This is a genomic window from Wenyingzhuangia aestuarii, from assembly GCF_011927765.1.
GTDB lineage: Bacteria > Bacteroidota > Bacteroidia > Flavobacteriales > Flavobacteriaceae > Wenyingzhuangia > Wenyingzhuangia aestuarii.
Window position 1 is genome coordinate 380,821 of record NZ_JAATJG010000001.1, and the last position, 57,671, is coordinate 438,491.

General features: G+C 33.6%; 45 protein-coding genes (2 of these 45 only partly in view). 22 read left to right on the forward strand and 23 right to left on the reverse strand.

Annotated elements, in window-relative coordinates; genetic code table 11:
* From GGR97_RS01670 to GGR97_RS01690, 5 genes are all read right to left on the reverse strand, one after another.
* Window positions 1-576 carry the 5' portion of an acyl carrier protein phosphodiesterase gene (locus GGR97_RS01670; protein ID WP_167896679.1) on the reverse strand. Its footprint begins 24 nt before the window's first position, so 576 of the gene's 600 nt are visible here — the first part of the coding sequence; it begins with the start codon at window positions 574-576; its stop codon lies beyond the left edge, outside the window.
* Between the two features lie 89 nt (window positions 577-665).
* Window positions 666-1,784 carry a DNA polymerase III subunit beta gene (dnaN, locus tag GGR97_RS01675; protein ID WP_167896680.1) on the reverse strand — a complete coding sequence of 373 codons (1,119 nt, stop codon included), beginning with the start codon at window positions 1,782-1,784 and terminating at the stop codon, window positions 666-668.
* A 113-nt stretch (window positions 1,785-1,897) separates the two neighbouring features.
* On the reverse strand, window positions 1,898-3,526 hold the full coding sequence (gene gldG, locus GGR97_RS01680) for a gliding motility-associated ABC transporter substrate-binding protein GldG (RefSeq protein ID WP_167896681.1): 1,629 nt from the start codon (window positions 3,524-3,526) through the stop codon (window positions 1,898-1,900).
* Window positions 3,519-4,238, reverse strand: a complete 720-nt coding sequence (gene gldF, locus GGR97_RS01685; protein WP_167896682.1) for a gliding motility-associated ABC transporter permease subunit GldF — start codon at window positions 4,236-4,238, stop codon at window positions 3,519-3,521. Before gldF ends, gldG begins: the two co-directional genes overlap by 8 nt.
* The gene (locus tag GGR97_RS01690; RefSeq protein WP_167896683.1) at window positions 4,238-5,080 is read right to left on the reverse strand and encodes an SAM hydrolase/SAM-dependent halogenase family protein; all 843 of its coding nucleotides are present in this window, start codon (window positions 5,078-5,080) and stop codon (window positions 4,238-4,240) included. The genes gldF and GGR97_RS01690 overlap by 1 nt, the downstream gene beginning before the upstream one ends.
* Before the next feature lie 107 nt (window positions 5,081-5,187).
* Between GGR97_RS01690 and GGR97_RS01695 the strand changes: the two genes are divergently transcribed.
* Both GGR97_RS01695 and GGR97_RS01700 read left to right on the forward strand, forming a co-directional pair.
* Window positions 5,188-6,135, forward strand: a complete 948-nt coding sequence (locus GGR97_RS01695) for a PhoH family protein (RefSeq protein ID WP_167896684.1) — start codon at window positions 5,188-5,190, stop codon at window positions 6,133-6,135.
* A gap of 119 nt (window positions 6,136-6,254) precedes the next feature.
* Window positions 6,255-7,202, forward strand: a complete 948-nt coding sequence (locus GGR97_RS01700; RefSeq protein ID WP_167896685.1) for a phosphoribosylaminoimidazolesuccinocarboxamide synthase — start codon at window positions 6,255-6,257, stop codon at window positions 7,200-7,202.
* A gap of 62 nt (window positions 7,203-7,264) precedes the next feature.
* Here the strand turns inward: GGR97_RS01700 and GGR97_RS01705 are convergent, their stop codons facing one another.
* The 3 genes from GGR97_RS01705 to GGR97_RS01715 all read right to left on the reverse strand — a co-directional run bounded on the left by GGR97_RS01705 (window position 7,265) and on the right by GGR97_RS01715 (window position 11,590).
* The gene (locus GGR97_RS01705; RefSeq protein ID WP_167896686.1) at window positions 7,265-9,850 is read right to left on the reverse strand and encodes a right-handed parallel beta-helix repeat-containing protein; all 2,586 of its coding nucleotides are present in this window, start codon (window positions 9,848-9,850) and stop codon (window positions 7,265-7,267) included.
* 120 nt (window positions 9,851-9,970) lie between these two features.
* Window positions 9,971-10,831 carry a hypothetical protein gene (locus GGR97_RS01710; RefSeq protein WP_167896687.1) on the reverse strand — a complete coding sequence of 287 codons (861 nt, stop codon included), beginning with the start codon at window positions 10,829-10,831 and terminating at the stop codon, window positions 9,971-9,973.
* A 39-nt stretch (window positions 10,832-10,870) separates the two neighbouring features.
* A complete protein-coding gene (locus GGR97_RS01715) occupies window positions 10,871-11,590 on the reverse strand; it encodes a hypothetical protein (RefSeq protein ID WP_167896688.1) in 720 nt (239 codons plus the stop codon).
* A 227-nt stretch (window positions 11,591-11,817) separates the two neighbouring features.
* On the opposite strand from GGR97_RS01715, the gene GGR97_RS01720 reads away from it, so the two are divergent.
* Window positions 11,818-13,386, forward strand: a complete 1,569-nt coding sequence (locus GGR97_RS01720) for a tetratricopeptide repeat protein (protein ID WP_167896689.1) — start codon at window positions 11,818-11,820, stop codon at window positions 13,384-13,386.
* Window positions 13,387-13,439: 53 nt separating this feature from the next.
* Here the strand turns inward: GGR97_RS01720 and GGR97_RS01725 are convergent, their stop codons facing one another.
* Entirely contained in the window at window positions 13,440-14,084 is a 645-nt protein-coding gene (locus GGR97_RS01725; RefSeq protein ID WP_167896690.1) for an NAD(P)H-binding protein, read from the reverse strand.
* A 200-nt stretch (window positions 14,085-14,284) separates the two neighbouring features.
* Between GGR97_RS01725 and GGR97_RS01730 the strand changes: the two genes are divergently transcribed.
* Window positions 14,285-15,124 (forward strand): helix-turn-helix domain-containing protein, encoded by an 840-nt coding sequence (locus GGR97_RS01730; protein WP_167896691.1) that lies wholly within the window; start codon window positions 14,285-14,287, stop codon window positions 15,122-15,124.
* Between the two features lie 13 nt (window positions 15,125-15,137).
* On the opposite strand, the gene GGR97_RS01735 is transcribed toward GGR97_RS01730, so the two are convergent.
* A complete protein-coding gene (locus GGR97_RS01735; RefSeq protein WP_167896692.1) occupies window positions 15,138-16,013 on the reverse strand; it encodes a bile acid:sodium symporter family protein in 876 nt (291 codons plus the stop codon).
* Between the two features lie 172 nt (window positions 16,014-16,185).
* On the opposite strand from GGR97_RS01735, the gene GGR97_RS01740 reads away from it, so the two are divergent.
* Window positions 16,186-16,734: a carboxymuconolactone decarboxylase family protein gene (locus tag GGR97_RS01740; RefSeq protein WP_167896693.1), complete on the forward strand. Its 549-nt coding sequence runs from the start codon at window positions 16,186-16,188 to the stop codon at window positions 16,732-16,734.
* Window positions 16,735-16,845: 111 nt separating this feature from the next.
* Window positions 16,846-17,214 (forward strand): cupredoxin domain-containing protein, encoded by a 369-nt coding sequence (locus GGR97_RS01745; RefSeq protein WP_167896694.1) that lies wholly within the window; start codon window positions 16,846-16,848, stop codon window positions 17,212-17,214.
* A 65-nt stretch (window positions 17,215-17,279) separates the two neighbouring features.
* Here the strand turns inward: GGR97_RS01745 and GGR97_RS01750 are convergent, their stop codons facing one another.
* Window positions 17,280-18,806 (reverse strand): bifunctional GNAT family N-acetyltransferase/carbon-nitrogen hydrolase family protein, encoded by a 1,527-nt coding sequence (locus GGR97_RS01750; RefSeq protein WP_167896695.1) that lies wholly within the window; start codon window positions 18,804-18,806, stop codon window positions 17,280-17,282.
* 219 nt (window positions 18,807-19,025) lie between these two features.
* Between GGR97_RS01750 and rpoN the strand changes: the two genes are divergently transcribed.
* Window positions 19,026-20,483, forward strand: coding sequence for an RNA polymerase factor sigma-54 (rpoN, locus tag GGR97_RS01755; RefSeq protein ID WP_167896696.1), 1,458 nt, complete (start codon window positions 19,026-19,028; stop codon window positions 20,481-20,483).
* Between the two features lie 2 nt (window positions 20,484-20,485).
* The gene (locus GGR97_RS01760; RefSeq protein ID WP_167896697.1) at window positions 20,486-21,085 is read left to right on the forward strand and encodes a hypothetical protein; all 600 of its coding nucleotides are present in this window, start codon (window positions 20,486-20,488) and stop codon (window positions 21,083-21,085) included.
* Here the strand turns inward: GGR97_RS01760 and GGR97_RS01765 are convergent.
* The gene (locus GGR97_RS01765) at window positions 21,080-21,754 is read right to left on the reverse strand and encodes a porin family protein (protein WP_167896698.1); all 675 of its coding nucleotides are present in this window, start codon (window positions 21,752-21,754) and stop codon (window positions 21,080-21,082) included. The two genes, GGR97_RS01760 and GGR97_RS01765, sit on opposite strands and share 6 nt — an antisense overlap.
* Window positions 21,755-22,402 (reverse strand): 16S rRNA (guanine(527)-N(7))-methyltransferase RsmG, encoded by a 648-nt coding sequence (gene rsmG / locus GGR97_RS01770; RefSeq protein ID WP_167896699.1) that lies wholly within the window; start codon window positions 22,400-22,402, stop codon window positions 21,755-21,757.
* A 169-nt stretch (window positions 22,403-22,571) separates the two neighbouring features.
* On the opposite strand from rsmG, the gene GGR97_RS01775 reads away from it, so the two are divergent.
* Window positions 22,572-23,663: a fatty acid desaturase family protein gene (locus GGR97_RS01775; RefSeq protein WP_167896700.1), complete on the forward strand. Its 1,092-nt coding sequence runs from the start codon at window positions 22,572-22,574 to the stop codon at window positions 23,661-23,663.
* 22 nt (window positions 23,664-23,685) lie between these two features.
* Window positions 23,686-24,873 carry a pyridoxal phosphate-dependent aminotransferase gene (locus GGR97_RS01780; protein ID WP_209272300.1) on the forward strand — a complete coding sequence of 396 codons (1,188 nt, stop codon included), beginning with the start codon at window positions 23,686-23,688 and terminating at the stop codon, window positions 24,871-24,873.
* An 83-nt stretch (window positions 24,874-24,956) separates the two neighbouring features.
* Here GGR97_RS01780 and GGR97_RS01785 read toward each other — a convergent pair whose 3' ends face one another.
* The 4 genes from GGR97_RS01785 to GGR97_RS01800 all read right to left on the reverse strand — a co-directional run bounded on the left by GGR97_RS01785 (window position 24,957) and on the right by GGR97_RS01800 (window position 30,548).
* Window positions 24,957-26,171: a porin gene (locus GGR97_RS01785; RefSeq protein WP_167896701.1), complete on the reverse strand. Its 1,215-nt coding sequence runs from the start codon at window positions 26,169-26,171 to the stop codon at window positions 24,957-24,959.
* Window positions 26,172-26,424: 253 nt separating this feature from the next.
* Window positions 26,425-28,674, reverse strand: coding sequence for an inorganic phosphate transporter (locus tag GGR97_RS01790; RefSeq protein WP_167896702.1), 2,250 nt, complete (start codon window positions 28,672-28,674; stop codon window positions 26,425-26,427).
* 102 nt (window positions 28,675-28,776) lie between these two features.
* On the reverse strand, window positions 28,777-29,454 hold the full coding sequence (gene tsaB / locus GGR97_RS01795) for a tRNA (adenosine(37)-N6)-threonylcarbamoyltransferase complex dimerization subunit type 1 TsaB (protein ID WP_167896703.1): 678 nt from the start codon (window positions 29,452-29,454) through the stop codon (window positions 28,777-28,779).
* A gap of 44 nt (window positions 29,455-29,498) precedes the next feature.
* Window positions 29,499-30,548, reverse strand: coding sequence for an endonuclease/exonuclease/phosphatase family protein (locus GGR97_RS01800; RefSeq protein ID WP_209272301.1), 1,050 nt, complete (start codon window positions 30,546-30,548; stop codon window positions 29,499-29,501).
* Between the two features lie 61 nt (window positions 30,549-30,609).
* Between GGR97_RS01800 and GGR97_RS01805 the strand changes: the two genes are divergently transcribed.
* The 3 genes from GGR97_RS01805 to GGR97_RS01815 are packed head-to-tail and all read left to right on the forward strand — an operon-like array spanning window position 30,610 to window position 35,138.
* Window positions 30,610-33,168 (forward strand): TonB-dependent receptor, encoded by a 2,559-nt coding sequence (locus GGR97_RS01805; protein WP_167896704.1) that lies wholly within the window; start codon window positions 30,610-30,612, stop codon window positions 33,166-33,168.
* 12 nt (window positions 33,169-33,180) lie between these two features.
* Window positions 33,181-34,557 carry a DUF5689 domain-containing protein gene (locus GGR97_RS01810; RefSeq protein ID WP_167896705.1) on the forward strand — a complete coding sequence of 459 codons (1,377 nt, stop codon included), beginning with the start codon at window positions 33,181-33,183 and terminating at the stop codon, window positions 34,555-34,557.
* Between the two features lie 26 nt (window positions 34,558-34,583).
* The gene (locus GGR97_RS01815; RefSeq protein ID WP_167896706.1) at window positions 34,584-35,138 is read left to right on the forward strand and encodes a thioredoxin family protein; all 555 of its coding nucleotides are present in this window, start codon (window positions 34,584-34,586) and stop codon (window positions 35,136-35,138) included.
* 65 nt (window positions 35,139-35,203) lie between these two features.
* Here GGR97_RS01815 and GGR97_RS01820 read toward each other — a convergent pair whose 3' ends face one another.
* The 5 genes from GGR97_RS01820 to lepA all read right to left on the reverse strand — a co-directional run bounded on the left by GGR97_RS01820 (window position 35,204) and on the right by lepA (window position 44,446).
* Window positions 35,204-37,600: a glycoside hydrolase family 31 protein gene (locus GGR97_RS01820; RefSeq protein WP_167896707.1), complete on the reverse strand. Its 2,397-nt coding sequence runs from the start codon at window positions 37,598-37,600 to the stop codon at window positions 35,204-35,206.
* A 201-nt stretch (window positions 37,601-37,801) separates the two neighbouring features.
* Window positions 37,802-39,712, reverse strand: coding sequence for a 1,4-alpha-glucan branching protein GlgB (gene glgB / locus GGR97_RS01825; protein ID WP_167896708.1), 1,911 nt, complete (start codon window positions 39,710-39,712; stop codon window positions 37,802-37,804).
* Between the two features lie 73 nt (window positions 39,713-39,785).
* Window positions 39,786-41,057: a glucose-1-phosphate adenylyltransferase gene (locus tag GGR97_RS01830; RefSeq protein WP_167896709.1), complete on the reverse strand. Its 1,272-nt coding sequence runs from the start codon at window positions 41,055-41,057 to the stop codon at window positions 39,786-39,788.
* 4 nt (window positions 41,058-41,061) lie between these two features.
* Complete coding sequence (locus GGR97_RS01835; RefSeq protein ID WP_167896710.1) at window positions 41,062-42,480, reverse strand: glycogen synthase; 1,419 nt, start codon at window positions 42,478-42,480, stop codon at window positions 41,062-41,064.
* A gap of 169 nt (window positions 42,481-42,649) precedes the next feature.
* Window positions 42,650-44,446: a translation elongation factor 4 gene (gene lepA / locus GGR97_RS01840; protein ID WP_167896711.1), complete on the reverse strand. Its 1,797-nt coding sequence runs from the start codon at window positions 44,444-44,446 to the stop codon at window positions 42,650-42,652.
* 147 nt (window positions 44,447-44,593) lie between these two features.
* Between lepA and GGR97_RS01845 the strand changes: the two genes are divergently transcribed.
* The 8 genes from GGR97_RS01845 to GGR97_RS01880 all read left to right on the forward strand — a co-directional run bounded on the left by GGR97_RS01845 (window position 44,594) and on the right by GGR97_RS01880 (window position 56,090).
* Window positions 44,594-45,112: a DUF2911 domain-containing protein gene (locus tag GGR97_RS01845; protein ID WP_167896712.1), complete on the forward strand. Its 519-nt coding sequence runs from the start codon at window positions 44,594-44,596 to the stop codon at window positions 45,110-45,112.
* 217 nt (window positions 45,113-45,329) lie between these two features.
* Window positions 45,330-48,374, forward strand: coding sequence for a leucine--tRNA ligase (gene leuS / locus GGR97_RS01850; protein ID WP_245229429.1), 3,045 nt, complete (start codon window positions 45,330-45,332; stop codon window positions 48,372-48,374).
* Window positions 48,375-48,500: 126 nt separating this feature from the next.
* Complete coding sequence (locus tag GGR97_RS01855; protein WP_245229430.1) at window positions 48,501-49,937, forward strand: sensor histidine kinase; 1,437 nt, start codon at window positions 48,501-48,503, stop codon at window positions 49,935-49,937.
* Window positions 49,938-50,009: 72 nt separating this feature from the next.
* A complete protein-coding gene (locus tag GGR97_RS01860; protein ID WP_167896713.1) occupies window positions 50,010-51,545 on the forward strand; it encodes a ThuA domain-containing protein in 1,536 nt (511 codons plus the stop codon).
* A 67-nt stretch (window positions 51,546-51,612) separates the two neighbouring features.
* The gene (locus GGR97_RS01865; RefSeq protein WP_167896714.1) at window positions 51,613-52,386 is read left to right on the forward strand and encodes an enoyl-CoA hydratase/isomerase family protein; all 774 of its coding nucleotides are present in this window, start codon (window positions 51,613-51,615) and stop codon (window positions 52,384-52,386) included.
* Window positions 52,387-52,419: 33 nt separating this feature from the next.
* The gene (locus GGR97_RS01870; protein ID WP_167896715.1) at window positions 52,420-52,734 is read left to right on the forward strand and encodes a DUF4286 family protein; all 315 of its coding nucleotides are present in this window, start codon (window positions 52,420-52,422) and stop codon (window positions 52,732-52,734) included.
* A 172-nt stretch (window positions 52,735-52,906) separates the two neighbouring features.
* Window positions 52,907-54,517 (forward strand): sulfatase, encoded by a 1,611-nt coding sequence (locus GGR97_RS01875; protein ID WP_167896716.1) that lies wholly within the window; start codon window positions 52,907-52,909, stop codon window positions 54,515-54,517.
* Window positions 54,518-54,806: 289 nt separating this feature from the next.
* Entirely contained in the window at window positions 54,807-56,090 is a 1,284-nt protein-coding gene (locus GGR97_RS01880; protein WP_167896717.1) for a T9SS type A sorting domain-containing protein, read from the forward strand.
* 92 nt (window positions 56,091-56,182) lie between these two features.
* On the opposite strand, the gene GGR97_RS01885 is transcribed toward GGR97_RS01880, so the two are convergent.
* Window positions 56,183-56,380 (reverse strand): hypothetical protein, encoded by a 198-nt coding sequence (locus GGR97_RS01885; RefSeq protein ID WP_167896718.1) that lies wholly within the window; start codon window positions 56,378-56,380, stop codon window positions 56,183-56,185.
* A gap of 388 nt (window positions 56,381-56,768) precedes the next feature.
* On the opposite strand from GGR97_RS01885, the gene GGR97_RS01890 reads away from it, so the two are divergent.
* Window positions 56,769-57,671 carry the beginning of a T9SS type A sorting domain-containing protein gene (locus tag GGR97_RS01890; RefSeq protein ID WP_167896719.1) on the forward strand. It continues 1,665 nt past the right edge of the window, so only the first 903 of its 2,568 coding nucleotides appear in the window; the start codon lies at window positions 56,769-56,771; the stop codon falls past the right edge of the window.

A 57,671-nucleotide genomic window follows, 5' to 3' on the forward strand; every position in this document is an offset into this window, starting at 1 on the left:
TTCTAAGTATTGAGTGCTAAAAATTCGAAGTTCCTCAAAAAAAGCAGTAAAATCTTGTTCAAAAATAGTGTAATTCTCGGTAAGGTCTACAATAGCCTCGTCCATTTTAGACAACCCTTTGGTTCTTACATTCATATTGTGTAAAACACTAGTAATTGCATCTGTAGTTCTGTAGTTGTACAACCAATCCTGGTCTGACATATAAGGCAATAAATGTTTGGCTCTGTCCGGAAGAATATCAAAGTTCTCATGCAACAAAGCATATACTTCTTGACTAAAAAGGTTTAGGGGGGTAGAAGAGTATTGTTCCCAGTTTTTGGCCAAAAAATGATCGTAAATAATATCTATAATCACTCCTTTGTACAATCTGTATTTGGGATCTAATCTTCTTTTACTTTGTCTAAAAATAGGATGCTCATCCGTAAAAACGTCTATAGCTCTGTGCATTCTAACGCCAAACTGAATTTTCTCGGAAAAGTGATGAAATTTATTTCCTCTAATTGTATCCGCAATAAAATTTCCAATGATAATTTCTTTATCAGTAGCTGCTAAATATAAGTGAGCAAGGAAATTCATAAGCAATTGTTTTAAGCTTGGTTAAAGGTAAAGAAAAAAGCGTTTTGCAAAAGATTGCAAAACGCTTTTAATATAGTTTTATGTAATGTTTAGTTGCTTAACATTACAGGCATTACTAACATGGTAATTTCTTCACCTTCTTCTGTTCCGTCTGCAGGAGTTAAAATTCCGGCACGGTTAGGTAAAGACATTTCTAATTGTACGTTGTCAGAGGATAAGTTGTTTAACATTTCTGTTAAAAAACGAGAGTTGAATCCAATTTCTAAATCATCACCTTGATAATCACAATTCAAACGTTCGTTGGCTTTGTTAGAAAAATCAATATCCTCTGCAGAAATATTCAATTCAGTTCCTGCCATTTTTAAACGAATTTGGTGTGTTGTTTTGCTAGAGAAAATAGACACACGTTTGGTAGAGTTTAAAAAAGAACCTCTAGAAATTGTTAATTTATTTGGATTCTCTTTAGGAATAACCGCATTGTAATTTGGATATTTTCCATCAATCAATCTACAAATTAAAGCCACATTGTCAAATGTAAACTTTGCGTTAGATTCGTTATATGATATAGAAACTTCTGCATCTGATGTAGCTAAAATTCCTTTTAAAATATTCAAAGGTTTTTTAGGCATAATAAACTCAGCTACTTCATCGGCTTGTACATCTGTACGAGTATATTTTACTAATTTGTGAGCATCTGTAGCTACAAAGGTTAAGTTTTCTGTTCCAAACTGAAAGAAAACTCCACTCATTACAGGTCTTAAATCATCATTACCTGTAGCAAAAATAGTTTTAGAAATAGCATTTGCCAGTACATTTGCAGGCACTACTGTAGTACTTGGGTTTTCTAAAGCTACTGCTTTTGGAAATTCGCTACCATCAAAATAAGGCATTCCGTAGTTTCCTTGTTCAGAGGTAATTTCTACTTCACTGCTTCCTTCAATTTTAAAAGTTAAAGGTTGATTTGGCAACGTTTTTAACGTATCCAATAAAATTCTAGAAGGCACAGCAATAGATCCTTCGCTATCAGATTGTACTTCTATAGTAGTAGACATGGTAGTCTCTAAATCTGAAGCAGATATTTTTAGTTCGTTTTCGCTTAGTTCAAATAAGAAATTATCTAAAATAGGTAAGGTATTACTTGTGCTAATAACACCACTTAAAACTTGCAATTGCTTTAACAATTGAGAGCTAGATACTATAAATTTCATAGGTTATGTTGTATGTAATGATACATGATTCGTGATAGCTAATATAGGAGGAAAACTCAATGAATCAAAGAAATGTTTTGAACATAATTAACCAAAGTGTTAATAACCTTTCCTTAGTATTTAGATTTTCTATAGTAGAAAATAAGACCTCCAAAAACCGCTAATAAGAGCAAAGGAACAAATGTATTTATAAGTTGCCATTTGGTTTTTTCTTGCGTTGCTTTGGGTCTGTTAATGCTGTCTAAAGCAATTTGTTTTGCACGTAACTGAATCAAACCGGTGTCATTTAACAAGTAGTTTACTGTGTTAATTAAAAATTCTTTATTGGCATAATAAGCTTGGGTCCATTTGTCTAAACCTAATTCCAAGGGTTTTCCTTTGCTAATTTGATTAGAGGCAATATCGCCATCGGCAATAACCACCATGCTGTTTTGTGTTCCTTTTTCTTGAAATTGATTTTCAAAAGGTTTGATCCTGTTTTTATAGGCCGATGAAAAATCTCCTTCTAACAAAATTCCTAAAATTTTAGAACCGGCATTGTAGGTTGTAATGTCAGAACTTTGTGTTATACTAGCCAGCGCTACATAACTTGGAACCGATGTGGTTTTGCTTAGCTTAGAACTTTCTAACAAAACAGTTTTTTGAATGTTTGGGTTTAAAGTGTCTATACTATTGGTAAATTCCAACTTTACTTCTCCTATGTTTTTGTTAATTACATGTTGATTGTTGGTTTTTAATACCGGATAATAATCCCATAAAAATTCGTCAAACTGAGTTTTGTTCCCCACTTTACCCACAGCTAAAGGAATTTTAGCAGCATACAAATCTCTCACCAAATGTTTCTGAATTCGAACTCCGTAATTAAATAAATAATCGGTTAAGTTCAAATCTCTTTGATAGGCTAATACTTTTCCGTTTTGCATTAAACTATCCTTAGGGGTGTGTACTAGGTCTAACAACCAAAGTGTTTTTCCTCCATTAATGGTAAACTGATCCAAGGTGAATTTTTCTGCCTCTGTAAAAGCTTCTGTAGGTTTGCTAATAATAGCCAAATCAAAACTTTGTAACTGAGCTAATGTTTTTTGTGGCTGTTTAGCCACAGAATCTAAAGTAAAAGGAGCTAAAAAATAATTTTGTCCTAGAGTTTTTAAAAAGTCATATTGATAAATATCTTCCAATTCTCCATTTCCTCTAAGAATGGCAATTTTTTGTTGCTTAGTAGCGGTGACTTTCTGAATAGCATTGGCAAAAGCAAATTCTAAATTTTGGATAGAGTTTTCTATCTGTGTAGTTTCATCATTAAAAGAAGAATTTTTTAACAAGCTAACAGCAGTAGTCTGGTCTCCATATTTTACAATAGCCCAAGGAAAAATAATACTTTCAGAAACAACTCCGTCCTCTTGCACTGTTAATTTACTAGGAGCTAATCCTTGTTGAGTTAGTTTTTCTTCGTTGTTTTTGGGATTTAAAAAACGATAATGAATATGGGAGTTTTTAGCGGTAATTTCTTTTAAAAAATAATCAGTTTCCTTGCTCAATCTTTCAAAATCATAAGGAAGATTTCCAGACAAATACACGCTAATATAAATGTCTTTATCAATGGTTTTTAACAATTCTTTAGTAGGTGTAGATAAAGAATATTTTTGATCCTTGGTCAAATCCCATCGATAATTTACTTGGTTGATGATAAACTGAATCAAACCAAAGAAAACAAATAAGAGGATGTATTTTTTCTTAATCATTGTCTAACTGTAATTTAGTAATTCCTAAAAAAAGAAAAGTAATGCTTAAAAAATAAAAGAGATCGGTAGTGTCTAAAACTCCTCTACTAATACTTTCAAAATGTTGTGGAATTCCAAAGGAGTTCCATCCAAAATTTGAGGCAGCCGATAAGCTTTCTAAAGCAGAAAAACCAAAGTAAAGAACAGTATTGATAAGAATACTAAGAATAAATGCAGTAATGCTGTTTTGAGTATAAATAGAACTAAAAATTCCAATAGCTATATAAGTAGCCGCTACTAAAATTAAGCCAATATAAGAGGTAAAGGTGCTTCCTAAATCTATATTCCCAACAGGATTTCCTAATTGATAGGTGCTGTAAACAAAAATAAAAGTAGGGACTAAAGCAATGGCAATAATAGCTAAATAACCTAAAAATTTACCAATGATTATTTTAGTGTGAGAAATAGGCAATGTTTTTAAAATTTCAATGGTTCCGTTGCTGTATTCGTCCGCAAAACTTTTCATGGTAATGGCGGGAATCAAAAAAACAAAAAGCAACGCACTGTTTTCAAAAAAAGCATTAATGTTGGCAAAGCCTGTGTAAATAACATTGCTATAACCTTTAAAAACCCATAACAATAAAGCATTCATTAATAAAAAAGAAGCAATGATTAAGTAGCCCACAGGGTTGTTAAAAAAGGACTGTATTTCTTTGTTAAAAATAGCTTTCATTAAGGATGCGTGGGTTTCTTAAATTCGATGCTAATGCTACTTCTGTAATCTAAACCTAACAAGGTAGAAGCTCCACCAACGGTTTGTAAATTACTTTTGTAGACGGCAATTTCTAAAAAATCTCCTGAATTAAAAAGAGCCATTTTGTTACCTGCAACGTTTCTTTGGTTGTCTGGCAAATCAAAATTAACAATGTCACTGTATTTATTGTGCACTTTTTTTAAGGTATATCTTCCTAAAGAAATTACATAATCTCTTCCTTTTCCTACACTGTGAAACAATTCTCTAGTAACGTTAGTAATTACGTTTCCGTAGTTGTCTATATAAATTACAGAGCCAATAATTTTACTTTCAGAGATGGTTTGCGGTTGCAGTTCTACCATTTTCTTAATTTCAGTTAAAGGTCTACCAATCACTTCTAAGGTTCCACCTCTAGCAATATGACAAGCTACATTTACAAAAACATCTAACACAGAAAAACTAGTCTCTACACGATCGTGAATATTGATTTCTACAATTTTTGTAGGATTGATTTCCGATGCAATTAAAGACATAATTCCGTTGTTGGGACAAACAAAATAATGATCGTCTAACAACAAGGCAATGTGTTTGTTTTCAGGAGTCATTTCAGAATCTACTCCTACAATATGTATGCTTCCTTTAGGAAAACTCTTGTATGCGTTCTTTAAAATATAAGCCGTTTCGGTAATGTTAAAAGGAGAGATTTCGTGAGAAATATCTACAATAGTAGTCTCAGGTAATAAATTGTAAATGGCTCCTTTTACTGCCGACACAGAGTGGTCTTTTCTTCCGAAATCAGTAGTTAGGGTGATGAATGCCATATGTAGAAACGGTAAGGATGTTTTTGTGAATTATTCTAAGCAAATTTACAGAATTGTAAATGATAATTATGTACTTTGTAGCTGCAATTTATAAACAGATTTTTAGCTTGAACGAACGTTTAATTACCCTAGAGGAAATCAACCCAATAGACTTTTTTGGGCCTAATAATTCTCATATTAATTTGATTAAATCTTATTATCCAAAATTAAAATTGGTAGTTAGAGGAAACGAAATTAAAGCTTACGGAGAAGCCATTTTATTAGATGAATTTGAAAAGAGAATAGAAGTTTTAGTAAACTATCTAGCCAAGTACAATAAGTTAGATGAAACAAGTATAGAGCAACTTTTATTGTCATCAGAAATAGAACTGCAAAAACAACGTCTTAAAAACGATGTGTTGGTACATGGTGTAGGAGGAAAATTAATCAAACCTCAAACAGAAAACCAATACAACATGGTAAAAGCCATAGCGGTGAACGATATGTTGTTTGCCGTAGGACCTGCAGGTACCGGAAAAACCTATACTGCGGTGGCCATGGCTGTGAGAGCTTTAAAAGAAAGAGAGGTTAAAAAAATTATTTTAACCAGACCAGCAGTAGAATCTGGAGAAAACTTAGGTTTTTTACCAGGAGATATGAAAGAGAAATTAGATCCTTACATGCAACCTTTGTATGATGCTTTGCGAGATATGATTCCTGCAGAACGTTTGGCATCGCATATGGAAAAAGGAGTTATTCAAATTGCTCCATTGGCTTTTATGCGTGGTAGAACTTTAGACAATGCTTTTGTAATTTTAGACGAAGCACAGAACACCACTCACAGTCAAATGAAAATGTTCTTAACCCGTATGGGAAAAAGAGCCAAGTTTGTAATTAACGGAGATCCTGGTCAAATAGATTTACCAAGAAAACAAGTGTCTGGATTAAAAGAAGCTTTGTTGGCTTTAAAAGATGTAAAAGGAATTGCTCAGGTCTATTTAGATGGGAAAGATGTCATTCGTCACCGTTTGGTTAAGGAAATTATTACAGCTTATAAAAGTATAGAAACTGAGTAAGATAAAGAGATAATAGTTTAAGAGCTAAGCTTTAGGAAGTAATTAGAATAAAAGTCTTGATTCTAGATTCTAGATACTTGATTCTAAATACCTATTTTTGCATCAAATTAAATTCCGAGATGAGTAACACAATTAACGATACCAACTTTAATTTTCCAGGGCAAACAGCTATTTATAAAGGAAAAGTTCGTGAAGTTTATACGGTAAACGAAAAATTAGTAATGGTAGCATCAGACAGACTTTCTGCTTTTGATGTCATTATGCCAAAACAAATTCCTTATAAAGGACAAATCTTAAATCAGATTGCAGCTAAAATGTTAGAAGCAACCAAAGATATTTGTCCAAACTGGGTATTGGGAACACCAGATCCTAATGTAACTATAGGTTATGCTTGCGAGCCTTTTAAAGTAGAAATGGTAGTACGTGGATACTGTACAGGTCATGCTTGGAGAACTTATAAAAGTGGAGAAAGAGTGTTGTGTGGAATTACCATGCCAGAAGGATTAAAAGAAAATGATAAGTTTCCAAATCCAATTATTACTCCAACAACCAAGGCAGATTTAGGTGATCATGATGAAGATATTTCTAGAGAAGCTATTTTGGCTAACGGAATTGTGTCAGAAGAAGATTACAAACAATTAGAAGCGTATACGTTGGCTTTGTTTGCAAAAGGAACGGAATTAGCTGCAGAAAGAGGATTGATTTTAGTAGATACCAAATATGAATTTGGAAAAACAGCAGAGGGTAAGATTGTGGTAATTGATGAAATTCACACACCAGATTCTTCTCGTTATTTTTATGCTGATGGTTATCAAGAAAGACAAAACAACGGAGAGGCTCAAAAGCAATTGTCTAAAGAGTTTGTTCGTCAATGGTTGATAGAAAACGGATTTCAAGGAAAAGAAGGACAACAAATTCCTGAACTAACTGAAGAAAAAATAGAAGAAATTTCTAATAGATATATTGAGTTGTACGAGCAAATTACAGGAGAAGATTTTGTAAAAGCAGATATTTCTAATGTGTTAGAAAGAATAGATAAGAATGTTACAGATTTTTTAAAAGCGTAACTTTTACAAATCATAAAAAAGCCTCAAGCTAATTGTTTGAGGCTTTTTTGTATAATCTTTTTTTAGTTCTTAATTACTTTTAGTACGCTAGGTTTGTTACTTATAATTTTTACAAAATAAACTCCTGGAGGTTGATTTTGGATGTTTAACGGAGTTTGGCCATTTGCAATGGTACATGTTTTAGATTGAATTAATTGAGATTGTACATTGTAAATCTCTACAGGAACTTCTCCATTACTAACAGGAACCGTTAAATAAAATTCTCCATGTGTTGGGTTAGGGCTAACTTTTGCATTGCTGTAGTAGTCTATAGTGTTTATAGAAAGCCCTTCGCAGTTTGGTTCGGAAGCTATTTTTACGACATCTCCTTGGTTTACTTGGATTTCTATAGAAGTAGATGTGGTTTCAAGAACCAATTCATCATTTACAGAAACTTTATAAGGGGGTGTACCATTGTTAATTTCAATAGCGTAAGTTCCATTGCTTTTTAAAGAGGATTCTACATGAATACTTGAACTTTCTTCTATTTGAACCTTAAAACATTGTTGTTCCGTTTTTCCTTGTAAAGAAATACACAAATCATAAGTATTAGGTTCTATATTTTCTAGAGTAATTTCTTTGGTAAAACCAGTAGTTTGTCCGTTAAAGGTTACAGTATAGTTTTCTGTAATATCTGCAGAAATGCTTACTTTTCCATTGTTTTCGTTTGGACAGGTTTCTGAGTATGAAGTAATGGTGAATTGAGAGTCAAACACCGTCCATGCTTCCCCTTCTCCAGTATCTTCAATAGCGTTTATACCTGCAGTCCATCGGGTACCACCACGTTCGTAAGCACCAATATCTGGGCTAGAACCTTGGTAAGGTTTGGTAAAGCCATTAATAATAGGAGCTGCATCAATTAAAGAGCTACCTGCAGATGGCATGAAATTTAAATTTTCTGCATTTTCAAAAGGAGAATCTGTAAAAATAGGACTGTTCTGAATGTCAAACTCACTGGGTCCTGTACCTGTATGCCAACTACCCGTGTTTGCGTAATTGTTATAAATTTTATTGTTAGGTTGGGGGTACCCATTTACCCAAGATTCCATTGCGGTTTGAGCATTCCATATAGTATTGTGATAAAAGTCTAAGTGAGTATTGTTCCAGTTTACTTGGTAACCAGACCAAGATACATTCCAAATGACATTGTGATGCACAACATATCCTTTGCTATTGTTGTCTAAATAAATACCAGCTGCTTTGGCTGGATCACTAGGGTTGTGTGAGTAGGATGGAGCTGTGGCATCATGAAACCAGTTGTGGTGAATTTCATTGTTTTTAAGGTTGTTGTTTCCAACGGTGTAAAAAATACCAGAATCACTATTAATTATTTGAGATCGAGATACATCGTTATAAGCTACTTCGGAGTCTGTTCCTGCAACATACATACCATCTCTACCTGTGTTAAAAATGGTGTTTTTAAGTATTTTCATTCTGTCTCCACTAGTTCTTATAGGAGATGCGTGTATTCCAATATAATCTGTATTGCTAATGGTATTTCCTTCCACCGTACAATCATCAGCTGCCCATCCAGATATTACAATACCATTTACAGAACTGTGGTTAATGGTACATCCTTTAATAAGTGTATTATCTCCTAAAACCTCTATGGCTGCTTCTCCAACTTGAGCTCCGGTATTGGTAAGTGAATCGTGACCTTCGCTACCATGGGTTATCGTACAGTTGATGATTTGATTGTAGTCAGCGTTGTTGGGGATTTTAATAGCTCCTCCAAAAAATTCAATACCTTCTAATTTTATATAATCCCCGTTTAATTCAGCAGCATATTTTCGAGTAGCGTATTTTACGGTACCATTACTAGGTAGGTTTCCATCGGCAGGTTGAAAATATAAGGTTTGATTGGTAGAATCGTAATACCATTCTCTAGCATAATCTAAAGCTTCTAACTTATCAAACAAATACATTTGTCCTCTTTGGTTGCCTGGGTAATTTCTCCAGGTGGTAGGGTTGTGTGTGCTAAAAGGCCATTTGTTAATATCTACTTCGGTAAAATCAATTCTAGAAGTGGTGTTGGCTGTAATAGTTCTAGTCCAACTAGCACCAGAATGAGCCCCTAAATAATAAACCAATCCTCCTGTCCAATTTATATTAGGAATGTTATCGGCTGTAAAGTGAGTGCCATCACCTCCGGTAACAGGAGTACAGTTTATGGTCCAACGGTTGTTATCTGTATTGTTTGGCCATCTAGCTAAATCCATAAATTCATTATGGTGATAAACAGCTCTAAATCTTTTCTCTATATTCATGTTTACAGAGGTTTTGTAAATAGAGCCGTTGTGTGGTTGCCAATTGTTTAGACTTTTGGTAGCGTTAATTTCTACTTTTTCGCCATCGGCTGCTTTAAAGGTTAAATAATTAGAAGCGTTTCCGTTTTTATTGATAATAAATTCTTGTTCATAAACGCCCCCTCTAATAATACAGATATCTCCTGCATTCATTACAGAAACAGCCTTGTTAAAAGTAAGGTAGGGTTGATGAATACTTCCATTGTTAGCATCGTTACCATTGGTAGAAATATAAATAGTTTTTCCAAAAACAGTAGCACTAAAAAGAAAGGCAATTAGAATAAAATGTAGTTGTATTTTCATTTAAAACATAGTAATATGTGTTGGACTAATTTATAGATTACTATTTGTTTTTGAGGTTGCTCATTCGTAATTCACTAGAACATATATGCTATTTTACAAATCATTTGATTTTTTGGATGTTTAAATTTCATCACCTAAAAAGCTTTTAAATTTTTGAGGATTTCCGTCTTCATCATTAGTGAGTAAGTAGTAAATCATTCCAGCATCAGAAATATCTGCTCTATCTTCTTTGTGTTTGCGCATGCATTTCCATATCCAGGCAATGTCTGGGTTTGGATGATTTTTTAACCAATCCCAGGGACTCCAATTGTGATTAGAACTCCAACCTTCGTTAGGGTTGTTTTTGTTGTTTTGATCTTTAATTCTTTTAAACGCTAATCGGTTTTTGCTTAATTCTATTACTTGTTCAATGCTATGGTGATTAGGTCTTCTTAAGTGATGATCGTTGTAATTGCTGTGAGATAAAATATAGACATGCGATAAACAGTTGATGTTTCCGTTGCTAACCGTTTTTTGTACAGCTTGGTATAGAAATTCAGAAGGTCCCATGTTGATGAAAAACAGAGGGTTGTTTTTGGTGGATTTTTCTAGCTCTTTTTGTAAGTGTTTAATGGCTTTTTCTTTGTGAGTACCCACATCAAAAAAAACAGAAGAATTAAAATTCCATCGTTCAATAGCTCCATTTACCCCTTCTTTCATGTAATTTCTTACTGTAGTATGCGGAGGTGATGGCATAAAGTTGTTATAAGAAAAATGAACCAGTTTATTTTGTAGTTTCTTTTTTGCCAACATGGCCAAGGCAGCAGGAGTAGCTCCCCAATCATCAGGATCTGCATAGTTGTATTTTCCAGTGTACTCTAAATCTGGTTGTGCATTACCATCTGCACTACAAGCAATTCTGTTCTGATTGTAAGTTAAGAATTGAGCTGATGAGCTAAGAGAAAAGTAGAAAAGAGTAGTGAATAAAAATAATGATTTCATTTGCTAAAATTAAGTGATATAAGACAAGTGTTGTTGAGGTTAATCACAAGTAGTACTTTCAGTTAGATTTTTTGAATTTTCTTGAGCATCTGTATCCGATATACCACTAGAAAGAACAATTTTATCTAGTTGAAATAGAGATGATCTTGCACAAATTTTTAAGATATATTCTCCAGCTTCTGGAAATTCAACTCTCATCCATGAGCTAGATTTTTTGGGTTCATGAAGATCCAGAGCTCCTCCGTAAGCAAATTCACCATCTTTACCGCTTCTACTTACAAATTTTTCGTAGTGTTCTAAAACATAAGGACTTCCGTCTATATAGGCTCTACCTAGGTTTCCAGGGAAATAAATCCATACATCGTTCGCTAAATCGCCTGTAGCTTCTTCTTCGGGTTGTCTCATATACCATCTCACAAGATAATTTCCTTGAGCACTAACTTTAAATTTAACACTAATTTCGTTATTTAAATTTTGGGTGTTGTAACTATTGGCTCCTATATATTGTATGTATTTTCCTCCCGAAGCTTTTTCGTCTGATGCAACTTTCCATTGTCCTTTTAAATTAAAACTTTCTCCTTCTATAATTAACAAACCATCTTTATGGGTAATAAAACATGCTGTAGGTGTTTCTTCTTCATTTGGTGTCTCCTCTTCTGCAGGTGTTTCGGTAGGAGGTATAAAAGTGTCTTCTTCATCTTTGTTACAAGATGTGAATAGTGCAAAGAATAAGAATGGTAGTAAAAGAAGTTTTTTCATAATTGTTCAGTAAAAATTAAGTTAGAATTTTGTGCCTGTACCTATCTTTTGGAATCTGTAGTTTTCAAAGGCTTTTGTAACAGGATTTTCATCTCTTCAAAAATAGATGATGAATTCAGAAAATAGGTTGTTTTTAACTTTACAATAACTTTACAAATAGCTCCTTATGCACTGTGTTTGCTTGTCAATCACCTTATCAATCCATAAAAATGACTAAATTGCCTATTATGAAAAGATATCTATTTTTTGTTGCGGTTTTAATATTGTTTACCTCTAAAGTTTCGGGAAACAATAAAAATAAACGAATTAAAGTTTCTAATATAGAAAGTGATTTTTTGCTAAAAAAACTTCAAGAAAAATCACCAACATCTAGTTTTGATACCATTGTTTTGATAGAGAAATATATCAAACAAGCGGATGTAAATAAAAACAAAGGATTGTATACGTTGGCATATGGAGATTTGTGGAAAGCTTTATCATTGGCAGATTCATATGGAGAAATGGAGCAATTGATAACAATTCATAGTGAACTAGGAGGGTTGTATGGGATTTATGGGAAACATAAAAAGGCCATTGAGCATAAGTTATTAGCCTTGCAACATGTAAAAAAACAATTTAAGGATAGTAATAAAGACAAAATACTTTTAAGAAAGGCTTATTACAACTTGGCTGTGCAACATAGAAGATTTGGAGATTATGAGAAAAGTTTACAATACTTAGATTCTTGCGTGTACATATTTAAAGAAAAATTTAAATCTAAAGAGAATCCGTATGTTTTGGCGGAAAGAGGAAAAGTGTTTCTCTTGCAACAAAAAACAGAAGCTGCGGAACCTTTGTTGCTAAGGGCAGAACATCTTTTGAAAAAGGAAGACAGACATTATTTAGTAATTATTTATTCCTTTTTAGGTGATTTATACACACAGAAATCAGAATTTAATAAAGCGCGAGAGTATTATAAAAAGAGTTTAAATAAATTGGAAAATTTTAATGCTCATACAGATATAAAGTCTGATGTTTTAAAAAAAATAGCACTTACGTATCAATACCATCAAAAATTAGATACAGCATATTACTATCTTCATAAATCTACTAAAATAGCGGATAGTTTGTTTAGTATGCGAAATCAAAACAATAGTCAGTTGTTTGAAATCAAAAATGAGTATGAGGAAAATTTATTAAAAAAAGATCAACAAATTTTTTACCAAAATCATTTGATAGAAAAAAAGAAAAGAATACAAGCACAATTGATTTTTGTGATTGTATTTATTTTGTTTTTGGTAATTGGATTTGTGATTTTGGTGTATTATAGAACTAAAGTTAGAAAGCTAGAGGTAGAGCAAGAGAAAAATGAAATTAAAATTAAACACGATCAGGAAAAGCTAAATGTTGTTTTAGAGACAAAGAGTAAAGAGCTTACGGTGTCTGCTTTGCAATTGATAGAAAAAGATAAAAACATAGATAAGCTATTGAGCTTGTTAAAGGATAGTAGTCCTGAGTCTTACAGAACAATAAAAAAAGAAGTTGTAAGAGGAAATAAAGATTTATGGGAAAGTTTTAATTTACGTTTTACAGAGGTGAATATAGGGTTTTACAAAAGGTTAAAAGAAAAGCATAGTAACTTATCGCCTACAGAGCAAAAGCACTGTGCGCTTATAAAATTAAAGTTTGATAGTAAAGAAATGGCTAGATTGTTAAATATTTCAGTAAACAGTGTGCATATTTCTAGACACAGAATAAGAAAAAAAATGGAACTGCAAAGAGATGATGATTTAAGCAATTACATAGCTAGTATTTAGTAGCTTAGCATAGAAATAAAAAAGCCCAAGCAACTTGCTTGGGCTTTTTGGGTTTATAAAGGTAAATTTTGAATTGCTTTCTGAATTGGAGTAGCCCCACTGTGCATGGTAATTACTTTTTTGTAGGCTGTTTTTTGATTTAAAACTTCAACTAAGGTACTAGCAACATCTTCTATAGGATTTTCTCCGGGGTGCTGAATGTTAACTTCAATCTTTCCGGTTCCTTTAGATTCGGTTAAGGCACTGGGTTGTAATAGGGTGTAGTTTAGCTTAGTATTTCTAACTAACCATTCATCGGCATAGTGTTTGGCTATGTAATAATCTTTTAATTCGTTAAAACCTTCTTCTTTCCATTTTTGTGTTTCTAAAGAAAATACAGAACTTAACATAATGTATTGTTTTACTTTTTTATGCTCAGCAATTTTCATAGTTTTTACAGCTCCGTGTAAATCTAAAGCAAGTAAGTTTTTAGCCCTAGAGCCCGCTACAAAATAAAAGGCATCAATACCGTTGGGAATAGTAGCCTCCATATCTTCTAATTCTCCTAATAAATCAAGAGAAATCTGAGTGTAGTTTTCGTTTTCAAAAAGAACTTCATCTTGTCGGGTAGTTCCTATAACTTCGTGCTTGTTGTCTAATAATTTTTGAGTTAAAATTTTTCCAACTCTTCCGCTTGCTCCTATAACTAAAATTTTCATAAATGTGTTTTTGGTGATACAATATAAAGTTCTGTTCTAATGCCTAAAACAGTAATCTTTGTAGTGGTAATAAATGCAAAAAGGATACCGTAGCTCATTTTTTGTTGTTGATGCTAATCAAGTTAACAAGCTAAATTGGTGGCTTAAAATGTTAATTTTTCTATTTTGCAACGACCAAGCAAGAACTTAAAAAAACAATAATGGCTATTCAAGATATTAATACATACAGTTACAAAGATATTTTTTCGTTAAGTAGTGTGAATTTTGAAAATGCCTGTGTGTTTAACAAACCCGAACAGGTAAATACCTATAGTATTTATTGGATAAAAGAGGGGAGTGGTTTTTATAATATTGACTTTAAAAAATATCATTTTGAAAATAACGTATTGTTCTTTTTATCGCCAGGACAATTTTTTTCGGTAGCCTCAGAAAGTGTAAAAGAAGCTTATAAAATTAGTTTTGTAAAAGATTTTTACTGTATTCAAACCCATGACAAAGCAGTGGCTTGTAACGGGGTGTTGTTTAACAATGTATACGAGACTCCTTATGTAAAGCCTTGTGAAAAAGATACGTTAAAATTGAGTTTTATTTTAGAGAGTTTGGAAGAAGAGTTTCAGAAGAACGAAGTGGCTCAATACGATATGTTACAGGCTTATTTAAAACAGTTTATTATTTTGTCGGTAAGAATTCAGAAAGGATTAGCTCCTACCAAAACGGATGTAGAAACAAAGTTGTTTAAAGACTTTAGCTTACTAGTAGAGCAGAATTTTAAAAGCATGCATGCTGTGTCAGAATATGCAGAACGATTGGCCTTATCTCCTAAATCGTTAACAAAAAATTTTCAGAGAGTAGGAGCAGAATCACCTAGTGATTTTATCAAAAACAGAATTCTACTAGAAGCCAAACGTCAGTTAATTTATACGGATGTACCTGTTAAAGAAATTGCTTATGATTTAGGTTATAATGATGCTGCTTATTTTACACGATTTTTTACCAAGGCAGAAAACAAATCGCCCTTACAGTTTAGAAAAGAATATTAATAAGTAAAGCAGCTTATGAAGAAATAGCTACTTTGTTCTTTTTACCCAAATACCACATTAATAGACCTCCTGTAAGATACATCCATATAGAATAGGCAGCAGTAGGAATGGCCATTTCTACACTATCTAAAATGGTGGTGGCAATTACAAATCCTAAGGTAGCGTTCTGAATTCCTCCATCTACTCCAATAGAAATAGCATTTTTAACTCCTAGTTTAAAAATTTTAGCGAGTAAAAAACCAGATCCAATAATACCAATATTTAAAAGAAGAGTTACAAACCCTACTCTTTTTAAGGCATTTCCTACTTGGCTAAAATTAGTAGCAATAATTCCAATAAATATTAAAATAAAAATAATGGTAGAAGCAATTTTCATAGGTTTTAGCATTCTAAGAGCAAAGTTTGTTTGGTAAGAGCGTATTGTCATTCCTATAGAAATGGGAATCACGGTAATCATCATAATCTGGATCATAGTATCTAAAACCGGAAGCTCTAGAACAGCTTCTGTATATGTGCCAAAATAAGACAGAGCGTAAGCTGTAATAAACTGAGTTGTAAAAATACTTGAAAAACTAGCAACAGCAGTTAATGTAACTGACAAGGCAATATTTCCGTTGCAAATTTGGGTGATGATATTGCTAGTAGGACCTCCGGGGCAAGATGCCAAAATAATAAGTCCTACAGCCATAGTTGTGTCTAAATGGAAAGCAATTGCCAAGGTAAAAGCAATAAGAGGTAAAATAACAACTTGGTTAAAAAGTCCAATAACAACAGATTTGGGTTGTCTAAAAACTCGAGTAAAATCGTGAATAGTTAAAGACATTCCCATTCCTAACATAATAATAGCAAGAGATAAGGGTAATAATACTTTAAGTAATAAGTCGGTCATACTAGTAAATACGTTAGGGGTATAGTTTTTATCATAACAAACATAAGTTTTTAGAGGATGAATAGCAATCCAAGTACTAGGAACTTTTGTCCATTTTTAAAGGCTTGTGTGGGTTGCATCTTTGTAGTGTCCATAAGGCAAAACAAAAAACAACAATTATAATATAGAAACTATGAGTACAAAAATTAAAACACTAAATCCGGCAACAGCAACGGGAGAGGCAAAAGAATTATTTACAGCAGTAGAAAACAAATTAGGTTTTATACCCAACTTAATTAAAGTATTTGGAAATTCTCCAGCAACGCTAAAAAGTTATTTGTCTTTGGGAGAGTTAACAGCTAGCGGAAACTTTACCAACAAATTTAGAGAACAATTGGCTTTGGCAGTGGCAGAAGAAAATTCTTGTAACTATTGTTTATCTGCACATACCGCAATAGGAAAGTTAAACGGGTTGAATGAAACACAAATTATAGCAAGTCGTAAAGGAGAAGCAACTGATGCAAAACAACAAGCAGGGTTAAAATTTGCACAAGAAGTAACGGCTAAAAGAGGTTTGGTTTCTGCAGAGTCTTTACAAGCAGTAAAAGATGCAGGTTATACAGATGAAGATATCTTGGAAGTGGTGTTAAACGTAGTGTCAAACACCTTAACAAACTATGTCAATCATATTGCAGAAACAGAAATTGATTTTCCAGAAGTAAAAGCAGGAGACTTAGCCTAGTTAAAAAATAAAGAGTCCAACCACTAGGAACTTTTGTCCATTTTTAAACGAAAGTATTGGTTGCATCTTTGTCAAAGAATTAAAACAATAAATCATTAAAATAAGTAGAACATGAAAAATTTAGTATTAGGATTAATAATTGCAGTAGGGTCTTTATTTACAGCAAACGCACAAAGTAAAGCAGTAAAAACAGTAGCTTTAGAGCAGACCAAAGGAGAGTTTACTCAAAAAGCCATTACCTTATCAGAAGGAACTTATGTGTTTGAAATTGCAAACCACGAAGTAGGAAAAGATGTTGGTTTTGTATTGGCTCCTAAAGGAAAAACAGATCAAGCAAATCACATCAAAAATGCGTATGTTACATCTTTGGTAAAAAACAATACCACAGGACATTCTAAAGAAGTAAAATTAGAAAAAGGAGAATATGTGTATTTCTGTCCTTTAAATCCAACTCCGCAATATACACTGGTAGTTAAATAATTTAGTAAGTAAAAAAGTAAAAGGGTCACAATTAGTTTTGTGACCCTTTTTTTAGGTGTGTGTAATTATTTTCTTTTTAATTCGTAAACATCTTTACGTCTGTCTTTTAGGTTTCTAACACTACCGTGTTGATTCAGTTCTTTTAATAGGCTTAAATCTACATCAGCAATTAAAATCATTTCGGTGTTAGGAGTGGCTTCTGCTTTAATACCGTTGCTTGGAAAGGCAAAATCACAAGGTGTAAATACCATAGATTGCGCGTACTGAATGTCCATGTTCTCTACATTAGGTAAGTTTCCTACACTTCCTGCAATAGCCACATAACATTCGTTTTCTATAGCTCTAGCTTGAGCACAATGTCTTACTCTAGAATAGCCGTTTTGGGTATCGGTTAAGAAAGGAACAAATAAAATGTCCATGCCATCATCTGCTAAAATTCTGCTTAGTTCTGGGAACTCAGAATCGTAACAAATTAAAATTCCAATTTTTCCACAATCGGTATCAAAGGTTTGCAGTTTGTTTCCTCCTTGCATTCCCCATACTTTTTCTTCATCTGGAGTAACGTGTATTTTTTCGTAACGTTCTATAGAACCATCACGTTTGCATAAGTATCCTACATTGTACAATTTTTCATCTCTAATTTCAGGCATACTCCCTGTAATGATGTTGATATTGTAAGAAATAGATAATTCAGAAAATTTCTGAACAATTTCTTTAGTGTGTTTGGCCAATTCTCTAATAGCTTGGGCAACCGGTAAATGGTTGTTACCTGCCATTAAAGGAGCGTTAAAAAATTCAGGAAACAAAGCAAAATCAGAACGATAACCAGAAACAGCATCTACAAAATACTCGGCTTGTTTCATCATGTCTTTTAAACTATCATAGGGTCTCATTTGCCATTGAATCAATCCTATTCTGACAACTTCTTTGTTTTGTGTGGCAATTTTTTTAGGTTTCTGATAGTAAATATTATCCCATTCTAATAGCACAGCAAAATCATTAGATCCAGTGTCTCCTTCTAAATAACCTTTGATAATTTTTGAAGGATGAAAATCATTAGAAATCTGAAAATTTAAAACAGGGTCGTGAATTTCTTTTAGTTTTACCTTCTCTATATAAGCTTTAGGGCTTAATTTATCTGCATATTTATGATAGTTTGGAATTCTACCTCCAAAGGCAATTCCCTTTAGGTTTAAATTTTCACACAGTTCTTTTCTATAATCATACAATCTTCTTCCCAAACGCAAACCTCTAAATTCAGGTCTAATAAAAACCTCAATACCATATAACATATCACCTTTGTCGGTGTGTGAGTTAAAGGTGTAATCTTCGGTAATTTCACTATAAGTATGGTCGTCAGAAAAAGTTTCGTAATCCACAATAATAGACAAAGCACAACCTGCTATATGTCCATTTACTTTAATAACAACTTGCCCTTCCTTAAATTTGTGAATCAACGTTTTTATATGATGCTCATCCCAATAAGAGTTTTCCAAATCATGATATACCTCTATCATGGCTTGTTTTAATTCTTGATAATCATTAATATCAAGATATTTTAATTCAATTGTATCTATTTCTTTAATATCCATTTGTGTAAATTATAATTCTGTAGCCTTTAGGTAGCTAACTAGAATTTCTGAATTAAATGTAATTAATTTTTTGATGATTTTGCGATGAAAAATTAAAATAGATAAATACTTATAGCAAGGTTAAAATAATTCGGCATTAATTTTGATAGGAGGATTGCTTGCTTCTACCAAATACTTTACTTACCTTAGTTTAATCGGTGAAAAGAACAAACCAACTAGATGTTAAAACAAAGCTTAAATTTAAAATTATCTCAAAAATTATCTCCTCAACAAATTCAGTTGATGAAAATGATTCAATTGCCTACACAAGCATTTGAACAGCGATTGAAACAAGAGATTGAAGAAAATCCTGCTTTAGAGTCTGGAAAAGAACAAGAAGATACTTTTGATGAGAATTATGAAGAGGACTATGGAGATGAAGGAAACGAATCTATTGCTGCAGATGACATCAATATTGATGAATATTTAAGTGATGATGACATTCCTAGTTATAAATTACAAGCCAATAACTATTCTGCAGATGATGAGGATAGAGATGTTCCCTATGCAGGGGGCTTAAGTTTTCATCAATCCTTAATCAACCAATTAAATACATTTACCCTAACCGATGAAGAGTTTGCTATTGCTGAATTCTTAGTGGGGAGTATTAATGATAACGGATATTTACGAAGAGAAACACTAGATATAGTTGATGATTTAGCTTTTACTCAAAATATTTTTACAGAAGAAAGTAAGGTAGAAGATGTGCTTTACAATGTGGTACAAAAATTAGATCCTATAGGAGTAGGAGCTAGGGACTTAAAAGAGTGTTTGATCATTCAGTTAGAAGGAAAAAGACCTACAAAATCGGTAGAATTGGCCATTCAAATGCTAGATCAGTCTTTTGATGCGTTTGTAAAAAAACATTATGCCAAATTATTAACAAAGTTTGAGGTTACAGAGGATGAGCTTAAATTGGCGATTAAAGAAATAGAAAAATTAAACCCTAAGCCAGGAAGCTCTATTGTAGGGAATTCTAAAATTGTAGAACAAATTGTTCCAGATTTTACCCTAAGAGTAGCCGATGGTGAAATAGAGTTGTTACTGAATTCTAGAAATGCTCCAGAATTACACGTGTCTAGGGAGTACAACAATATGTTAAAAGGTTATCAAGAAGCCAAAACAAAAACCAAATCTCAGAAAGATGCCGTTTTGTTTATCAAGCAAAAATTAGATTCTGCCAAATGGTTTATTGATGCCATTAAACAAAGACAACAAACCTTAATGGTAACCATGAGCTGTATTATTGATATTCAGCGTGAATACTTATTAACAGGTGATGAAAGCAAGTTAAAGCCCATGATTTTAAAAGATGTGGCCGAAAAAATAAATATGGATATTTCTACGGTTTCTCGTGTAGCCAATAGTAAATATTGTGCAACTCCTTATGGAACCAAATTGGTGAAAGAATTTTTCTCAGAATCTATGAAAAATGATCAAGGAGAAGATGTTTCTACCAGAGAAATAAAGAGTATTTTAAAAACAGTATTAGCAGAAGAAGACAAAAAGAAACCTTTAACAGATGATAAATTATCTGCGCTTCTAAAAGAAAAAGGTTATTTAATTGCGCGTAGAACGGTTGCAAAATATAGAGAACAATTGGATATTCCAGTTGCTAGATTAAGAAAAGAAATATAAGGATGATTAAATTATACAAAGCAATTTCTGTACTACTTCATCCTGTTTTTTTACCGTCTATTGGGGCTGGTATTTATTTATCAGTTTTGCCTTTGCCACTGTCTCCCGCTCAAAAATATTTGGTATTTTTTATAGTATTAGGGAGTACGCTTATAGTGCCTTTGTTAACCTTGTTTTTATTAAGAGTATTAGGTTCGGTAAAAACCAATCAAGCAGAAACCATACAAGAAAGAAAAATTCCCGTTGTTTTAATGATTGTAAATTACTTGTTTTTAGGTCGAGTATTGCAAGATCTTTGGCAACTAAGAGAGTTGACGATTTTAGCCTATGCTACTGCAGCAGGCCTAGTAGTTACAAGTTTAATGTTTTATACCAAAACAAAAATTAGCTTGCACATGTTAGGTATGGCAGGTATGTTAGGTTTTACTTTAGTCTATGGTGCTAATTACGGCTATGCAAATAAAACAATTGCTTTGTTAGTGGCTTTGTTGGGTTGCTTAGCAACTGCTAGATTGCAATTAAAAGCGCACAATGTAAAAGAGATTGTGTGGGGAGTTTCTTTAGGGTTAATAATTCCTTTAGTTTTAGCCTTTGTTCTATAAAATATAGAACATCACTCCAATTTTTAATTGATTGAAGCTTAGTTTTTTGTTGTCAGTAGTTCTAATGCTATCTTTAAAAGGAGATTTTAAATAATACTTTAGGTGAAAATTCCAGGTTCCAAAACCAATAGAGCTGTAAACAGTGTAGTTTATTTGGTTTAAGGCTTCTAGGTCGGTATAGGTAAAGGTAGCGCTCCCTGTGTCAAATTCAGTTTTACTACTTAGGTTGTAAACAACAGATCCTCCAGTATAGAATCTCCAAAAACTATCGTTGGTAGCTGTTGAGGTTCTCCATCTAAATTCTAAGGGGATTTCTAAGTTGTGAGATTGATATTTGTAGCTACTAAAAGTATCGCTAATGGCATATTCAAAATCAGTACCATTAGGAGTAACAGTAATGTTAGGTCTTAAAATATCGTAACTATAGCCAATTCCTAGTCCCAAACCTATGTTTCGTTGTTTGTTTAAAGGCATGTCTTTTATAAAACCTGCCTCAAAACTATAAGGAACACCATTGTTGTTAATTCCATTATTATAGGTAATCAAACTATTGTACTGAATTCCTACATACAACTGATCTTCATAATATTTTTCATCGGCATATAAGGTTGCTTGAGACATCAAGACCAAAGGTGCTAGTAAAAACAATAGGAAAGATAAAAATTTCATTTAACGATTTGTTGGCTTAAATTTTAAAGGCAAATGCACTACTTTTTTAGTTTCAAAAAAGTCTTCTTCAAAATAAGTAGGCAAATCAAACAAGGTAATACTTGCAAATTCTTTTAACTCTTCTGTTAAATCACCTCCTTTTAAATACAAAATACCGTTTTTAAGTGCGTGATTTTGTTTTTTAGCACATTTCTTTTTTACCCATTTTACAAAATCGGGCATAGCAGTTACGGCTCTACTTACTACAAAATCAAATTCCCCTTTCACTTTTTCTGCACGCATATGTTCGGCAGTTAAGTTGGTTAGTCCAATTCCTTCTGCAACACCATTTACAACTTTAATTTTTTTACCAATAGAGTCTACTAGTAAAAATTCAGTTTCTGGAAATAAAATAGCCAAAGGAATTCCTGGGAATCCACCTCCGGTACCTACATCTAAGATTCTAGAACCTGGTTTAAAGGGTTGAACTTTAGCAATTCCTAAAGAGTGCAATACGTGTCTTATGTATAGCTCATCTATATCTTTTCTAGAAATTACGTTTATTTGAGCATTCCACTCTTTATATAAACTTTCTAGTTGGGTAAATTGAGCTATTTGCTTTTCCGTTAAATCAGGAAAATATTTTAAAATAATGTCTACTGTAATCATACAAGGCAAAAGTAATTCATTTCGCTCTAAAATAGATTAGGAATCTTACTATTTGATAAAATGTTCCTTACATATGTAAGAAAAGCGTTTAAATCTTAAATTTCTTGTACGAATATTAAAATAATGTGAATAAAAAATGGTTATTTTTGTAGACTGAATATATCATTGAATGCAACAAGTAAGTTTTTCTAAAGATCAAAATAAGTTGTTCTTTAAAACTCTAAATCAAAGAGTTAATAAATACTTTAAGGACAACAACCTTAAACGTACCGGGAATGGATTGCTATATACCAAAGCAATTTTAATGTTCTCGTTACTATTTGTTCCTTATTTTTTATTAATGCTAGTTCCTATGGGAACCGCTTTGCAAATAACCATGTGTGTGATCATGGGCTTGGGAATGGCTGGAGTGGGAATGAATGTGATGCACGATAGCAATCACGGTTCTTTTTCTAGCAAATGGTGGGTCAATCAACTTTTAGGAAATAGTATTTACATTTTAGCAGGAAACGTGTACAATTGGAAAGTACAACACAACCTATTACACCATACCTATACAAATATTGAAGGTTTAGATGAGGATATTGATATACAAGGAGTGATTAGATTGTCTAAGCATGAAAAATGGAAACCTTTTCACAAATATCAAAAAGTATATGCTTTTTTTCTATACGGATTGTTAACCATTCAATGGGCATTGGTGGTAGATTTTAGACAAACGCCTAAATACATCAAACATGGTTTAAGTGCGGAGGGAGAATTAAATCCTAAGAAAGAATGGGCTTTGTTAATTATGACCAAAGTAGTGTATTACCTATTCTGGTTAGTGTTACCAATGTTAGTATTGCCAATTACTTGGTATGCTTGGTTAATTGGATTTTTTATCATGCATTATGTTGCTGGTTTTATTCTAAGTGTGGTATTTCAATTGGCTCACATTACAGATTCTGTAGAAGTAATATCACCAGAAGAATTAGAAAAAGAAGAAAGAAGTTGGGCAGCGCATCAATTGTTAGAAACAGCCAACTTTGCTACTAAAAATAATTTTGTGTCTTTCTTTTTAGGAGGATTAAACTTTCAAATAGAACATCATATTTTTCCAACCATCTCACATGTACATTACAAAGATTTGGCAAAAATAGTAAAGAAAACAGCGAAAGATTTTCAGTTACCATATCACGAATATGAAACCATGAAAGATGCCTTGGCTGCACATATCAAGCAATTGATTATTTTAGGAAAACAACCCCAGTTGGGATAACAACTATATATTTACAATTAAAATGGAACAACATTTATCAGACAGAATTACTGGTTTACCAGCATCGGCTACTTTAGCAATGGCGGCAAAAGCAAGAGAGTTAAAAGCAGCAGGAAAAGATATTATTAGTTTAAGTTTAGGTGAGCCAGACTTTAATACTCCTGAGTATATTAAAGATGCAGCAATTCAAGCAATTAACGATAATTATAATTCTTATAGCCCTGTAGATGGTTATGTAGATTTAAAAGAAGCGATTTCTTTAAAATTTAAGAGAGATAATAACTTAGAATACAAGCCAAGTCAAATTGTTGTTTCTACGGGAGCTAAACAATCTTTAGCAAATATTACACAAGTATTATTAAATCCAGGAGATGAGGTTTTATTACCTGCACCATACTGGGTATCTTATTCTGCATTAGGAATTTTAGGAGGAGCTACTTACAAAGAAATTCCATCTACGATTGATACAGATTTTAAAATTACACCAGCACAATTAGAGGCTGCAATTACACCTAAAACCAAATTAGTTTTCTTTAACTCTCCAAACAACCCAAGTGGAACGGTATATACAGAGGAAGACTACAAAGGATTAGCGGCAGTTTTAGAAAAGCACCCAAATATTTTTATCATTTCTGATGAAATTTATGAGCACATTAACTACGGTACTCCAAACTTTAGTATTGCTTGTATTCCATCTATGTATGACAGAACCATTACCGTAAACGGATTGGCAAAAGCCTTTGCAATGACAGGATGGAGAATTGGTTATATAGGTGCTCCTGAGTGGATTGCAAAAGCTTGTACTAAAATGCAAGGACAAATTACTTCGGGAACGAACTGTATAGCTCAAAGAGCTGCAATTACTGCATTAACAGAGCCTGTTTCTAAAATTCAATACATGGTAGATGAGTTTGAGAAACGTAGAAACATGATGTTAGAATTGTTAGGAGAAATTGAAGGATTTAAGTTAAACGTTCCTAAAGGAGCTTTCTATATTTTCCCTGATGTATCTGCTTTCTTTGGAAAAACATTCAAAGGAAAAACAATTGAAACGGCTGCAGATTTTTCTATGTTATTATTAGAAGAAGCTAACGTAGCAACTGTGTCTGGTGAATCTTTTGGAGCACCAACATGTATCCGTATTTCTTACGCAGCTTCTGAAGCTCAATTAAGAGAAGCGGTAAAAAGAATTAAAGAGGTATTGTCTTAGTACAAATCACTATATAAAATAATAAAGCCTGCTTTTGTAAAAAAGCAGGCTTTATTATTTTATGTTTTTAAGTAATGTACTCTTTAGAAGTGAACATCAAACTGTACCCTAAATTGCAAACCTTCAGAAGCTCCAGCAACAGTAGTATAACTTAGGTCTGTTTGTACTTTTAAAGCATGTCCTACAATGTATTTTGAGACACCAACAGTATATTGCTCTGTGGTGTTTCCTACACCTTTATAGTCTATTTGTGTGTATCTAGTAGCTATTTCATAGTTGTTTGCAAATAAATAACCCGTTGCTAAATTATACCCTTTTCCTTCTTTAGGTGGGTTTTCTCCTAGGGTAGCATCATCGGCATTTCTATAGGCAAATTCTCCCATAGCAGAATAACCCTTGTGTTTGTACATAAAATCTACAAAGCTTGTGTTTATGTCTGTGGTAGCAAAAATATGATCCTCACCACTATCTTCAGGGTTTTCAACATAAATTACACTACCTTGACTACCTTTTTGTCTAGAGGCTCTGTCATTATGGTTATAAGTAGCACCTACAGATAATTTTGGGCTTGTTTCTCTTTTTAAATCTCCACCTTTATAATCTCCTTTTGATGAAAAAGCTCCAAAGGGTAACAATTCAATTCTACTAGTGTATTGTTGTCCTCCAACATTTCCTGTAGTAATATTTCTTCCTTCTCCTTGGCTAATGGCAAAAATTTCTCTAATAATAAAGTGTTTACCAATTGTGTGATGATTCCTTAATTGAAATCCCATATCTCTATCTAACGTAAACTCTTTGTTAAGCAAAGATCTGTCTACCAACTGCAAGTTTGCAGAAGAAACAACACGTTCTCTGTTTCCGGGTAATTTAGTTTGTCCAGCCCATAACTCTAAGTTTTTATAGAAATTCCATTTTAAAACGGCATCTAAAATTAGTTTGGGACCTAGTTTTGTATATTCATTTGCAGAACCGGTATCGTTATTAGACATACCAATCTCAATTTTGTATTTAAGTTTTGGATCTAATACAAAACCATCAAACTTTAAACGATATCTTCTTACTTTGGTGTCTGTTTGAAGGTTGTTTCCGCTAAAATTAAAGTTGTTGTTTCCATCTGCATCTAAACCTATAGAGGTAAGGTATTGCATACGAAGTCCGAATTTCATACTCCAAGTACTATCTTTGGCAACGGTATTTATAATTCCTTTACCAAAGGTATCACGACTTATTTTTTGGGCACTTAAGTTTGCGATTGATATAACAAGAATGAAGAGGGTAATTTTTTTTGCTTTCGCCATAATCAAATAATATGAAGGTGCAAAAGTAAGTTAGATTTATGTTAAGGAGTGTTAATTTAATGTTAACAAAGAAAGAGGTGAAGCTAGGGAGTACGCTTTTGTAATAATTAATAGGTGTTGAATTTATTAGAATTCAAATAAATTTTACTTGTTAGGAGATTGTTAATCAGAAACTTCAATGTTAATTTAATGTTAATAAAAAAGCCTTCTTAATCTTAATTAAGAAGGCTTTTTATAAAATAGGTTTGTTTGGTTATCTTTTAACGTTCGATTGAATTTCATCAATAGATTCAGATAAATTAATTAAGGCCATAATTAAATCCTTAGACTCCATAATAATACCAAAGTGTAGTGTACTGTTCTTTGGACTTGTTTCTATGGTTCTAATTCGGTCAATTTGTTTTCCTAAAGATTCAGAAACATTTTCTAATAAAGCTTGTTTCTTTTCTATAATAACAGAGATTTTACTAAAATCTTGATCTTGCAATACTTCTGTAATTTCTGTTAAAACAGTGTTTAAACCTTTCATAATAGCTCTTAAATCACTGATTTGCTCTTTGTTTAAAGACTTGTGATTGTTGTTTACGTGCTTGTAACTAATCTTAGAAATATAGTTGATAGATTGAGAGATATCTTCTAAATATCCTAATACTGAAATGTAGAATTTACTAGCTTCAACAGATCCTTTTTCAAGAGATTTAATAAAGTAGAAAACATCGTTTCTTAATTGTTCAATTTCTTGATTCAATTTGGTTACGTGCTTGTCGTTTTTCTTAAGCTTGTCTAAGTTTTGATCCGCTAAGTTATTTACTACGTTAGAGTATAGTTTTTGTACTCTCCCTAATACCTGAATAATGTGTTCAGAACTTTCGTTAATCACTCCATTAATGGTATCTATAGTTTCTTTTTTAATCGCTTTTTTAGCTTCTTTTTCTTTTTCTTTTTGTGAGTGCTTAATGTAGTTTCTTCCAATTAAGAAAAGAACAGTTAATAGTAAAACAGCAATCATTAAAGAACCTCCTAAGTTGATTAAGAACGCAACAATAGCAGAAAAAGTAAAGGCAACTAGTGCTGTTAAAAACCAACCACCAATTACACTTAATACTCCTGCAATTCTGTATACAGCACTTTCTCTACCCCAGGCTCTATCCGCTAAAGAGGTACCCATAGCAACCATAAAAGTTACGTAAGTGGTAGATAAAGGTAATTTTAAAGAAGTACCTATAGAGATTAAAATACCAGCGACTACTAAGTTGATAGAAGCTCTAATCATATCAAAGGCAGGAGCTTCATAGCTCTTGTTTTTTGAAATAACAATAGAAGGTCTTTCAAATCTTGTATCTATGTATTTTCTTGTTTTTTGAGGGATAAAGAAGTTCAATCCAGAGTTGATCAACATACCAAATCTAACAATACCTCTAGAGGCTGGGTTCGGCTCAAATTTTTCATGTCCATCTCCTTGTCTAGATAGGTTAACTCCTGTTTCAATAACAGTTTTCGCTTTTTTAGAAAACCATAAGGTAACCACCATAATACTTCCAGCTAAAATTAGCAACATAGGGCTAGAAGGTACTTTGTCTGCTAAAATTCCCATTGAGAATTCATTGGCAGCAACACCAGAAGCAGACCATGCTTGGAAAGAGTTCCAGGCTGCAATAGGTACACCTACAAAGTTTACCAAGTCGTTTCCAGAGAAAGCCATGGCTAAAGAAAAAGTTCCAATTCCAATAATCACTTTTAAAATATCAATTTTAAAAACACTAATTAGGAATTGAGAAATTAAAGTCCAACCTAAAAATCCTAGAGCCAAAATGTTTAAAGTTTGCCCTTCTATTAAATGTTTTGCATTGGTGTAATAAGGAGTTCCTTTCATTCCTTTAACAAAAATGAAATAAGTGATAGCTGTAATAGCTAAACCTCCAAAGATTGCGTTTATATAAGATTTTTTATCGTTTAAGTTAAAAGAATAAACAACTCTAGATACAAACTGAACCAGTGCTCCTACGGTAAAGGAAATGGCTACAGAGAGCAGAATTCCAAAAATAATAAGTAAGGCTTTTTCATGGTTGATGTATTCCCAAATATCAGCTATAGTTTTAGTGTCATCAGCAGATATTTTAATCAATGCCATGGCAACTGCGGCTCCTAACAATTCAAATACAATAGAAACGGTTGTAGATGTGGGCATTCCCAAGGTGTTAAAGATATCGAGCAGTAGTATGTCTGTAATCATTACAGCCATAAAAATGTACATAATTTCATTAAAATAGAACTGACTAGGAACAAAAATCCCTTTCCTAGCAACTTCCATCATACCGCTAGAAGTAACCGCTCCAACAAGTACTCCAATACTTGCAATAATCATTATTTTTTTTGGAGTAATTGCTTTAGATCCAATGGCTGAATTTAAAAAGTTGACAGCATCATTACTAACACCTACAACTAAATCTATTGTGGCTAGAACAGCCAAAGCAATAATCATTAAAAAATACATATCTTCCATGGGGAAAAATTAAATTAGGGCTCAAAACTACTAAAAAAAAATAAGCTTAAATGTTAACTAAATGTTATGAAATATACTCTAATTTTAGTGTAAATCACGGGCTTATAGTTTCTTTTTCTGTGGAGTAACTACAAAATCTTTTAAATAAAAAGGTTCAAAGTAGGCGGTGTCTTCAAATACTTGATTTTGAAACTGTTCCTCTGCCAATTTTGCCATTTCGTTGGCTGATGGAAATTTATCTGCAATAAAATGAGCATTGCTGTGGGTAATAAGAGTTTTGCATTTTTCAGCTCCATCTCCTAAAAAGTAGGTAGGTTGGTTTTCTAGTAGATCTTGAAAAGAATGCTCATCAATAATTTCAGCTTCAATAGCTCTTGTAAGTTCGTAGTTAGCAGTAAAAATAGCACTGTAAACTTCTAATCTTCTTGCATCAATCATAGGAACAATCAATCCTTTTGTAATCTGATGGGTTGTTGCCAAAGCGGTTAAGGTATCAACAGCAATTAAGGGAATAGCAGCAGCATAAGCTAAACCTTTGGCTGCAGATACTCCAATTCTTAATCCTGTGTAAGAGCCTGGACCTTTTCCTACGGCAATGGCATCTAAATCGGTTATTTTTAGTTGTTGCTCTTTTAGGAGTTCTTCTATAAAAACATGAAGCTTTTCTGCGTGAGAATAATCTCCATTGTTTGCTTCTTTTAATGCAATACATACACCATTTTTAGAAAGCCCTACAGAACAGTTTTTGGTAGATGTTTCTATGTTTAAGATCAATGCCATACAACTAAGTTTTGTGGCAAATATACTTTAGAAAGTTAAAATAGTTACTCGTTTTCTTTTAAAAGATAGCTGTATACCGGATAATGATCGCTATAACCACCTAAATACGTCCCTCCAGAAAAACTTCTTTTGGGACTCCCTTTGTATTTTCCAGTTTGCAAAGTCATATAAGTAGGGTTGTGAATTCCGGCTTTGTAAAAACGGAAACTACTATAGTCTTTGTTATGAGTAATAAAACTTTCGCTAAAAATAATCTGATCAAATAAAAACAAATCTCCTCTGTAAACAAGGGTGTTAAATCCATCTCTAAACATTTTTTCAAAAGGATTATACAGTTCTTGTGCTTTCAGTTTTGTTTTAGATATTTTAGTGTCTAGTACTTTTTTAAAACTTTTGTCAGTGGGGCTGTCGTTAAAATCTCCCATCACTATAATTTTCGCATTGGGTTCTTCTTCATAAATTTTGGCAATCTGATCTTTCACTCTTTTGGCTACTCGTTCTCTTAAAATGCTACTTTTTTTAGCTCCTCCTCTTCTAGAGGGCCAGTGATTTACGAGCAAATGTACCTTGTCGTTTAGCAAATAACCCGTAGACCATAATATGTCTCTAGTGTATACCATTTTGCCTTCTTTGTATAAATTGGCCGGAATGGCTTCACTATATAAGGGTTTGTAAATGTCTTTGTTGTACAATAAGCCTGTATCTATACCTCTTTGGTCTGGAGATTCATAATGGATAATTCCATAATTATAAGTGCTTAGTGGAGGAGTGGCAATTAAGTCTTCTAATACCGCTCTGTTTTCTACTTCAACCACTCCTATTAAAGAAGGGGGTTGATTGTTTTGCTCTTTTCCAATAGCACATAAAATATTAGAAAGCTTAGAAAGTTTGTCTTTGTATATAAAAGCTCTGTTAGATTTTATTTCCATCATAGGACTCAACTCATCCATTTTATTAGGATTGTTAATCGTGTCAAATAAATTTTCTAAGTTGTAAAAAGCAACAGTTTGTACAATGTAGTTTTTTTGAGCAAAGCAACTGCTAGTCGCGGTTAAAATTACAAATGTTAAAATCAAATTGATTCTCAATAACATAACTTTTATTTAAAGATGAGTTTCAAAACTAATTTTATTTTGGAACTCAAATTAAAAGAGAATGTTATCAATACATAAAATTTTATGGACTTGCTTTTTAACCACTTCTATTTTTGCGCAAGACACCATTAAACCTGTAGAAGATGTAAAAGATGTTTTTAGCATTGTGAATTTATCTGATGATGATTTGAATGATGAAAGCGGAGAAGTGGCCAATATATCTGGAATTTTTTCAGCTTCGGATGATATTTATTTAAATACCATCGGTTTTGAATTTCAAGGAGTGTATTACAATGCAAGAGGTTTAGGTTCTGATCAAATTACGTTTTTGTTAAATGGTGTAAATCAAAATAGATTGTATGATGATAGACCTGCTTGGAACAATTGGGGGGGAGTAGATGGAATTTATAGAACACAAGAATTAACAGAACCATTAGGGGCTTCCGAAAAAACAATGGGGAGAGCTTTGGGGGTTACTTCTTTATCTACCAGAGCTTCTGATTACAGAGCAGGAACCAGAGTAGCCTATGCTCGTTCGGATAGATCTTATCAAAACAAAGCTTCGGTAAATCATGCTGGGAGTTTTTCAAACAATTGGTATTACGTGGTTTCTGCAAGTAGACGTTGGGGAAACGAAGGTTATAGAGAAGGAACTTTTTACGATGCCAATTCTTTAATGCTAAGTGCCGAAAAATACCTTAATACACAGCATAGTCTAACCGCTAGTTTTTTATACACTCCAAATAGAAGAGGTGTTGCAGGTTCGTATACCAATGAGGTTTTTAGTTTAAAAGGAAATAGTTACAATGGAAATTGGGGATATCAAAACGGAAACAAAAGAAATGCAAGAGTAAAAACAGTAGAAGAACCTTTGTTTTTGTTAACGCATGCTTATAGCAAATCAGACGAGTTTAGATGGGAAAATACCTTGTTGTTGCAAAAAGGAACTACAGGGTATTCTCGTATAGATTATAACGGAGGTGCCAATCCGGATCCTGCCTATTATCAAAAGTTGCCTAGTTATTGGTTGTCTAGAAATACGGTGGATTACGAAAACGTTTATAGATATCAACAGGCATTTATAGAGAATGGACAATTAGATTGGGATTTTTTATACCAAGCAAATTCAGAGAAAAAAGCTGTGGGAGAAAATGCTGCTTACGTCTTGTACGATGATAAAAGAGATGAGCGTAGAATTCAGTTCAATTCTAACATGACTTATAAAATAAATACGGATTGGCAGTTAAATGCTAGTGTAGATTACAGGAATACAATTTCAGAAAACTATGCAGAGGTCTTAGATTTGTTAGGAGGAAATGGCTATTTAGATGTAGCAAGTTTTACCTTGGTGCAAAGTGATTTAAACCATCCTAATAGAGTAGTAACAGAGGGAGATAGATTTAAATACAATTACCATATAAACAGTAACAATCTTAGTGGTTTTGTGCAAAGCAAATGGAAAGGCAAAAAATTAGAATTGTTACAGGCTTTGGGGCTTTCTTATACCACTCATCAAAGAGAAGGGATGTACAATTATGAAAATTACACAGATGCAGAGGGAAAGAGTAAAAAGGTAGATTTGTTGGCTTTTCAAGGAAAAGTAAATGCCTTGTATAAATTTTCGGGAAGAAATTTAGTAGACTTTAAAACGGCTTATCTTCAAAAATCACCTAGTGTAAAACAAGTATTCCCAAATGCAAGAGTGAGCAATGCTACCTTAGGAAATTTAGAAACAGAAAACTTGTTTACCAATTCGCTTAGTTATATCCGTAGAGGGTTGAATTACAATCTAAAACTAACAGGATACTATAATATACAAAGCAATGTAACAGAAACAGGTTTTTATTTTGCGGAAGGTTTTGGAACAGATGCCGATGATACAGAAACTAATTCGGGAGAATTACTAGATGAAAACAGTTTGTTTGTACAAGAGGTGTTAAACGGTGCTCAAAAGAAATATATGGGGCTAGAACTAGGAACTTCTTACGATTTAAATTCAGCAATTAAATTAACGGGAGTTGTGGGCTTAGGAGATTATAGTTATGCCAACAACCCAAGCATGATATTTTTTACGGAAGATGATGTTACTGCTCAAAACTTAGGTTTTGTAAACGGAAAAAAAGATTTAGGAGTAGCAAATGTCAAAGGAAAAAAATTATCATCAGGACCTCAACAAGCATTTTCTTTAAAGTTGGCTTATACAGATCCTAATTATTGGAGACTTAAAGTAAGTGTCAATCATTTTAGAAATAACTATGTAGATATTGCTCCTATAAGATATACCAGCAATTTTGTAAATGAGATAAACGGAAATCCTATTCAGAATATTGATGAGAATCTAGTGGCTTTGTTTAGAGAGCAAGAACAGCTTAAAAATTTTACGTTGGTTAATTTGTCTGGAGGAAAATCTTGGAGATTAAACACGGGGTATTTAAGTGTGTTTTGGACAGTACAAAATGTATTAGATATTAGCTATACAACTGGAGGTTTCTCAAGTAGTAGAGCAGCCAACTACAGTGAACAGTTAACAGAGTACAATCGGGAAGAACCTCTTTTTGGAAACAGATATTTTGTAGGAAACGGAAGAACCTTTTTTACAGGAATTTATTATTCATTCTAACACACAGTCATCATGAAATATAGTTACTTTTTAATCCTTGTTTTTTTAGTGTCTTGTGTTGATGATTTTAATCATCATGCTATAGATACCACCATTCAAAATCCAGATATCAGTAAGAAAACAGAAATTACTTTTCAGCAATTGTTTGATTTGCATAGCAATGAAATTGGAAAAGACACCATTGTAACAGGTTATGTTGTGTCCTCAGATCAAGAAGGGAATTTTTACAAAGAAATTTTTGTGCAAAACACCTCTGGTGTTAATGATTTAGGAACGAACAATCCTAGAATGGGATTGCGAGTTCGTGTGGGGGTAACCACTACAAGTACCAAATATGCCAAAGGAAGAAAAATCGTGATCAACTTAGAGGGCTTAAAGAAAACAACTAGCGATGATTTGTTAACACTTGGGAAACCGAGCAATACCTACATCAAAGATATTTTAGAGTTCAATTTAGATACTCATATTTTAAAAACGGAGGAGCTTGTACCCATAGAGCCTAAGGTTTTAGAAATTTCAGATGTAGCGCTAAACGACCTGAATACGTTGATTAGAATTGAAGACCTACATTTTAAAGCTGAAGAAATTGGAATTCCATTTGCAGGATTGCCTACCGATGATTTTGATGGAAAAAGAACCTTAGAGTTTTGCAATACAAGCAGAAGAGATACCCTTATACTAGAAACTAGTAATTTTTCGGATTTTGCTTCGGAGCTCATCCCTAACAAGCAGGTAAGTGTTAGTGGAATTTATACGATCAATTTTGATGATGAACCAGTATTGGTGTTGAATCAGTTTAGAGATCTAGAACAAATAGGGACCTATGCAAATTGTGCACAAATTGTAACTCCTAATTTAATGATGACAGAAGTAGCCGATCCAAAAGTAGGAAGTGGAGAAAAAGCAAGATATGTAGAAATATACAATCCTACAGATAATTGGGTTTCTTTAGAAGGATGGAAGCTAATTAGATATAACAAAACAAGTACTAATGAGAATGCGTATACGATTCCTTTAGATGAACTAACTATAGCTGCCAAAAGCACCTTAATTGTGGCTACAAATAGCGAGGATGCTCTAACTGCTAAAACCTGGTTTCAAGTTTATTTTAATTTTGCTCCTGCACTTACAAATGCTAGCATAGATGGAAATGGAGATGATGCTTATGAATTGATAGATCCTTTAAATAAAGTAAAAGATGTGTATGGTGAACCTAATGTAGATGGAACCGATTTACCTTGGGAGTACGAAGATGGTGTAGCGGTAAGAAAAACAACAGTTACAGAACCTAATACGTTGTTTGATGTTACGGAGTGGGAAATTAAAACAAAGGCACCTCAGCTTTCTACCACAAGTTCTAATGAGGATTTTACACCGGGTCTTCGATAGTTTTTTATCTTTGGGAAAAAGAAAACATGGCATTAACTCCCTCTAATAATATGAATAATGGAGCAAAGGCTCCAGATTTTAACTTGCCCGATGTTGTTTTGGGTAAAGAACTAAGCTTAGCTCAGGTAAAAGGAGCAAACGGAACCGTGGTTTTGTTTATCTGCAACCATTGTCCTTTTGTAATTCATGTAAACCCATTGTTGGTTTCTTTGGCAAATGACTACAAAGCAAAAGGGATTCATTTTGTAGCTATCAGTAGTAATGATGTTGAGAAGTATCCACAAGATGCTCCGCATTTAATGAAACAACATGCTATAGACAATCAATATCCTTTTCCTTATTTGTATGATGCCTCTCAAGAAGTAGCAAAGACTTATGATGCGGCTTGTACTCCAGATATTTATGTGTTTGATCAAAATTTAAGATCTTATTATCACGGACAGTTAGATAATTCTAGACCGGGTAACGGAATTCCGTCTACAGGAAAAGATATAAAGGAAGCGTTAGACTTAATGTTGCAAGGAAAATCTTACGATAAGCCAGAAAAACCAAGTGTAGGTTGCGGAATTAAGTGGAAGTAAAAAAGAAATAAAATAAAAAAAGCCGAGCTCTAGAGCTCGGCTTTTTTAGGTATAAATTTTAATGTTTATCCAATAATTTGTAATTGGTTAAACTCTTTAGTCACTTCAAAAGTTCTGTGATTAAATTTAAGATCTTCTAAACTAACTTCTTCACTATCAATTTTAATAGTTTTCACCTCAAATGGCAATCCTATTAAGTTAATTTTAAAGGTGTCGTAACCAGTAATAAAAGTACCAGATTTATGTTGTTTAATAGTTAATCTATCTTCTTTACCTGTTAATGTAAAGTGTCTTAAACAATATCTTCCTTTGGTGTAATCATAACCGTCATTAGCATCTTCAAAAACATCAGAAGCTTCTTTTCCGTTTTTGTAGTATACATCTAAAGTTAATTGATCAATTTCTTTTTCACCTACGTATTGTTGAACAGGCCAAAGAGGAAGAATAGCTCCTTCTTTTACAAAAATAGGCATACTGTCTAAATCAGCATCTACCCATCTTTCGTCTCCACCTTCTACCAATTCGTTGGTCCAGTAGTTAAACCAATTTCCATTAGGAATGTACATTCTACGTCCCTTAGAGTTAGGTTCTCCAATAGGACAAGCTAAGATATGTTCTCCACAAAGGAATTCATCTGTTCTATGGTGTGTTTGTGAATCTTCTTGATCGTATAAAACCAAAGATTTTAACATTGGAATTCCTTCTTCTATATACTTGTAAAAAGTAGTGTATAAGTAAGGTAATAATTTGTAACGTAATTCAATAAACTTACGAACTACATCAGTAATTTCTTTACCAAAAGTCCAAGGTTCTTGATCTCCGTGATCTCCTGAAGAGTGCGTTCTACAGAATGGGTGGAAAATACCTAACTGAATCCAACGAGCGTATAATTCTCCGTTAGGTTGCTCAGCAAATCCTCCAATATCGGATCCTACAAAAGAGAATCCAGACATGGCCATTCTTTGTGCTTGTACGTTTGCAATCCATAAGTGTTCCCAAGTAGCTACGTTGTCTCCTAACCAAGTAGAAGTATAACGTTGTGTACCAGAATAAGCAGAACGAGTAATTACAAAAGGTCTTAAAGGGTAGTTGTATTTCTTTAATCCCATGTAGGTGGCTTTCGCCATTTGCATTCCATAAATGTTATGTGCTTTTCTATGAGAACAAGGATTTCCGTCATAATCATGACGAACATCATCTGGGAAAGATTTACCAGGAACGTCCATAACAGCAGGTTCGTTCATGTCATTCCAAACACCTTTTACACCGATGTCTTCAATCAATCCTTGGAATAAGCTAGCCCACCATTCTCTAACCTCTTCACGAGTAAAGTCTGGGAAATAACATTCTCCTGGCCAAACTTTCCCTTTCATATAAGGTCCATCGGCTCTTCTACAGAAGTAATCTTTTTCTAATCCTTCTTTAAATACATCGTATTCTAGATCTAATTTAATACCTGGATCAATAATAACAACGGTCTTAAATCCATCATCAGCCAATTCCTTCACCATTCTTTTGGGTTCTGGAAAATATTCTTTACTCCAAGTAAAACAACGGAAACCTTCCATGTAATCAATGTCTAAATAGATAGCATCACAAGGAATCTTTAAATCTCTAAATTTTTGAGTAATTTCTTTTACGTTAGATTCTGGATAGTAACTCCATTTACATTGGTGGTATCCTAATGCCCATAAAGGGGGTAATTCTGGAGTACCGGTTAAATTGGTGTAAGAGGCAACTACATCTTGTAATTTAGGTCCGTAAATAAAGTAGTAATTCATTTCACCACCTTCTGCCCAAAAACTAGTTACGTTTCTTCTCTCAGAACAGAAATCAAAATGAGATCTAAAAGAGTTGTCAAAAAAGATTCCGTAGGCTTTTTTGTTTTGGATGGCAGTATAAAAAGGAATGGCTTTGTAAATAGGATCTGTATATCTACCAAAAGCATAAGAATCTGTAGCCCAGTTTTGGAATCTACGACCTTTTAAGTTTGTATGCTCGGGTTTATCACCTAAACCGTAAAAACTTTCTCCGTTGGGAGAATTTTTGGTCATTTTAACAATGTTACCTCCTAATTCGTAGCTCTCTTCCCAGTGAAAACCTAATTCGTCTTCACTGATGATAGTTTGGTCAACAGCATCATAAATACGAGTTTTAAGATCTGTTTTAGAAATATAACAGATTAATTTAGAGGTGGTAATGATGTATTTTTCAATATCCTCTGTAATTTCTAATTTATTATATCCTCTTACTGCATCTTTTGAGATAGCGTATGAAAAATCGTTTTCAAATTTTGCACCTGTTGCATATCTAAAACGAAACATACTATCTCTTAAAATGGTCATTTGTAAAATAACTCCGTTTTCACAACTGAAGTATAGTGTATCTACATCCTTCTTGAATTCGACTATTTTAGCAGGAAACGCATTTCCTTTATGTTCAATTTGTTCGTTTAAAATCATAAATATCAGTAGTTTATTTCTAGTTTTATGAGTCCAAAATATGAAAAATACTTGGGATAACGTTTCTTCCGAAATTTTTTTATGGATTCTCTTTGTGGGCTCGTTAATTTTTAATTATATCTCATTAATTTTAAGGTATTACTGAGATATTTCTAAAAGGAACAAAGCCCTTAATTTTTGATTTTAAGGGCTTTGTAGGGTTTATTCAATTTTAAAAATAGTAATTGATAATGGTGGTAAGTTAACTTCTGCTGAGTAATCTTTCCAGTTCCACGGTTTGTCAGAAATGCTGATTTTTTTACCGTTTTTAATACCGCTTCCTCCGTATTTTTTTAAATCCGAATTAAAAACTTCTTTTAGTTTTCCTTTTCTATGAACTCCTATTAAATAGTTTTCTTGAGGGGTTGGTGTATTGTTACAAACAACAACAATATCGTTTTTAGGATCGTGACCTTTTCTAATATAACTTAAAACAGATTTTTCACCATCTTCGTGGTTAATCCATTCAAATCCTTCTTGAGAAAAACTTTTTTCGTACAAGGCAGGAGTGTCTTTTAAGAAAGTGTTTAAGTCTTTCATGTAGGTTTGAACTCCTTTGTGTCCTTTGTCTTCTAAAAGGTGCCAGTCTAAACTTTTGGCATAGCTCCATTCGTTTTCTTGTCCAAATTCGGCCCCCATAAACAATAGGTTTCCTCCTGGGTGAGAATACATGTAACCGTATAGCAATCTTAAATTAGCAAGTTTTTGCCATTTGTCTCCAGGCATTCTGGTAATAATAGATCCTTTTCCGTACACCACTTCATCATGAGATAAAGGCAGCATATATCTTTCTGTAAAGGCATAAGCCATGCTAAACGTAATTTCGTTGTGATGGTGTCTTCTGTAAATAGGATCTTTTTTAAAGTAACCTAAAGTATCGTGCATCCAACCCATCATCCATTTCATACCAAATCCTAAGCCTCCGTGTTCAACATTACGAGTAACGCCTGGAAATGCAGTAGATTCCTCTGCAATGGTTTGAACGCCTGGGAAACTTTGATAGACTTCTGTATTAAAATCTTTTAAGAAAGAAACAGCGGCTAAGTTTTCGTTTCCTCCAAACTCGTTAGGTTCCCATTCGCCATCTTCTCTAGAATAATCTAAATACAACATAGAGGCTACAGCATCTACACGCAATCCATCAATATGATATTTGTCTAACCAGAAACAAGCATTGGAAATTAAGAAAGAACGAATTTCGTTTCTTTCATAATTGAAAATTAAACTCTTCCAGTCTTTGTGATATCCTTTTTTCTTGTCTGGGTGTTCGTATAAGTGAGATCCGTCAAAAAAGCCTAAACCATGTGCGTCTGAAGGAAAGTGTGAGGGTACCCAATCTAAAATAACTCCAATGTCATTTTTGTGGAACTCATCAATTAGGTTCATAAATTCTTTGGGATGTCCAAATCTACAACTTGGTGCAAAATAGCCGGTTAATTGATATCCCCAAGATTGATCAAAAGGATATTCCATAATAGGCATAAACTCTACATGGGTAAAGTTCATTTCTTTGACATATTTTACCAAAGCAGTTGATGCTTCCCAATAGCTTAAAGATCGATCGTCTTCTACATTTTTCATCCAAGATTCAAAATGTACTTCGTAAACCGCATAAGGTTTGTCTAAATCGTTTTTTTCTTTACGATAATTCATCCAATCCCCATCTTGCCACTCATAACCTTCTAAGTCATAAGTTACCGAAGCTGTTTTAGGTGGGTGTTCTGTATGGTATCCGTAAGGATCACATTTTTCAGTAACAATTCCGTTGTTGTTCGAGTGAATTTTATACTTGTAAACTTCACCTGATTTTACATGCGGAATAAATCCTTCCCAGATACCTGAACTATCCCATCTTACATTTAAAACATGTTCACTATCGTTCCAATAGTTAAAATCTCCAACAACAGAAACTCTGTTGGCAGTGGGTGCCCATACAGAAAAATACATTCCCTCTACACCATCAACAGTGGCAGGATGGGCTCCAAATTTTTCGTATAGTCTATAGTGTTTTCCAGATTTAAATAGATAAATATCAAAGTCTGTAAAAAGACTATAAGTTTTTACATGATTCATATGTTAAGTGTTATGTAGTTAAAAATACACCCAAGTAGAAATACTTGGGTGTAAGATGTATGTGGTTTTGTTATTAAATGATGCTAGTTCCGCTAGGGACAACAACACCACTTTTGATGACTACAATACCATTTCTTACGGTGTATAAGTCTGTTTCGGTATCTTCTAAATGATCTCCACCATTAATTTTAACATCATCTCCAATGGATGAGTTTTTATCTATAATACAGTTGTTAATATAACAACGTTCACCAATTCCTTTTAACGGAATGTTGTTGTATACCTTATGAGCAATTTCATCGGCACCTTCGTATTTATCGTTACCCATTACATAACAATTAGAAATAGTTGTACCTACCCCAATTCTTGCACGAATACCAATTATGGTTCTTTGGATTCTACTAGCATTGATAATTCCACCTTCTGCAATTAAGGTTTTTTCTAAAGTAGTTCCTGATATTTTTGTTGGAGGTAAAAAACGAGGACGAGTTAATACATTGGTGTCGTTTCCAAACAAATCAAATTGTGGAATGTCGTCTGTAAGCCCTAAGTTGGCCTCAAAGAAAGAACCAATGGTTCCAATATCTGTCCAATATCCTTCGTATTGATAACTAGAAACTTTATGGCTTGAAATAGATTGAGGAATAATTTCCCCTCCAAAATCCATGGTTTCTTTGTTTTTCATTAATTCAATTAACAGCTCTCTGTTAAAAATATAAATACCCATAGAAGCTAAATATTCTCTTCCTTGAGATTTCATTTCATCTGTAACATCAGAAGACCATTCGCTTAATTCTTCAGAAGATGGTTTTTCTACAAATGCAGTAATGTCTTGGTTCTCATCTGTTTTTAAAATTCCAAACCCAGTAGCATCTTTAGCATTTACAGGTAGAGTTGCTATGGTAATGTCTGCATTGCTTTTCTGATGGGTTTTAACCATTTTGTTAAAATCCATTTGATACAATTGATCCCCAGAAAGAATCAAAGCATAATCCCAATCATGAGCTAAAAAGTGTTGCATAGATTGCCTTACAGCATCAGCAGTTCCTTGGAACCATCCATCGTTTTCAGGAGTTTGTTCTGCGGCTAAAATGTCTACAAAAGCACCTGAAAAATTTCCAAAAGTATAAGTGTTTTTAATGTGTTTGTTTAGAGATGCAGAATTAAATTGAGTAAGTACAAAAATTCTATCAATCTCAGAATGTAAACAGTTAGAAATCGGGATATCTACTAACCTGTATTTACCCGCAATAGGTACGGCAGGTTTAGACCTTGTAGATGTTAGGGGTTTTAATCTTGATCCTTGTCCTCCTCCTAAAATGATTCCTAATACTTTCTTCTTCATGTTATTATTGTGATATAAGGTTATATAATTCGATGTATTCAGTTGCTGAGTTTTCCCATGAGTTGTCAATTTTCATGATCTCTTTTCTAATGCGTTTAAATTCCGCAGTAGTGTTGTATAGTTTGTTGGCACGGGTAATGGCTAACGCAACATCATCTACAGATACATGTTCGTGTCTAATTCCAAAACCACCTTTTTCACCAATATCTTTCACTGTATCTTTCAAACCTCCAGTAGTTCTAACTACAGGAATGGTTCCATATCTTAAAGCATATAATTGATTCAAACCACAAGGTTCAAAACGAGAAGGCATAATTAAAAAGTCTGCCCCTGCATATATCAAATGTGATAATTCTTCATCGTAACCTATAAAAGTATTGTATCTTCCTGGGTATTTTTCTTTTAATTCGTTTAGTAAAAATTCTGCGTGAGGATCACCAGAACCCAAAACCAATCCGTTAATATCGTTAGCATCTAAAGCTCTATCAAATATTCCAGCCATAATATCGGCTCCTTTTTGATAAACCAATCGACCAATAAAAGCGACTAATGGTTTTTCTGGATCTAAGTCAAACTTTTCACAAATAACTTGCTTGTTTGCTTTTTTTCCAGCTTCTACTGTTTTTACATTAAAGTTTTTAGAGATCATTTTATCTGTTGATGGATTCCAAACATCGGCATCAATACCGTTTAAGATTCCTACAGATTTTTCTCTTTCAGTGTCAAACAACCAATCTAATCCGGTTGCTGCATAAGGCAATTCGTTCATGTAGTTTGGAGAAACCGTAGTGTATCTCCAACAAGCTTTAATTGCGGCTGCCATTGGGTTGATGGCATAGTCCCATTCTAATATTCCAGATTGTTCTAAATCATATTCTGGTAAGTATGATAATTTTTCGAAAGAAAATTCTCCCTGATATTGTGCATTGTGAATAGTGAAAATAGTAGGCACACTACGCATAGATTGATACTTAACACACTGCGTTAGCATAAAAGGAATTAATCCTGTGTGATGATCGTGACAATGAATAATTTTAGGAGCTTGTGCAAATTGTAAAATCCAATCTAACACTACTTTTTGAAAAGCAATAAAACGCTCAGTGTCGTCTTCATAACCATATACATTTTCTCGGTCTAACAAGCCTTCAATTTGTACTTGATAAAGATGGTAACCCAACTCTTCAAAACTCTTTTCAACTCTATAAACTTTAGCTTTGTATTTGTTTTTGGCTAAATCTACTTTACACCTAAAATCAGTTTTGTATTTAGCTGTTTTGGCATACTTGTTGTCATAAAATGGCATAACAACAGCAGCCTCATATCCTAAATTGGTTTGATATTTAGGAAGTGCTCCTACAACGTCTGCAAGTCCACCTACTTTAGCGGCTGGATAACATTCGGCACTTACGTGTATTACTTTCATATTGATTATTTTAATTCACTCCTTAAACTTAATAAAAATATTCGTTAACATATATTAATAAGAGGATAAATTGCTAAAAAAACAATACGGTATATACGGGTAGTTTTACTGATGAAACGCAGAAAATGGGTGTAAAAAAAAAGACCTTGCTAGGCAAGGTCTTTGATACTTAGTCGTTTAGTTTTAAAACGGCCATAAATGCTTCTTGAGGTATTTCTACATTACCTACTTGTCTCATACGTTTTTTTCCTTTCTTTTGCTTCTCCAAAAGTTTACGTTTACGTGAAATATCACCTCCGTAACATTTTGCAGTTACATCTTTACGTAAGGCTTTAGTGGTCTCTCTAGAGATAATTTTAGCTCCAATAGCCGCTTGAATTGGAATATCAAATTGTTGACGAGGAATTAATTCTTTTAATTTCTCACACATTTTTTTACCAATATGGTGTGCGTTGTCTGCGTGAATTAAAGCAGATAGTGCATCTACAGAACTTCCGTTTAATAAAATATCAACTTTTACCAGTTTAGAGGTTCTCATTCCTGTAGGGTGGTAGTCAAAAGAAGCGTATCCTTTAGATACTGTTTTTAAACGATCGTAAAAGTCAAAAACAATTTCTGCCAAAGGCATGTCAAAAATCAATTCAACTCTTTCTGGAGTTAAATAAGTCTGATTGACAATTTCTCCTCTTTTTTCAATACACAAGCTCATTACTTGTCCAACAAAGTTAGACTTGGTAATAATAGAAGCTCTAATATAAGGCTCTTCCACTCTGTCCATACTAGAGGGGTCAGGTAAATCCGTAGGGTTGTTCACTAAAACAACAGCCTCTGGGTTCTTTTTGGTAAAGGCATGGTAAGATACGTTAGGTACAGTCGTAATAACAGTCATGTCAAACTCACGCTCTAAACGTTCCTGAATAATTTCCATGTGTAACATTCCTAAGAATCCACATCGGAAACCAAAGCCTAAAGCCGCAGAACTTTCTGGTTGAAAGACAAGAGAAGCATCGTTCAATTGTAATTTCTCCATAGAGTTTCTTAACTCTTCGTAATCTTCGGTGTCTACAGGATAGATACCTGCATAAACCATTGGTTTTACATTTTCAAATCCATCAATTCTTTCAGCAGTTGGGTTCACCAAGCTGGTAATGGTATCTCCTACTTTTACTTCGGATGCTGTCTTAATTCCGGTAATTAAATAACCTACATCTCCCGTTTTAATTTCTTTTTTAGGACTTTGTCTCAAGTTTAAGGTACCTACTTCATCAGCAAAGTAATCTTTACCGGTGGCCATAAACTTAATTTTTTCTCCTTTTTTAATAGAACCATCAAGAATTCTAAAGTAAGTTTCGATTCCTCTGTACGAGTTGTAAACAGAATCAAAAATTAAAGCTTTTAAAGGAGCTTCTGGATCTCCTTTTGGAGCAGGAACTCTTTCTATAATAGCTTTTAAAATATTTTCTACTCCAAAACCTGTTTTTCCACTTGCGTGAATTACATCTTCGGGTTCACATCCTAAAAGGTCTACAATATCATCAGTAACTTCTTCTGGATTGGCACTTGGCAAATCAACCTTGTTTAAAACAGGAATAATTTCCAAATCGTTTTCTAAGGCTAAATATAGGTTAGAAATAGTTTGCGCTTGTATGCTTTGAGCAGCATCTACAATTAGTAAAGCTCCTTCACAAGCAGCAATAGATCTAGAAACTTCGTAAGAAAAATCTACGTGTCCCGGAGTGTCAATAAGGTTTAAAACGTAGTCTTCTCCTTCGTAATGGTAGTCCATTTGAATGGCATGAGACTTAATGGTAATTCCACGTTCTCTTTCCAAATCCATATTGTCTAACAGTTGGGCTTGTTCCTCTCTTTGAGTTACAGCTCCTGTAAAACCTAATAACCTATCGGCTAAAGTACTTTTACCGTGGTCAATATGTGCAATTATGCAAAAGTTTCTTATGTTCTTCATCTATCCTTAAATACTAGCTTGTTCAACGTGCAAATATATAGTATTCAAACGGGATATTAATCTCTTAAAAATAAATTAGCAAATAAGCGTAAAGTATATTGTAATTTAGCTACTAATAAGTTCAATTAATTAAAACAAAATAGAGTTATGAAAAAAATAATCGCATTCGCAATGCTATTGGGGAGTTTAACAGTAACAGCTCAAAAAATTAAACCTTTAGATGTGAGTCCTATGGATGCCTTATCGTATCCGTTGAGTTACAAAACTTCTGATAAAGTAGTAAAAATCATTTACAGTAGACCTCAATTAAAAGATAGAAAAGTAGAAGATTTAGCCGTTCCTGGTAAAATTTGGAGAACAGGTGCAAATGAGGCTACAGAAATTAGTTTTTACAAAGATGTGGTTTTTGGAGGGAAAAAAGTAAAAGCAGGAACCTATTCTTTATTTACCATTCCAAATGAAAAAGAATGGACGGTGATTCTAAATAAAGATTTAAATGTTTGGGGAGCTTATTCTTACAAACAAGAAAACGATGTGCTAAGAGTAAAAGCAAAGGTTTCTAAGAATGATGAAAATGTAGAGGCTTTTACCATGGCTTTTGATAAAGATATGAACTTATACATGGCATGGGGAAAAACGTTGGTTACCTTGGCTATGAGTGAATAATTAAGTAAAGAAATTGATAACCAAAAAACAGCAAGTAAAATTGCTGTTTTTTTATGCTTAAATTTTAGCGAGATGATAACTTTCAACTCTCGTTTAAGAACTGTATTTTTGCTACTCAAAATAGCAGTTAGCCTTTAGTTGTTAGTCTCTGTCTTTTAGCAATGTTGCAAAAAAGGGAACGAGCAAGAGCTAAAAGCCAATAGCGAATAGCTAAAAAATGGAATACAATTTTAACGAGATAGAGGCCAAATGGCAAAAATATTGGGCAGAAAACCAAACATTTAAAGCAGAAAATACTTCGGAAAAACCTAAGTTTTATGTCTTAGATATGTTTCCTTATCCATCGGGAGCAGGATTACACGTAGGGCATCCGTTAGGATACATTGCTTCAGATATTTTTGCGCGTTACAAACGTCACAAAGGATTTAATGTATTACATCCACAAGGATACGATTCTTTTGGATTGCCTGCAGAACAATATGCCATTCAAACAGGTCAGCACCCAGCGGTTACTACCGAAACAAATATTGCTACCTACAGAAAACAATTAGATAAAATTGGGTTTTCTTTTGATTGGTCTCGTGAAATTAGAACCTCTACACCAGAATACTACAAACATACACAGTGGATTTTTACAGAATTGTTTAATGCTTGGTACAACAAAGTAGCAGACAAGGCTGAGAAAATTGAAACGTTAATTGCTTTGTTTGAAGCAAGCGGAACAGAAAATGTAAATGCGGTTTGTGATGAGGAAGTTAGTAGTTTTAATGCAGATGAGTGGAAAGCATTTTCAGAACTAAAAAAACAGCAAGTGCTGTCTAAATATAGATTGACCTATTTGTCCGAAACAGAAGTTAACTGGTGTCCTGCACTAGGAACAGTTTTGGCAAATGATGAAATCATTAACGGATTGTCTGAACGTGGAGGACATCCGGTAGAACGTAAAAAAATGATGCAGTGGTCTATGCGTATTGCAGCCTATGCACAACGTTTGTTAGATGGATTGAATACCATCGACTGGCCACAACCTTTAAAAGATTCCCAAACCAATTGGATTGGACGTTCTCAAGGAGCAAGTGTAACATTTAAAGTAGAAGGGTCTTCGAGCGGAGTCGAGCAACCAACAACCAATAACCCAAACTTAAAAGGGTCTTCGAGCGGAGTCGAGAAGCAGGACTTGGATAGCTCTTCGAGTAAGGTCATCGAGCGCAGTCGAGATGGAGTCGAGCAACCAATAACCAATAACCAAAACTTAGAAGGATCTTCGAGCGGAGTCGAGCAACCAACAACCAATAACCAAAACTTAGAAGGGGCTTCGAGCGGAGTCGAGAAGCAAAATTTTGAAATAGAAGTATTCACCACCCGCCCCGATACTATTTTTGGAGTAACCTTTATGACCTTAGCTCCAGAACACGAGTTGGTCTCAAAAATTGTAACGGACGAACAAAGAGCTGAAGTTGAAACTTATATTCAGGCAACAGCAAAACGTTCGGAACGTGATAGAATGGCCGATGTAAAAACCATATCAGGTGCTTTTACTGGGGCTTATGCTGTACATCCTTTTACAGGAGAAAACATTCCAATCTGGATTGGAGATTATGTGTTGGCTAGCTACGGAACAGGAGCCGTAATGGCAGTTCCGTGTGGGGACCAACGTGATTATGATTTTGCCAAACATTTTGGAATTGAAATCAAAAATATTTTTGAAGGAGTAGATATTTCTGAAGGTGCTTGTGAAGACAAAACCGCTAAAATTGCCAATTCTGATTTCTTATCGGGATTGAATGTGAAAAAAGCAACCAAGTTAGCTATTTATCATATGGAGCAACAAGGTTTTGGACAAGGTAAAATAAACTATCGTTTACGCGATGCGGTGTTTAGCCGTCAGCGTTATTGGGGAGAGCCCTTCCCTGTGTATTATAAGGACGGAATGCCACAAATGATTGCCAAGGAACATTTGCCAATTTTGTTGCCAGAAGTTGAAAAATACTTGCCAACAGAAGATGGACAACCTCCTTTAGGAAATGCTGAGGTTTGGGCATGGGATACTGTGAATAATAAAGTTGTACACAACACTGAAATAAATAATGAAACTGTCTTTCCACTAGAATTAAATACGATGCCAGGTTGGGCAGGTTCTTCTTGGTACTTTAACCGTTACATGGATGCTAACAATCCAAATGAGTTTGCAAGCAAAGAAGCTTTGGACTATTGGAAAGAGGTAGATTTATATTTAGGAGGATCAGAACATGCTACAGGACATTTATTATATGCTCGTTTTTGGCAAAAATTCTTGTTCGATTTAAACTACGTTCCTGTAGATGAATTTGCAAAAAAGCTCATCAACCAAGGAATGATTACAGGAACTTCTGCTTTTGTATACCGTTTAGAAGGAACACAAACCTACATTTCTAAAGGATTAATTGGGGATCAAAAAGTACAACCAATCCATGCGGATGTTTCTTTTGTAAATGCACAAAACGAATTAGATACCGATGCGTTTAAAGCATGGAGGGAAGAATATGCTAATGCTGAGTTTGTTCTAGAAGATGGAAAGTATATGGTAGGACGTGAAGTAGAGAAAATGTCTAAATCTAAATACAATGTGGTCAATCCAGATAGTATTTGTGAAGAGTTTGGAGCAGATAGTTTACGTTTGTTCGAAATGTTTTTAGGGCCTTTAGAACAGTCTAAACCGTGGAATACAGCAGGAATTTCAGGAGCACATTCTTTCTTAAAAAAGTTGTGGAGATTGTATGCCAATGCAAACGACTTTAAAGGAGTAGAAGGAGAGCCAAGCAAAGACGAATTAAAAGTTTTACATAAAACCATCAAAAAAGTACAAGAAGACATAGAGAATTTCTCTTTCAATACTTCAGTAAGTACCTTTATGATTGCAGTAAACGAGTTGGGAGCTTTAAAATGTAACAAGAAAGAAATTTTAGAACCTTTGTTGGTTTTAATTTCTCCATATGCACCTCACATTACAGAAGAATTATGGTCTAAATTAGGAAATGAGCAGTCGATTGCAACAGCTGCATTCCCAATTTTTGAACCAAGTCATTTGGTAGAAAGTGCAAAAGAATATCCTATTTCTTTTAACGGAAAAATGAGATTTAAATTAGAGTTACCTTTAGATTTATCGGCTAAAGAAATAGAAGAGATTGTCATGGCTCACGAAAAAACAGAGGCACAATTACAAGGGAGAACTCCTAAGAAAGTAATTATTGTACCTGGTAAAATTATCAATATAGTAGGATAGATTTACAATTTTTTTTAATAAGAGCGATACATTAGTATCGCTCTTTTTTGTTTATAGGAGCTGTATGAATTAACTTGGCTTAGCTTTTGATTGTTCAACAAAGGAGAATCATTTTAAAAGTAAATAATGAACAAAGTTTCTTTAAGAATAAGAATATTTTTAGCCATGCTACTCTTAGTAGGATTGGCATCTGTATTAATTGCGGTAGTTACCGTAAAGCAATACAAAGAGCAAACTAAAGAATATTACTATTCCCGTTTTGATAGAAAAGAGCGAGCAGCTCAAAAAAACATAAATTACGAATTAGAAAATACCATATATCCGGCTGCACAACAGTTTTTAGGATTTATTTTTAGAGAGCGTATTTATGAAATAGCAACTGTTCATAAAATGAAAATGAGCATTTACGATTTAAATGGTCAGTTGCAAATAAATTCTTACGAACCCTGGTTTCGAATTTTTAAAGAAAAAATTACTCCCAATATTTTAAGTACCCTTAAAAAGAAAGACAAATTTGAAGAATCTGTCGCTTTAGAAAGTGGAAAAATAGCGCAGTTAGCTTATTCCTACATTCATGATAGGAATATGAATAAGGTGGGAATTTTAAAAGTAGAGTACATTCAAGATAACACACAAGAAGAAGAGCAATTGGCTTTTTTCTTAAATAGATTGTTTTTAGTCTATGGGGTAATGTTACTGTTGTCTATTGTGTTTGCGTATTTCTTGTCGAGCTATATTACGCGTTCTTTACAGTCTATTTCTGATAAAATTCAAGAAACAAAACTGCTTAAGAATAATCAAAAAATTGATGTGGCAGGAACTACGTCAGAAATTGCATCTATTGTAGAGGCTTACAACAACATGATTGATGAGCTAGAAAAAAGTGCCGAAAAGTTAGCCAAAGGAGAAAGAGAACAGGCTTGGAGAGAAATGGCAAAACAAGTAGCACACGAAATTAAAAATCCGCTAACGCCAATGAAATTAACGGTGCAGAGTTTTGAACGTACTTTTGATCCTAATGAAGAAGGAATTAGAGAAAAAGTAAAAGATTATGCGCAAATGCTTACCCAACAAATAGATGTAATGTCGTCTATTGCAACCTCTTTTTCAGATTTTGCAAGAATGCCTCAAAAGAATATAGAGGATATTGATTTGGTGGCTGTTGTAAAATCATCCATAGATATTTTTTACGAAAACCATATTGAGTTTCATACCAATAAAGAAGAGATTCATTTAAATCTAGACAAAAATCAAATTACCAGAGTACTAAACAACTTGGTTAAAAATGCTGTTCAAGCAACGGAGTCTGTAGAACAATCAAAAATAGAGGTCATCCTAGAAGACAAAGCTACTCAAGTAGTACTTTATGTAAAAGACAACGGAAAAGGAATTGAAGAAGCAGATAAAGAATTAATTTTTGAACCAAAATTCACAACCAAAAGTAGTGGTATGGGCTTAGGTTTGCCAATGGTAAAGAATATTGTAGAGGCTTATGGTGGTTCTGTAACTTTTGAATCCATTTTAAATCAAGGAACGTTGTTTAAAATTGTATTGCCTAAATAATTAATAAGTTTGTTTTTTAAACGAAGTGATAGATTTTATATATATTCGTTAAATACATATAAAAAGAGAACAATGTTTAAAAAAATAATCTTATTACTGGTGTTTATGGTGGTAAATGCCATTTATGCTCAGAAAACATCAATTTTAGTTTTTACAAAAACGGCAGGTTTTAGACACAAATCTATTGAGGCTGGAAAAGCAGCAGTAAAAAAGCTTGCAGAAAAAAACGATTGGGATGTGGTGTGTTCAGAAGATGCAAATTTGTTTAATGACAAGGATTTGTCAAAATTCGATGTGCTTTTCTTCTTAAATACGACAGGTGATATTTTAAATGAAGCGCAACAAAATGCCATGAAATCTTTCTTTGCAAAAGGGAAAGGATTTGTAGGAACCCATGCTGCAACAGATACCGAAAAAGATTGGGAGTGGTATGTAGAAATGTTAGGAGCAACTTTTAAAAGTCATCCTAAACAACAAAAAGCCACGTTACACATTCACAAAGAACACGGACACAAAGCAGTAGCACATCTAAATGACAAAGAAGAGTTTTTTGATGAATGGTACAATTTTAAAGATCCAGTGGCAAAACACGTAAATGTCTTGGCAACTTTAGATGAAAGTACTTACTCAGGAAAGCAAATGGGAATAGAACATCCCATTACATGGTACCATCATTATGACGGTAGTAGAGTTTTTTATACAGGTTTAGGACATACAGAGGCTGCTTATGCTGATGAGCGTGTAGTAAAACAATTAGAAGCAGGGATAGAATGGGCGGCTAAAACAACAAGTGTAAACACCTTAACAAGTAAGTGGAAAAATTTGTTAGAAGGAGATCCATCTCAAAACTGGGACATTTACATGGGAGTTCCACATAGTTCTGTAAAAGGATTGCCAAATGTAGATCCAAACAGTAATGGAATGAAAGGAGAGCCTTTGGGATTAAACAACGATCCTAAAAAAGTATTCAATTTTATCAAAGAGAAAAAAGAGAAGAATACAGTACACATTACAGGGGAAATCTACGGAGCCTTAACCTCTAAACAAGAGTACGAAAATTACCATTTAAAATTAAAAGTAAAGTGGGGAACACAAAAATGGAATCCTAGAACAAAAGCAAAAAGAGATAGTGGATTACTATACCATTGCGAAGGTCCTTTTAGACAGTTTTGGAATGTTTGGATGCGTTGTCAAGAACTTCAGGTTCAAGAAACAGATATGGGAGATTATTATGCTTTAGGCGGAGCAACAAGTGATGTTCCTGTAAAGAAAGTAAAAGTAGATGGAAAGACTAAAAAAGTGTATGCATTGGATGGAGACTTACAGGAAGGAAGTGCTAAGCGTTCTTTTGACAACGAAAAAGACAATGGAAAGTGGAATACCATCGAACTGATTACCTACAACGGAACAAGTTTGCATATTGTAAATGGAAAAGTGGTCATGGCTTTGTTTAATTCTAGGCACAATGTTGCAGGAAAAGGAATGCAACCTTTAACAAGGGGTAGAATTCAAATTCAGTCAGAGGGTGCTGAGGTGTATTACAAAGACATCAAAATAAAAAGTGTTGATGGAATTCCTAGCAAATACAAAAAGTATTTAAAACAATAGAAAAACAGAAAAGCAATCTAATTTTAGATTGCTTTTTTTTATCTTAAGGTTTCTAAAATAAATAGTTATGGCAGATAGTAAAGAGGTGATTGTTAGTGTAAAAGATAAAATAGCTTTGATTACAATTAATGCACCTAAAAGATTAAATGCATTAAACAGAAAAATTATTAAAGAACTTCATCAATGTTTGTACGATTTAAAGTACGATGCAAATGTGAGAGTGGTAGTTATTACGGGTGCTGGAGAAAAAGCATTTGTAGCAGGTGCCGATATTAAAGAATTTGCTTCTTTTTCTAGAAAACAAGGAAAGGAACTGGCACAATCTGGACACGATTTATTATTTAATAAAATTGCAAATTATTCCAAACCTGTGATTGCAGCTGTTAATGGGTTTGCGCTTGGAGGGGGATTAGAATTGGCAATGGCTTGTCATATGAGAGTAGCTACCACCAATGCAAAATTAGGACAGCCGGAAGTGTCTTTAGGGTTAATTCCTGGTTATGGAGGTACACAAAGATTAACACAGTTAATTGGTAAAGGAAAAGCTTTTGAAATGATTTTAACAGGAGATATGATTACAGCCGAAGAAGGTTTAAAGTTAGGTCTGTTAAATTATGTGGTTGCTCAAGAAGAATTATTACCCAAAGCATTTGAAATAGCAAACAAAACCATTAAAAACTCACCAGAAGCACTTAGGAAAAGTATCAAAGCAATTAATGGAGTATTTGGAAATATAGGCTTGCAAAACGAAGTAGAGCTTTTTGGTCAGTGTTTTGGAACCAGTGAGTTTAAAGAAGGAACTCAAGCATTTTTAGAAAAAAGAAAGCCGAATTTTGACTAGGCTTGCGTAACTTTGCAATTCTAAAATTTACCCATGTATATATACAACGTTACCACTAATATTGAGTTAGAAATAGAACAAGAATGGCTTTCTTACATAAAGAATACCCACATACCGGCAATGATTGCTACAGGATGTTTTACGGGAGCTAAGTTAACTAGAGTAATGGTACACGAAGAAAAAGGAGGAAAGACCTATTCTATTCAGTATGCTGTAAAAGATAAAGAAACCTTTAAAGGGTATTATGTAGCTTATGCTTCAGATATGAATACTACTTTGGACAATTTGTTCAAAGGGAACTATGTTTCTTTTCAAACGGAATTAGAAGTGATAGAAGATTTTTATTAGAATTGCTTCTAAATTTTATTTTGTAAGATAAAATAGTGTTGATATAGGCTAATAACAGTCAAATAATACTACTTTTTATTTATTTACTTTGTTTGTCATCCCTTTCAACTAGTTGAAAGAGACGACAAACGGAGTTTAGTCTTTACTAGTCTATAAATAAAAATATCTTACAATGAAAAAACTTTTTTTTGGGGTTCTGTTAAGTTTCATAGCTGTTGTTCACGGGCAAAATAAAAAACCAAATGTGTTGTTTATTGCTGTGGATGATTTAAGAACAGAACTGGGTTGTTATGGTTCAGAAATCGTAAAATCTCCTAATATTGATCAGCTTTCAAGTGTAGGGGTTCAATTTAACAGAGCGTATTGCCAAGAGGCTATTTGTGGTCCTTCTAGAGCAAGTATTATGACGGGGGCTAGACCAGAAACCATTAATGTGGTAGATTTATTTCAAGATTTTAGAGAAAATAGACCTAGCATTGTAACCATTCCTCAACACTTTAGAGAAAACGGATACGAAACGGTATATACCGGTAAAATATTTCACGGACAGTACACAGATGATGTCATGTCTTGGAGCCGTAAAGCAGTAAAAGTACAAAGAAGTGCCAATGCTCCTAAAACAATGGGAGGTTATGCACTTAAAGAAAGTCAGCAAATTTATTTAGAAAATAAAAAAGCCTTAGAAGCTAAGTACGGAGCGAAAATTATTCGTGAAAACTGGTTGGCTAAAGGGCCAGATACGGAATGTGCAGACGTTCCTGATGATACTTATGAAGATGGGTACAATACCAAAAGTGCCATTGCGACTTTACAAGAATTGGTAAAAAACGAGAAACCTTGGTTTTTAGGCTTAGGTTTTAAAAAACCGCATTTAGATTGGATTGCTCCCAAAAAATACTGGGACATGTACAACGAAAAAAACATTCCTATTGCAAGTCAAGTAAATCCTCCAAAAGATGGGGCTGCTGTTGGTTTGTCAGAGTCTTTAGAGGTTAGAGTAGGGGCTAATATGCCAAAAACAGAAAAATTTTCACCTGAATTACAACGTCATTTACGTCATGGGTACTATGCGTGTATCAGTTATATAGATGCGCAAATAGGAAAGATGATTCAAGCCTTAAAAGAAACGAATCAATATGAAAACACCATCATTGTTTTATGGTCAGATCATGGTTTTAATCTTGGTGAAATGGGGTACTGGGGAAAAGCAACCAACTACGAAATAGCAACAAGAGTTCCTTTTATTGTAGTAGCTCCTGGAGTTTCTGACAAGGTCAAAGGACAAAAGTCAGAAGCTTTGGTAGAACTAATTGATGTGTTCCCTACATTATGTGACTTAGCAGATTTAAAAAAGCCAAATCATTTAGAGGGAAAGAGTTTGGTAAAATTATTAAAAAAACCAAGTACTAAAGGGGCTAAAGCTGCTTTTAGTGTGTTTCCATCACCTGCTTTAAGAGAATGGGCTGCTAGGCCTTTTACACCTCCATTTCGTACAACTTTCTTTATGCCTTTGATTAAAAAGATTGAAGCTAAAATAGCAAAGCAAATGGGAGATAAATGGGATAGAGATACCTTTGAACGTTTTGTAATGGGCTATGCCATGAGAACAGATCAATATAGATTGGTGGTTTGGAAAGATAGAAGAAAGCCTAACGATGAGCCTTTGTATGTAGAGTTGTACGATCATAAAAACGATCCAATAGAGTCTGTAAACATCGCTAAAAAGCATCCTAAATTAATTGCAAAGTTGAGCAAGCAGTTATATGCTGAGATTTATAAATAAGAAGCTTATAGAATTAAAAAAGAGGTCAAGAAGTTACATTCTAGACCTTTTTTTTATGAAAATTATTAATAGATAAGGGTTTTGTGTATTGAGTTGTGAATTACTCATTTTTTATAGTTTTTTTGTGCTTGTTTGTTAATAAATAGATGTTTGTTTTAGTAAATATTAAAAACACAATAGGTTTTTAGGCGTTTTGGTCAATAGAGTATTGTTAGTTGTAAAGTTTTGTATATAACTGGCTGATTATTAGCGTTAGTTTTGTTTTTACAAATCCAAAAAACAAAATAACATGATTAAAAAATTACACAAAAACATTGTTCTAGCGGGAGCTTTATTGTTAGGGGTCGCTCAAATGAATGCTCAAGGTCCTTATACATTTAGTACGGCTAGTTTAGATTCTTGGACTTCTGGTTTTGGAAGTGCAGCGGGTATTACACATGAGTCTTCTGAAGGAATTTCAGGAGATGGAGCTTTAAAATTGGTAAGAACTAACAACAATTCTAACATAGGGTACAACCAAGGTTTTGATGCTGACACCTATAAGTTTATTAAAATCAGATATAAAAATACAACTTCTGCAACTAGTTTTAGAGTACAAGGGAGTCAAGATGCTGGAAATACCAACCTGATTACTCCTACAGTTTTTCCTATTAGCTCTAATATGACTGAATATACAGTTGCCTATTTAGACATGACAGGGGTAACCAATTGGTCTGGAACAGTATTGAATTTAGATATTTTGGTAAGAGTTAATTATGGAATTACAGATGAGACTGGGGGAATATTGTTTGATGAAATAGAACTAGTGTCAAGTGTACCTCCTACTCAGTACTCAGAATATATTAAAAACCCAAGCTTTGATGGTCCTTCAGGAATAGATCATCTTACAGGAGGAAAAGAATTTGTAACAAGAGGTCTTACTTATACGGAATTCCATGATGGAGATCAGAGTTTAAAACTGAATTTTACAGGAAATGCGGATTCGACTTTTTGGACTTTTAGTAACTATGAAAAAGTGTATGATGCTCCGTTCTCTGCAGGTTCAGATTTTCAGGTTAAAATGTGGGTAAAAACAAATAGAACCACTCCAATAAAACTTTCTGGAAGGGTAAAATTAACAAATGGAGGTGTAGATACGGCTACAAAACCAATAGCTTCTGTAGTCACAACAAATACAGCAATGGAATGGGAAGAGCTTACTTTTAATATTGAAGCTGCTGAAGATTTTGATGGTGTTACTTTTTGGTTCGCTGTAGATTATACAGAGGGAGAATCCATAAATTTATTAAGTGGTGATGTGGTGTATATAGATCAAATAACAGCAACAGTTACTGAGGGAACCTTATCTTCTAGTAAAAATACTTTAGAAGGAGCAAGTGTTTCTGTTTCAAACAATGCAATCCATATCGTAGCACCTACAGGAAGTCAATCTAATGTGTATGCAATTACAGGGGCTTTAGTAGCTACATCTAATCAAGCAAGTATAGATATTTCTTCTTTTAACTCAGGGGTGTACTTTGTAAAAGTGTCAAACGGAGGTAAAGTGTTTACAAAAAAGGTGCTTATTGAATAAGCTTAAAAGGATCAATATAAATTAGTTTATAATTTAAAAGCCTATGTGATTTGTTTCACATAGGCTTTTATCTTTTTCCGCAGTTTATCATATTATTCGTTTTCAGTTGTTTCTGTACTAGCTTGCTTAGTAGCGTTAACTTCATAAGTAGCTTTCATATTTTCTTCGTACTTTCTTGAAACTTCATCAGCAGTCATGTCATCGAATTCTAATTGGACATCTTCTGTACAAGAAGTTAAACAAACCGACACAACAACGGTAGCTAACAGCCCTTTTAATAAATTTTTCATAGCATTTAATTTATTTGGTTTATAATAACTTTAAGTCTTTTCATGTTTAAACCTTCATAGCATTGAGGTAAACTTTAGTAGAACTTATTAATTTTCTTACAGTAAAGATAGGGAATATTATGATATAAACAAGGGTGAATTGTGTTTTTTTATCGATGAATTGTTATTTAATGTCGTTTAACTTGTGTTTGTCGAGGTTTGGTTAGACGGTATGCCTAGTGTTTCTTTAGGTTTTTGGATGTTTTGTTTTTTTGTGAAATAGAACCAATAAATTTCATTTTTTTTTAAAGGGTGGAAAATACTTGTATATGTATATATAGTGTTTAATAAATATTTTACTTGTGATTAACTTACACAACTACATGTAAGAAATCGTAAAATTGAATAGATGATAAATAAGCAGTTAGGTAAATACTTATTGGTCTTTGTATTGATGTTAAGCTATACTAGTTTTTCGCAAACATTAGAGCAAAAAGCTAGAATTAAAATAGATAGTTTAAATGGATTCATCGCTGAGGTTGAGTCTTTAGGGAAAGATGCTTTAAAAGAAAAGTTGGCAGTTCGTACTGCAGAAGTTTTCTTAAAATTTGCAAATTGGGACGAAAATAACATCGAAGAAAATAAAAGTCACTTCGAAAAATATTGGTTGTACAAAAACGTAGCGACTCAAATGGCTCAAGAATTACCAGATTTTGAGAGAAATGACATTTTAAAAATGTTAGATGAGTCTATAGCATACATCAAAAAAATCAAAAAAGAAGAGGTTTTTAGAGCTCCTATTCCCAAAGTAGATTGGTCAAAAGTGACGGTGGGGCAGGATGAAATTACAATGGATAATAACAAGCCTGTTTTCTTGGCCGATTATACTTGGAAACCTGACACGCCTGAGTTAACCGAATTTTATGGAGAGTTAAACGGTTTTTACATATCTCCATACTATGTGACCAATGCTTCTGGAAAAATAAATCAAAATGTAATAAATAATTTAAATACCAAAGCGAGTGGGACTCCTGGTTTTGTATTCATCAATAATAAGAATGTGCCCCAATGGGCTATAGATAGTTATGGAGCGGATTTTACCAAGTTTCAAGGAGCTCCTTTTTTAGATTATGACATTGACCATCCTGGGGCAAAAGTGATGATGTCGCATTTGTTAAAAGGAACGGTAACTAAAATGAAAGGGAAGCATTATACAGATTTAGGTTATATGTTGTGTAATGAGCCTAGATGGATAACCTATAAAGAGGGTACAAAAAAAGTATGGTATACAAGTGGTGTAAGTACTTATACC

What these genes read in the sequence shown, in the direction of transcription:
- GGR97_RS01810 (WP_167896705.1), top strand. Translation starts at nt 33,181, where the DNA reads ATGAAATATAGTTACTTTTTAATCCTTGTTTTTTTAGTGTCTTGTGTT.
- GGR97_RS01815 (WP_167896706.1), top strand. Translation starts at nt 34,584, where the DNA reads ATGGCATTAACTCCCTCTAATAATATGAATAATGGAGCAAAGGCTCCA.
- dnaN (WP_167896680.1), bottom strand. Translation starts at nt 1,784, where the DNA reads ATGAAATTTATAGTATCTAGCTCTCAATTGTTAAAGCAATTGCAAGTT.
- rsmG (WP_167896699.1), bottom strand. Translation starts at nt 22,402, where the DNA reads ATGATTACAGTAGACATTATTTTAAAATATTTTCCTGATTTAACGGAA.
- GGR97_RS01700 (WP_167896685.1), top strand. Translation starts at nt 6,255, where the DNA reads ATGAGTAACACAATTAACGATACCAACTTTAATTTTCCAGGGCAAACA.
- gldG (WP_167896681.1), bottom strand. Translation starts at nt 3,526, where the DNA reads ATGATTAAGAAAAAATACATCCTCTTATTTGTTTTCTTTGGTTTGATT.
- GGR97_RS01715 (WP_167896688.1), bottom strand. Translation starts at nt 11,590, where the DNA reads ATGAAAAAACTTCTTTTACTACCATTCTTATTCTTTGCACTATTCACA.
- GGR97_RS01720 (WP_167896689.1), top strand. Translation starts at nt 11,818, where the DNA reads ATGAAAAGATATCTATTTTTTGTTGCGGTTTTAATATTGTTTACCTCT.
- tsaB (WP_167896703.1), bottom strand. Translation starts at nt 29,454, where the DNA reads ATGGCATTGATCTTAAACATAGAAACATCTACCAAAAACTGTTCTGTA.
- GGR97_RS01710 (WP_167896687.1), bottom strand. Translation starts at nt 10,831, where the DNA reads ATGAAATCATTATTTTTATTCACTACTCTTTTCTACTTTTCTCTTAGC.
- GGR97_RS01730 (WP_167896691.1), top strand. Translation starts at nt 14,285, where the DNA reads ATGGCTATTCAAGATATTAATACATACAGTTACAAAGATATTTTTTCG.
- GGR97_RS01765 (WP_167896698.1), bottom strand. Translation starts at nt 21,754, where the DNA reads ATGAAATTTTTATCTTTCCTATTGTTTTTACTAGCACCTTTGGTCTTG.
- GGR97_RS01870 (WP_167896715.1), top strand. Translation starts at nt 52,420, where the DNA reads ATGTATATATACAACGTTACCACTAATATTGAGTTAGAAATAGAACAA.
- GGR97_RS01835 (WP_167896710.1), bottom strand. Translation starts at nt 42,480, where the DNA reads ATGAAAGTAATACACGTAAGTGCCGAATGTTATCCAGCCGCTAAAGTA.
- GGR97_RS01860 (WP_167896713.1), top strand. Translation starts at nt 50,010, where the DNA reads ATGTTTAAAAAAATAATCTTATTACTGGTGTTTATGGTGGTAAATGCC.
- GGR97_RS01855 (WP_245229430.1), top strand. Translation starts at nt 48,501, where the DNA reads ATGAACAAAGTTTCTTTAAGAATAAGAATATTTTTAGCCATGCTACTC.
- GGR97_RS01800 (WP_209272301.1), bottom strand. Translation starts at nt 30,548, where the DNA reads ATGTTATTGAGAATCAATTTGATTTTAACATTTGTAATTTTAACCGCG.
- GGR97_RS01880 (WP_167896717.1), top strand. Translation starts at nt 54,807, where the DNA reads ATGATTAAAAAATTACACAAAAACATTGTTCTAGCGGGAGCTTTATTG.
- GGR97_RS01785 (WP_167896701.1), bottom strand. Translation starts at nt 26,171, where the DNA reads ATGGCGAAAGCAAAAAAAATTACCCTCTTCATTCTTGTTATATCAATC.
- GGR97_RS01740 (WP_167896693.1), top strand. Translation starts at nt 16,186, where the DNA reads ATGAGTACAAAAATTAAAACACTAAATCCGGCAACAGCAACGGGAGAG.
- GGR97_RS01845 (WP_167896712.1), top strand. Translation starts at nt 44,594, where the DNA reads ATGAAAAAAATAATCGCATTCGCAATGCTATTGGGGAGTTTAACAGTA.
- glgB (WP_167896708.1), bottom strand. Translation starts at nt 39,712, where the DNA reads ATGAATCATGTAAAAACTTATAGTCTTTTTACAGACTTTGATATTTAT.
- lepA (WP_167896711.1), bottom strand. Translation starts at nt 44,446, where the DNA reads ATGAAGAACATAAGAAACTTTTGCATAATTGCACATATTGACCACGGT.
- GGR97_RS01780 (WP_209272300.1), top strand. Translation starts at nt 23,686, where the DNA reads ATGGAACAACATTTATCAGACAGAATTACTGGTTTACCAGCATCGGCT.
- GGR97_RS01775 (WP_167896700.1), top strand. Translation starts at nt 22,572, where the DNA reads ATGCAACAAGTAAGTTTTTCTAAAGATCAAAATAAGTTGTTCTTTAAA.
- GGR97_RS01790 (WP_167896702.1), bottom strand. Translation starts at nt 28,674, where the DNA reads ATGGAAGATATGTATTTTTTAATGATTATTGCTTTGGCTGTTCTAGCC.
- GGR97_RS01865 (WP_167896714.1), top strand. Translation starts at nt 51,613, where the DNA reads ATGGCAGATAGTAAAGAGGTGATTGTTAGTGTAAAAGATAAAATAGCT.
- GGR97_RS01805 (WP_167896704.1), top strand. Translation starts at nt 30,610, where the DNA reads ATGTTATCAATACATAAAATTTTATGGACTTGCTTTTTAACCACTTCT.
- GGR97_RS01750 (WP_167896695.1), bottom strand. Translation starts at nt 18,806, where the DNA reads ATGGATATTAAAGAAATAGATACAATTGAATTAAAATATCTTGATATT.
- GGR97_RS01690 (WP_167896683.1), bottom strand. Translation starts at nt 5,080, where the DNA reads ATGGCATTCATCACCCTAACTACTGATTTCGGAAGAAAAGACCACTCT.
- GGR97_RS01820 (WP_167896707.1), bottom strand. Translation starts at nt 37,600, where the DNA reads ATGATTTTAAACGAACAAATTGAACATAAAGGAAATGCGTTTCCTGCT.
- GGR97_RS01725 (WP_167896690.1), bottom strand. Translation starts at nt 14,084, where the DNA reads ATGAAAATTTTAGTTATAGGAGCAAGCGGAAGAGTTGGAAAAATTTTA.
- rpoN (WP_167896696.1), top strand. Translation starts at nt 19,026, where the DNA reads ATGTTAAAACAAAGCTTAAATTTAAAATTATCTCAAAAATTATCTCCT.
- GGR97_RS01735 (WP_167896692.1), bottom strand. Translation starts at nt 16,013, where the DNA reads ATGACCGACTTATTACTTAAAGTATTATTACCCTTATCTCTTGCTATT.
- gldF (WP_167896682.1), bottom strand. Translation starts at nt 4,238, where the DNA reads ATGAAAGCTATTTTTAACAAAGAAATACAGTCCTTTTTTAACAACCCT.
- GGR97_RS01705 (WP_167896686.1), bottom strand. Translation starts at nt 9,850, where the DNA reads ATGAAAATACAACTACATTTTATTCTAATTGCCTTTCTTTTTAGTGCT.
- GGR97_RS01885 (WP_167896718.1), bottom strand. Translation starts at nt 56,380, where the DNA reads ATGAAAAATTTATTAAAAGGGCTGTTAGCTACCGTTGTTGTGTCGGTT.
- leuS (WP_245229429.1), top strand. Translation starts at nt 45,330, where the DNA reads ATGGAATACAATTTTAACGAGATAGAGGCCAAATGGCAAAAATATTGG.
- GGR97_RS01875 (WP_167896716.1), top strand. Translation starts at nt 52,907, where the DNA reads ATGAAAAAACTTTTTTTTGGGGTTCTGTTAAGTTTCATAGCTGTTGTT.
- GGR97_RS01830 (WP_167896709.1), bottom strand. Translation starts at nt 41,057, where the DNA reads ATGAAGAAGAAAGTATTAGGAATCATTTTAGGAGGAGGACAAGGATCA.
- GGR97_RS01760 (WP_167896697.1), top strand. Translation starts at nt 20,486, where the DNA reads ATGATTAAATTATACAAAGCAATTTCTGTACTACTTCATCCTGTTTTT.
- GGR97_RS01745 (WP_167896694.1), top strand. Translation starts at nt 16,846, where the DNA reads ATGAAAAATTTAGTATTAGGATTAATAATTGCAGTAGGGTCTTTATTT.